We start from the raw sequence: 57,671 nt of genomic DNA, 5'->3' as shown, positions 1-57,671 counted from the left end.
GGAGCAGACGCGCCAGATCGCGGCGGCCTATCTTGCGGCCGGACTGGACCCGAAGAAGAGCATCATATTCAACCAGGCGCGCGTGCCACAGCACACCGAGCTTGCCTGGTACTTCAACTGCGTCGCGCGCATCGGCTGGATGAACCGCATGACGCAGTTCAAGGACAAGGCTGGCAAGGACCGCGAAAATGCTTCGCTCGGCCTGCTCGCCTATCCAAGCCTGATGGCTGCCGACATCCTCGTCTATCGCGCAACCCATGTGCCGGTGGGTGAGGACCAGAAGCAGCATCTGGAACTTGCGCGTGATATTGCGCAGAAGTTCAACAACGACTTCTCCGCCCGGATTGCCGATCTTGGCTACGGCGTGGAAATGGAAGTGGGTGAAGAGCGCGTCAACGGTTTCTTCCCCGTGACCGAACCGCTGATCGGCGGTGCGGCGCCGCGCGTCATGAGCCTGCGCGACGGCACCAAGAAGATGTCGAAATCCGATCCTTCCGATCTCTCCCGCATCAACCTGAAAGACGATGCGGATGCGATTGCCAAGAAGATCAAGAAGGCGAAGACCGACCCTGAACCGCTGCCGAGCGAGCTTGAGGGGCTTGAGGGACGTCCGGAGGCCGAGAATCTCGTCGGCATTTATGCAGCGCTCGCCGAAAAGAGCCGCGAGGATGTCATTGCCGATTTCGGCGGGCAGCAGTTCTCTGCGTTCAAACCGGCACTGGCCGAGCTTGCCGTCTCCAAGCTTTCGCCAATCACCAGCGAAATGAACCGCATTTCCGATGATCCGGCCTATGTGGACGGGGTGCTTCGGGACGGGGGCGAACGCGCCGGTGCGATTGCGGAAGAAACCATGAAAATGGTCCGCGAGATCATCGGCTTCAACACCAAGTAGAGCGGCAGTCGTCACCACCTTTGCGGCGCGCGGGTTGCCGAGCCTCGTTGCCAATGGCAGATTGCGGCAATCTGGCTGCAATGCGTTGACGTGTTGCGCCGCTTGAACAGGGCATGTGAATGGTCTCCAAACGCCTGAGCCGGGAAGCCGGTCATCGACGCAAGTTTCTCGCAATCATTGACGATACGCCGGAGTGCGAACGTGCTGCGGCCTATGCCGCACACCGGGTCCACTCGACCGGTGGCGCGCTCGTCCTGCTCTTTGTCATCGAGCCGGGCGACTTCCAGCACTGGCTGGGTGTTGAGCAGATCATGCGCGAGGAAGCGATGGCGACGGCCAATGCCACGCTTGACGCACAGGCTACCAAGATTCGCGAGACGGTAGGGATCGAGCCGGAACTGGTGATCCGCGAGGGCACGCCTGCGGAAGAAATTCACAAGCTGATCGAGGAGGATCAGGATATAGCGATCCTCGTATTGGCTGCGGGCAACGCCAAGGAAGGCCCGGGGCCGCTGGTCTCCTCCATTGCCGGCAAGGGAGCGGCCTTCCCGGTTCCGGTCACGGTGGTCCCGCATAGTCTCACGGATGAGGAAATCCGCAGCCTGGCATAGAGGCTGCAGCATACCCATATTGGCGCGGAAAGCCGCTTGATCGCGAAGCCATCTGCGCCTATTTTAGAACTATTCCAAACAATGATCGGAGAACCTCGATGTTCATCCAGACCGAAGCCACGCCCAATCCTGCAACGCTGAAATTCCTGCCGGGCCGCGTTGTCATGGAAGAAGGCACTGCGGATTTCCGTGATGCGCAGGCTGCAGGCGAGGCTTCACCGCTGGCCGCGCGCCTGTTTGATGTTCCCGGCGTGACCGGCGTCTTTTTCGGCTACGACTTCATAACCGTGACAAAAGACGGCGCCGACTGGCAGCATTTGAAGCCGGCGATCCTCGGCAATATCATGGAACATTTCATGTCCGGTCAGCCGGTGATGGCCGCGACATCCGGGCCATCGCAGCAGGAGCTTTCCGCCGATGGCGAATTTTATGACGAGGCTGACGAGGAGATTGTCGCCACGATCAAGGAACTGCTCGAGACGCGCGTACGCCCCGCCGTTGCGCAGGATGGCGGCGACATCACCTTCCGCGGTTATGAGAAGGGTACGGTGTTTCTGCACATGAAGGGCGCCTGCGCGGGCTGCCCGTCTTCCACCGCGACACTGAAGCACGGCATCCAAAACCTGCTTCACCATTTCGTGCCGGAAGTGCGCGAAGTGGAGCAGATGGTCTGACGACGAAAGTCAGGACCAGAAATGCAAAAAGCCGGCCCCGAGGACCGGCTTTTTTCTTTAGCGACGCATCAGGTCAGCCTTTGACGATGACCTTCGCGCCGACTTCTGCACGTTCGTAAAGGTCGATGATGTCCTGGTTCATGAGCCGGATGCAGCCTGACGACATGGCCTTGCCGATGGAGTTCCATTCCGGCGTGCCATGCAGGCGGTAACCGGTGTCGCGACCACCGCGATAGAGGTAAAGGGCGCGTGCGCCGAGCGGGTTGCTCGTGCCCGGAGGCATACCGCCTGCCCATTTTTTCAGATGCGGCTCACGGCGGATCATCGCTGCGGGCGGCGTCCAGGTTGGCCATTCACGCTTCATTGCAATCCGCGCGGTCCCCTTCCATTCAAAGCCCTCACGACCAACACCGATGCCGTAACGCATGGCCTTGCCGTCGGGCATCACGAAATAAAGAAACTTCTCCGAGGTATCGACGATGATGGTGCCCGGCTTTTCCTTGGTGTCGTATTTCACGACCTGGCGATGATACTTGGACGGCACCTTTTCAATCGGAATGCGGGGCAGGCTGTAGCCTGCATCGCGAACCGCGCCATATTCAGAGGTGAAGACCTGCTTTGGCAGGTTCGCGCAGCCGCTCAAAAAAGCGGCAGCAACAAGCAATGTGGCCAGAAGGCCCGATTTCAAATTCATCGTTTTCCCCGATCCCCCAGAATCAAATTGGTGTCGACGCCATCACATCGAAACATGGTAAGCGAAGTATTAATGACGTTAGGTAAACTTGCAAAGCCAAGGGGTTGAAATGCGGGATTTCGCACTCAGCTATTGCGGGAACGCAACAGGCTTGAGGGCAGAAGATGAAGATCGGGGTGGTATCGGACACGCACGGGCTGCTGCGCGAGGAAGTCTTTCCGGCCCTTAAGGGCGTGGAGCATATCCTTCATGCCGGTGATATCGGAAAGCCGGAGATAATTGCCCGGCTTGAAGAGATTGCGCCGGTCAGCGCCATTCGCGGCAATGTGGACCGGGGCGCATGGGCTGATGAGTTTCCGGAGACACTCCGCATGCAGCTCAACGGCACCAGCTTTTTCATGCTTCATGATCTCAAGGCGCTTCGTTGCGATCCGGCTGCAGAGAAACTTGACGTCATTGTCTCAGGCCACTCGCACAAGCCTGCGAGCGAATGGCGGGACGGAGTGCTCTACCTGAACCCTGGAAGCTGCGGGCCCCGCCGATTTCGCCTGCCGATCACGGTCGTGACGATGGATCTGACAGACGGCCTCGGCGAGCCGGTCTTTCATGAGCTTGTGTGAGGCGAGATATCACCCTCGCCTCACGGACTCAGCCATGGGCTTCAACCCGGGATTTCGCGCCGGAAATCGTCGGGAGGCTCTCGCCGGCATCGATACGCTTGAGAAGCTCTATCTCGCGCTCCTGCATCTCGATGGCGCGGTCCGCGACCGCGTCCACATCATCTGGCGACAGGATCAGGACACCATTTTCGTCGGCAAGAACCGCATCGCCCGGACGGACAACAACGCCGCCGACGCTGACGGGAATGTTCATCTCGCCGGAGATGCCCAAAAGCTTCGTGGTGATCGGTGACGGGCCGCGGCACCACATCGGGAAATTGTGCCTCTGAAAGTCCGCGACGTCGGTCGCCGGTCCGTCCACCACAGCGCCTGCAACCTTGCGCCCGGCAGCAGTGTGCGTGATCACGCCACCCCAGCAGGCATGACGGGTGTCCCCGGCCCGGTCGATGATGACGAAGTCGCCTTCGCGCAGGTGATCCATGGCGTAGTGCAGCATGGTGCTGTCGGCATGAGGCAGACGCAGCGTTACCGCGGTGCCTGCGGCTCGAACCTTTGGCAACATCGAACGCAAGCCACTGTCGAGGAAATTGGCATGAAGGAAGTGCCCTACCGTGGCCGTTTCCACTTTCATCAGCTTGTCGATCTTGGCCTGATCAAGCTGGCGCGGCATCTCGTTGAACTGGTACATTCCCATTCTCCTCAAGCCACCACGTGATGATCTGCAACAGGCATCGCTTTCCGGATCTGGGCAGCGTAGCCCGGATCAATGGTGGCACTCGCATGACCTATCCGGTCGGAGCAGTCGGCGATGGTGACGCCCCAGGGGTCGATCACCAGCGAATGGCCGAAGCACAGCTTGCGGCCTTCGTCATGGCCGAAGATCTGCGCGGAAGCGGCGACATAGGATTGGGTCTCGATGGCACGAGCGCACAGCAGCTGTTCCCAGTGATCCTTGCCGGTTTGCAGCGTGAACGCGGCCGGCAGCACGATGAGTTCAGCGCCCTTGTCACGGAGCTTGCGGAAGAGCTCGGGGAAACGCAGATCGTAGCAGATCGCGCAGCCAACCTTCACGCCTTCGAGGTCATAGACCACGACTTCCTCACCACGCTTCATGGTGTCGGATTCCAGGTAGCTGTTGCCGCCGGGAACGCTGACATCAAAGAGGTGGATCTTGCGGTAGCGGGCGATCTCCTTGCCTTCCCGGTTGAAGACAATGGTCGTGTTGTAGCATTTCTCGCCGGCAGCTTCGGCCATCGAGCCGGCATGGATATTCACCTTCAGCTCTGCGGCAAGGGCCGACATGGCACGATAGGCTTCACCATCCGGGAAGGTTTCCGCATGGGCGCGGCGGCTTTCCACGGTGCCGCCCATATAGGTGAAGGTCTCAGGCAGTACCACGAGATCAGGATTGTCCTGCTCCACTGCGTTGCGGATAAGGCTGGATGCATCAGCAATGTTCTTTGCCTTGTCATCCTGGGAGTTCATCTGAACCACTGAGATTTTCATCGGTAATCCTTGCTTTCGAATTTTGGTTTTCGGACCGGCCTCAAGCCGGACCAAGGATGAGGTTGGGGAGGAAGAGCACGAGCTCGGGCACGAAGGTGATGAGAAGAAGGGCTGCGATCAGCGGCACGAGGAAGGGCAGGATCGCAATCGCCACTTTCTCGAATGGCACCTTGCCCACCTCGGCCACGATGTAGAGCGCGATGCCCATTGGCGGTGTCGCGATACCGATCAGCAGCGCCAGGGTGATGATCAGGCCGAAGTGAATTCGGTCGATGCCAAACTGGTCAATGATCGGAAGCAGCATCGGCACCAGGATCAGCTTTGCGGGAACACCTTCCACGAAACAGCCGACCACCAGCAGGAAGGCCAGGAGCAGAAGCAGGAACACTGCGCGCGATTCCGTCACCATGAGGACGTGATCGGCCAGTTGCTGCGGGATCTGCTCGATGGCGAGCAGCCAGCCCATGACGTGGGAAAAGCCGATGATGATCATGATGACGCTGGTGATGGTCATGGTTTCGGTCAGCGCCTTCCACAGCATCGCGAAGGAGAAGGTGCGGTAAACGAAACCGAGCGCGATCGTGTAGACGCAGGCGAGCACGCCAGCTTCCGTTGCCGTGGTGAAGCCGGTGAGGATTGCGGTCAGGATGATGCCCGGCGCCACGAGTGCCGCGATACCGTCGATTGCAGCACGGCCGATCTGAGGCAGGCTCTTGCGCTCTTCCCTCGGGAATTCTCGCTTCAGAGCGACCACATAATTGAAGGCCATCAGGGACAGGCCCACGATGATGCCCGGGATGATGCCGGCCAGAAACAGCCGCGCGACCGATGTGTTGGACAGGAAAGCGTAGACGACGAGGCTGATGGATGGCGGGATGATGGGCCCGACAACCGCACTGGCCGCGGTGAGCGCTGCAGCGAATGGTGCAGGATAGCCGCGTTCGCGCATCGCCTTGATCTCGATCGTGCCGAGACCTGCACAGTCGGCAACGGCTGCACCGGAAACACCCGCAAACAGAAGCGAGGAGACGACATTCACCTGTGCCAGTCCGGCGCGCATATGCCCCACGAGTGCGGAGGCGAAGTTGAAGATGCGGTCGGTCATGCCGACGCCGTTCATCAGGTTGCCGGCCATGATGAAGAAGGGAATGGCAAGCAGGGACGGATTGTCGACGCCGTCCAGCACCTGAAGCGGGATGATGTAGAGCGTATCGGCAAAGCCCGCATAGACAAGTGCGGACAGGACGGCGATGCCGATAGCCATGGTTATCGGCACGCGCAGGAGGATGAGGGCGACGAAGCCCGCAAAAAGAAGCATGGTCATGGTTGCAGAGGCCTATATGTCGCCGGCGGGATGATGCGCAGGCGCATCATGTCCCTTCAGGGCATGGATGAGGTCACTGAAAAACTGCAGCGCGATCAGGGCGCATGAGACGAAGAACGGAATCGACAGCCAATATCTCTGCAGCCCGACCATCTCGATATTGCCCACCTGTCGCTGGATGAGCGCAGGCGCTTCGCGAAGGATGATGAGGAGCAGCGCGATAACCGCCAGATCGACCAGGATCCGCCCGATGCGTTGAGCCATGGCGGGCATGGCCGAGAGCAGGAAATCGACGGTGATATCCTTGTTGCGCCGGTAGACGACAAAGAAGCCAAGGAATGTCATCCAGACAAACAGGACGATATTGATGGGGAAGACCCAGACCACGCCCTGGCCCAGAAAGGCTCGGGAAGCGATGTTGAGCGTTGTCGTGACGAGCATTGCCAGCAATGCTGCATTCGCTCCTATCAGAAACAGCCTATCTATGACGGCCAGTGCGCGGTCTATCAACGGCATTGGGTCCTCCCCCTTCAGATTGATCTCAGAGGATCAGTTCGTCTCACGCGTGGAGCGGACGGCCTCAAGGAAGCCTTCCGGCAGTTCACCGGCCTCTTCCATCTTCTGGTAGAAGCTTTCCATGCGTGCGACGAAGTCGGAGGTATCGGGCTCTGAATAGCTGACGTCCTTGGCCTTCATCGTCTCAAGGTCCTTTTCGGCAGCTTCCATCATGCGCTTTTCGGATTCTGCCGCCATGTCGGCGAAAGCTTCAAGAACCTGGCTGCGCAGTTCGTCCGACAGGGCGTTCCAGCGCTTGGCATTCGTCATGAAGGCCATGCCCTGCGGATACTCGTCGTGACGGATGACGTGAGGAGCAACCTCATAGAACTTCATCGGCTCGACAAGCGCGATCGGGCTGTTGACCGCATCAACGATGCCACGGCTGATGGACTCGTAGACCTCGGTCCAAGCGAGCGTGCGGACCTCTGCTCCAAGATGACGCCAAGCTTCGGCTGCGAGCTCATCGGGATGCATGCGAAGGCGCGTACCCTGCATTTCTTCAAGTGACTGCCAAGGCTTGTCCGTGACCATGACGCGGTAGGGGCCGCGCACAAAGGCTGTCGGCGAACCAATAAGCGCGATACCTGCCTCGTCCTCGATGGTCTTGAACCAGCCTTTCACCAGATCGGTTTCCATGAACCGGACCCAGTGCTCACGATCATCGAACAGGAAGGGTGCGGAGGTGAACTTCACGTCCGGCACCCATTTCTGCAGGTAGCTGCTGCCTTCGGGATAGACATTGACGGTCCCAATCTGGAGCTGCTCAAGAACGGTATCGTCGGAGCCGAGCTGCTCGTTCGGAAACACCTTCACGGTCAATTCGCCGCCGGTTTTCTCCTCCACCTTGTCAGCGAAATATTGGAAAAGCTGACCTTCGATGCTGTCCGGCGGCATCTTGTGTGCCATGCGCCAGGTTTCCGCCTGAGCGGTTGCCATCACGCCGGTGCCGAGCGTGGTTGCCACCATGGCAGCCATGCATGTGCGGATAATATGTTTCATCCTGTTCCCCTTTATTATGATTGGTTCAGGGCAGGATTGGTGAGCGGACTAAAAAAGTCCAAATCAAAAAGATGGGGCTCTGTGATAGATTTTTTCAATCAGCGAGAACGAGGCCATCTTCTGGATTGGCTTCGGCCCAGGCACGGGCCTGTTGCTGTGCCATGCGAGCGAACTCGTTCTTCAGCGCCATGCGCGGGGAAACTTCCGTGACCGCATAAAAATGCAGCGGGGGAAATGCAACATCGACCTTGATCTCGTGGAGACGCCCCGAAACAAGCTCATCATGCACCACCGCCCTTGGCATCGGCGCGATACCCAAGCCCTCGCCGGCCATCTTCACGATGGTGGCGATCGAATTCATGGGATGGATGTTCGGCCTGATCTTGGAATGCATCTTCAAATGCCGCTCCAGTTCCCGGTAAGGCAATGATGTCTGCGGGAAGGTCAGGATAGGCATGTCGAGAAGCGTGTTTAGCGTTGCTTTCTCAATAGGAAATGCAGTCGGGCTTGCGACCCAGGCAATGGGAAAGGAGCATAGCGGGTCAAAACGCAGCATCATGTCGGGCCTGTCCTTCATGGCAAGACCGACATCAACACTGTGGTCGCGGACAGCCTGAAGAACGCCTGCCGAGGTGGTCGCCAGAATCTCCAGATTGATGCGCGGATAGGCGGAGCGGAATGCTTCCATGAGGTGGATGAACCAGGAGTGGATGATGGTACCCGCCACCCCGATCCGAAGTGATCCCGTGAGCTCCGCGTTTGGACCCACGAGCCATTTCATCTCATTGGTGATCTCGATGACGGCTTCGGCATGCGGCAGCAGAAGGCGGCCTTCCCGCGTCAGATGAACACTGCGCTTGGAGCGTTCGAAAAGACGTGTGCCAAGTTCCGCCTCAAGCGCATTGATGCGCGAGGAAATGACGGGCTGGGACGTATGAAGAAGATCCGCCGCCTTGCGGAAGTTTCGGACTTTCGCCAGACATACAAAGGTCTCGAAAAATCGCAGTTGCACGGTCTGTCTGTTTCCTCCTCCCAGACGTGGCCCGGCGCGAAGGCCGGGCCGGTCTCTCCTTACAGCACCTTTTCAAACAGGTTGCGCAGGTTCTCGCGGTCGAGCGGGACGGGGTTTCCGCCGCAGGACGGGTCTTCAAGCGCCATCGCAACCAGATCGTCGAGGCGATCGCTTGTGGCGCCCATTTCACTCAGCTTGCGCGGAATGGCGAAGCTGTCATTGAATGACTGAACGAATTCGCAGAACCCGGCAAAGCCGCCCGAAATGCCAAGATAACTGGCCGCCCGGTCAAAGCGGTCGCGGATTTCAGGGGCGTTGAACGCCAGGACCGCTGGCATGCAAACGGCATTGGTGGTGCCGTGATGGGTGTTGAACAATGCGCCGATCGGATGGCTCATCGCGTGGATGGCACCAAGGCCCTTCTGGAAAGCCGTTGCTCCCATCATGGCAGCCGACATCATCTGGGCGCGGGCTTCGAGATCATTGCCGTTGGCATAGGCGCGCGGCAGATATTCGATCACGAGGCGCATGCCCTCCAACGCTATCCCCTGGCTCATCGGGTGGTAATGCGGGCTGGAATAGGCTTCCACGCAATGAGCGAAGGCATCAAGACCGGTACCGGCCGTGATGAAGGGAGGCATTCCGACAGTCAGTTCGGGGTCACAGATCACGACACTTGGAAGCACCTTCGGATGGAAGATGATTTTCTTCACATGAGTCTGCGAGTTGGTGATGACGCTGGCACGGCCCACTTCCGAGCCAGTTCCTGCAGTTGTCGGGACAGCGACGATGGGAGCAATGGCATCCGCGTTCGCCCTAGTCCACCAGTCGCCGATATCCTCGAAATCCCAGACTGGGCGCGTCTGACCGGCCATGAATGCGACCATCTTGCCGAGATCGAGCCCGGAGCCGCCGCCGAAGGCGATCACACCATCGTGGCCGCCAGCCTTGTATGCCGCGATACCTTCCTCAAGGTTTTTTTCGTTGGGGTTCGCATCAACCTGGCTGAAGAGAGCACGGCCCAGTCCCGCCTCTTCCATGATGTCGAGCGCGCGCGCCGTAATGGGCAGGTTGGCCAGCCCCTTGTCGGTGACCAGCAGCGGGCGCTTGATACCGGCCTGGGCACAGGCTGCAGGCAGTTCGGCGATGCGTCCCGCACCAAATTTGATGGCTGTCGGGTAGGACCAGTTTCCGGTGAGACTCACGATGTGACCTTCTTCAGATGATAGGATTTCGGCCGGGTCAGGTTGTGGTAGCCAATCACGGAAAGGCCGCCACCGCGCCCGGTATTCTTGCAGCCGGTCCAGCACAGACCCGGATCGAGATAGTCCGCGCGGTTCATGAATACGGTGCCGGTCTGCACCTGGTCGCCAACGCGCGCAGCACGGTCCAGATCACGCGTCCACAGGCTGGCGGTAAGACCATACTCGCTGTCATTCATGAGGCGGATGGCTTCCGCATCATCCTTGACCGGCATGATGCCGACGACCGGCCCGAAGCTCTCGTCGCGCATCACACGCATGTCATGGCTGACATTGGTGAGGATCTGCGGCGTGAGATAGGCCCCACCGTCATCTTCTGCGAAGCGCTCGATATGAGCCTTCGCACCGCTTGCGACAGCCTCATCGATCTGCGCGCGCACTTCTGCGGCGAAACGGGGATGAGCCATCGGTCCGAGCGTCGTGTCAGGGTCGAGGGGATTTCCCAGCTTGTAGCCTTTCACGATCTCAACGGCCTTCTCGACAAATGCATCGAAGAGGCTCTCATGCACATAGATGCGTTCGATGCCACAGCAGCACTGGCCGGTGTTGAACATGGCCGCGTCGACAAGACCTGCGACAGCGGCGTCCAGATCCGCATCCTCCATGACATAGCCGGGGTCCTTGCCACCTAGCTCGGTGCTGACACCGGTGAAAGTGCCTGCAGCGGCACGCTCCATGGCAGCACCGCCACCAACAGAACCGGTGAAGTTGATGAAGTCGAATGCCTTCTCGCCGATCAGGCTCGACGTGGTGTCGTGGTCGAGAAAGACATTGGCGAACACATCTTCCGGCACACCGGCCTGATGGAAAGCGCGCGCCATGCGTTCGCCGACCAGGAGTGTCTGGGTAGCGTGCTTGAGCACTACGGTGTTGCCGGCGATCAGCGCGGGAGCAACCGTATTGATCGCAGTCATGTAGGGGTAGTTCCAGGGTGCGACCACGAAGACAACGCCGTGCGGCACGCGGCGAATATAGCGCTTGAATTGCGCGTCCTCGCCGACCTCGATATCCGCAAGCGAATCCGCTGCGATTTGCGCCATATGGCTGGCGCGCTCGTTGAAGCCACCGAACTCCCCGCCATAGCGCACGGGTCGGCCCATCATGCGAGCAAGTTCAGGTACGATCTCGTCATTCTGCGCACCGATGGCGGCAACGCCTGCCATGACAAGCTGGACGCGCTCGGCCAGCGGGCGAGCGGCCCAGGCAGCCTGTGCGTCGCGAACGCGCCTGATCTCGGCGCGAGCGGCCTCAAGCGAGAGCGCTTCGCGCTCCGCGAAGACCGACCCGTCAATGGGTGAAATGCAGCGCAATATTGTCATGCCCGTTCAAATCCTCTGGCAATTTCCCAATCGGTGACCACCTGGTCGAATGCTTCAATCTCAACTTCGGCCGCGCGGCAATAGTGATCGACAACATCGTCGCCCATGGCGCCGCGCAACATGGCCGAGTTTTTCATCTTTTCACGTGCCTCGCGCAGATTGTGCGGGATGGAAGCGGTGTTGCCGCGATAGACATCGCCGCGTGCTGGCGGCTCCAGCTCCAGACCTTCCTCTATTCCCGCCATGCCCGCGGCAAGCTGGGCGGCGAGTGCGAGATAGGGGTTCAGGTCCGATCCGCCGATACGGCACTCCATGCGCACGCCCTTGGTGCCTGCGCCGCAAAGGCGGAAACCCGCAGTGCGGTTGTCAACCGACCAGATGATGCGTGTGGGCGCAAAGGTGCCCTTCATGAAGCGCTTGTAGCTATTGATATAGGGCGCCAGGAAATAGGTGTAATCTGCGGCATATTTCAGGAGACCCGCCGTGTAGCTCTTCATGAGCTTGCTCATGCCGAGTTCGTCAGCTTCATCGAAGAAGGCGTTGCGGCCGTTTTTCCAAAGAGATTGATGGACATGGCTCGACGAGCCAACGCGGTCATGCCGCCACTTCGGCAGGAATGAGGCAGCATGGCCCTGCGCGTGGGCGATCTCCTTCACCGCGTGCTTGGCAATGGTGTGATGGTCGGCCGTGGCAAGCGCATCCGCATAACGGATATTGAGCTCTTCCTGCCCCGCTTCCGCCTCGCCCTTCGTGTTTTCGATCGGAATGCCCGCGCGCCACAAATGATTGCGGATCGGGCGCATGACATGCTCTTCGCGCGTGGTTTGAAGGATGTGGTAATCCTCGTTGTAACCGCTGATGGGCTGGAGATCGCGGAAGCCTGATTTGCGGATTTCGTCGAAACTCTTTTCGAAGAGGAAGAACTCCAATTCCGTTGCCATCATCGGGTCAAAGCCCATGGATGCCAATCGCTCGACCTGACGCTTCAAAATTGTGCGGGGTGCATGGGAGATGGCTTCGTGCCCATGATGGTCAAGGATGTCGCACAGCACCATGGCGGTGCCTTCGAGCCAAGGGACCGGGCGGATCGTGGTCAGGTCCGGCTTCATCATGTAGTCGCCGTACCCGCCTTCCCAGGAGGTGGCGGCATAGCCGTCCGGGGTCGCCATCTCCAGATCGGTTGCGAGGAGATAGTTGCAGCAATGGCTCTCGTCATAGGCACTTTCGACAAAGTGGGCGGCGAGGTATCGCTTGCCCATGAGGCGGCCCTGCATGTCTGGAAAGCAGACAAGAACGGTGTCGATTGCACCGCTTTCCACGGCGGATTTTAGTGCCTCGAAAGTCATGACTGGCTTCATGGAAGGTGCCTTCATCAGATGTCGGGTAGGAGTGCGCGCAGGCTCTCAACCAGCAGCGCCTGAATATCGGATCGTTTTGCGGGATCAGTCAGAAGATCGTTGCGAACTTCGATCATGACATAGGGGAATGGCCCGCTTTGAAGCTGGCGTTCGATCGTATGCAACACACCATCCTTTGGCGCGTAAGGTTGGTTCAGACGAACATCATAGGCGGAGCGTGTGCTGCAGTCTGTCGCCAGCGCTTGGGCCAGCGAAGCATCTTCGCCGTGGAGGAAGCCGATCTCCACTTCTCTCTTCACGCCATGGAATACGGGTGTGTAGCTGTGGACGGTGACCAGCACCGGTGGCTTCTTGTCGACCTGCCTTCTGGCGATCTGTCTGTGAACCGCCTGCTGGAAAGGTTCATAGAGTGCCGAGGCGCGCTCGTGTCTTTCCTGCTGCGTGATGTCGCGATTGCCCGGTACCGGGCAGACCTCCGTCTCGTGCGGCATTGCGGAGACGGCCTGCGGGGGACGATTGCAGTCGTAGACCAGACGGGAAAAGCGGGCGGCCACGAGTGGCGCATCGAATGCGTCCGACAGGCCCACCGCAAGCTCCCGAGCGCCGGGATCCCAAGCGACATGGCTGGCCAGTTGCGCAGGGGTCAGTCCCAGATCTCCGAGTTTTTCGGGCACGCGGTTGGATGCATGTTCACAGACGAGCACGATCCGGCTCGCTCCGTCCGGGTTGATCACCTCGAAGGGCGCGCCGTCAGCCTCACTCAGGAATGGCTTGGTGGCAGGCATCATCACGACAGGAACGGGTGGCCGGGCGAAAAATTCCGCCCGACCAGAACCATCAGGAGTAACGATAGGGCACGCCGGCCTTTTCCATCACCTGCTGATACTTCTTGAAGATTTCGACGACCTTCGCCGCGCGTTCGTTCTTTGCGGCAAGTTCATCCCAGAAGGATGCGCTGTCGGCGACCACGCCTTCCCATTCCTCGGCCGGGATGGTCGTGAGTTCGAGCTTGTCGCCATTGACGCGAAGATCGGCCTCGCCACCCCAGTACCAGACCTGACGGTAATAGTGCGACTGATCCATCGTGATCTTGAAGAGCTCCTGCAGATGCGGCGGCACCTTGGCCCAGCTCTCCGAATTGGCGAAATAGCTTCCGCACCACGCGCCGGTGACATTGTTGAGAAGCGCATATTTGCAGATGTCGGCCCAGCCCACCTCGTATGCTTCGGTGAAGCCGCACCATGCGACGCCGTCGAGCTCACCGGTCTGGAGCGCGACTTCCACGTCTTCCCATGGCACTGTTACGGGGATGAGGCCGTAGCGGGCAAGGAAGCGGCCAGCGGTTGGCACGCCGAAGACGCGCAGCCCGGCCATGTCCTTGACCGAGCGGATCGGGCGATCGACGGTAAAGATGTGCAGCGGGTCCCATGCGCCGGCACCCAGCCACTCGACATTCTCGATCTCGTCATAGGCTTCCTGCCAGATCTGGTTCAGGCCGTAACGCTGAAACAGGACCGGAAGGTCGAGGCTGTAGCGAGTGGAGAAGGGGAAGTAGCCGCCGAAATCGGCAACATCGGCTGGCGAGGCCATGGTCGCATCGTCGGACTGAACCGCGTCGAGCGTACCGTTCTGCAATGCGCGGAAAAGCTCATTGGTGGGCACAAGCTGGTCGGCATAGAACAGCTCGATTTCCATCTCGCCATTGGCCGCCTTGTTGAAGGCCTCGATCTGCGGCTTGATGACATGCGCGCCAAGGGGCGGACCGGAATAGGTCTGCAGCCGCCATTTGATGGGAGCCTGCGAGCGCACGATGCTCGGCGTTGCAAGAGCGGCAGCACCGCCCACGCTCGCCGTTGTCAGAAATTTACGCCTTGTGGTCATTGTCGTTCTCCTCTGAGGTTTTTTATTTTGTCTCGTTCTTATTGTTATCTTCCGTAGACATAGTTGGGCAGCCACATCGCGAGATCCGGGAAGACCATCACAAGCGTGAGCGCCAGCATCATCACCATAACGAATGGGATGATGGAGCTATAGATGTCCTTAAGCTTGATCTCTGGCGGCGCCATGGCGCGCATGAGGAAGAGATTGTAGCCGAAGGGTGGTGTCATATAGGCGATCTGGGTCGTGATCGTGTAAAGCACGCCGTACCAGATGAGGTCGAAGCCGAGCGCCTTGACGAGCGGTACATAGAGTGGCGCCACGATCACCAGCATGGCTGTGTCGTCGAGAAATGTTCCCATCAGGATGAAGGACAACTGCATCAGGATGAGGATGACCCACGGATTCAGGCCAAGCTGCTCGGTAAACAATCCGTCGATTGCCTTTACAGCGCCAAGTCCGTCGAAAACCGCGCCAAATCCCAGTGCTGCCAGCACGATCCAGAGGAACATGCAGGAAACCCCGAGCGTCTGCTTGAGCGAGTTCTCGAAGACCTCCCAGGTCATGCGCCGCTTCAGGACGGCAGCGACAAAGGCTGCCATCGCGCCGATGGCCGAGCTTTCGACGAGTGAGGTCCAGCCGTTGAGGAAAGGCACCATCATGGAAGCGAAAATGCCGATCGGCAGCAGGCCTGCCAGAAGCAGGCGGTATTTCTCCGCCTTGGATATGTCCGCATCCGCGGACTTGATTGCGGGTCCGAGCTCCGGCTGCAGCTTGCAGCGGATATAGATGTAGAGGATGAAAAGCACGGCCATCATGAGGCCCGGCACAACGCCCGCAAGCCAAAGCTGCCCGACCGGCTGGCGTGCGATCATGGCGTAGAGCACAAGCACCACCGAGGGCGGTACGAGTATGCCCAGACTTGAACCCGCCTGGATGACGCCAGTCACCATCCGCTTGTCGTAATTGCGTTTGAGAAGCTCGGGCAGTGCGATGGTCGCGCCAATGGCCATGCCCGCCACGCTCAGCCCGTTCATGGCCGAGATGAGGACCATCAGGCCGATGGTGCCGATCGCGAGACCACCCCTTACCGGTCCCATCCAGACATGGAACATGCGATAGAGATCATCGGCGATCTTGCTCTCGCTCAGCACGAAACCCATGAAAATGAACATGGGAAGCGTGAGCATCGGGTACCACTTCATGAGCTTCATGACAGCGGAGAAGGGAAGCTCCGACCCGCCCGGCCCCCAGAGCAGGAGTGCCGCAATGGTCGCGATGCCGCCGATTGCGCCGAAGACACGCTGGCCGGTCATCAGCATCGCCATCATGGAGGCGAACATCAGGAGTGCGATCATCTCATAGGACATCAGAGTTCTTCCCCGCGAAGCTTGGCAATATCCTTGATGAGCTCCGATATTGCCTGCAGGAGCATGAGGAAGATCCCGAAACACATGATGGATTTGATCGGCCACATCAAAGGCCGCCAGAGGCTGGGACTGCGTTCCTGATATTCGACCGCATACATGGTCGAGCTGATGCCGCCATAAAGAAGGACGCCGAGATAGAAGATCAGCAGGAGAACAGTGAAGCTGTCGAATGCTGCCTTCTTCTGTGTACTCCAGTTTGAATAGAACAGGTCCATGCGGACATTGGAGCCCATCTGCATGGAGTAGGGGCCACCCACGAGATAGTAGGTCACCAGCGCAAACTGGGCCATTTCCAGCGTCCAGAACGCCGGTACGACAAAGATCGCCTTGGAGATGGTGGACCAGAGAAGCACCGCGACCATGACGAAGAAGCCGTACATCATCACGCGCCCGGCACAGTAGTTGAACCCGTCAACATAGCGGACATAGGCGCGGAAGAATTTTGGCATTGAAGCGGGCTCCGGATTCAATGGACGCTTACCTTCGCCGCCCTCAATGCCGCGAGGAGATCGGGGTCGGGTTCATGATTAAGGAAAACATGTCGCACCTGAGTCAAGTCGCAGATGCGATAGGCGGCTGTGCGGTTCAGCTTTGAGTGATCAAGCACGAGGGAAAGATTGCGTGCATGCCTAGCCATGGAGCGGGCCAACTCGGCTTCCTCATGGTCAGCATCGAAGGCCCCGGTAGCATCCAGAGCGCTAACCGTCAGAACGACATGGTCGGGACGATATTCGGCAATCTCGGCACAGGCTCGAGGCCCATAGGTCTGATCGTTGCCGACGCGATAGGTGCCGCCAAGCAGGACCGCCTTCGATCCAGAGCCTGCCCCCGCGATGACATGCGCAATGCGCAACGAGTTCGTGATGACCGTGAGGTCGCGAATCCGCGCCAATGCCTCGGCACAGAAAAGCGTGGTCGACCCTGTATCCATCAGGATGGTTTCGCCCGGCTGAACCATTCGGGCGAGCTTTTCCGCCACCTCACGCTTTGCCTGCGCGTTCTTTGCCAGTCTTTCGTCGAACGCCCCCTCGCCTTCTCCCCCCAGACTGACGGCACCGCCATGCACCTTGCGGATACGCCCCTGTTCGGCAAGCAGGTTCAGATCGCGCCGTACGGTTTCGACCGAAGCACCAAATTTCTCCGCAATATCTTCCACGGCAGCCCGGCCGCGCCTCTCCACATATTCATGGATTCCGGCGCGTCGCACGGAAGGACGCATCGACTTCAGCTTTGGTTGGATATTGTTCTTCTTCCCCATAGCCAAAGCCTATCGCCAAACCATGATATGTCTACAAAAATTTTTACCACTCAGTCATAAATATCGTTTTTTGCTTTAATTTCAGTATTTTGACATGACCCTAGTTTCTTTCCGTATTGCCCGCTCAGTCATAATTTACGAACATGTGCTTGAACCGACGGTAAAGCACGGTCATATTGGACCGCCGCGTCGAGCAGGCGCCCACACAAGGCCAAGCATATGTCTGCCCTCACATCGACTACATCCCGCTATGACGTCGCCATAATCGGCGCAGGGGTTGTTGGCTGCGCGCTGGCTCGGCGGCTTACACTGGACGGCGTGAAGGTGGTGGTGCTTGAAAAGGCTCTTGATGTGCTGGACGGTGCGTCCAAGGGCAACTCGGCTATCCTGCATACCGGCTTCGATGCGCCACCCGGATCGCTGGAACAGTCCTGCATTGCCGCGGGCTATGAAGAATATCTGCAGCTTGCGGAAAAAATGAAACTTCCAGTCCTGCGAACCGGGGCAATGGTGCTGGCATGGACACAAGAGCAGGAAGCTCAGTTGCCATCGCTCATCGAGAAGGCGCATCAGAACGGCGTCCACGATGTCGTGGCGCTTTCCAGACAACAAATTCTAAAGCGCGAGTCCAATCTGTCGCCACTCCTGCGGGCAGGCTTCCTGATCCCCGGCGAGTATCTGATCGACCCCTGGACTACGGCCCACGCCTATCTTCTCCAGGCACTGAGTAATGGTGCGGAGATCTTGCGGGGTGCTGAGGTGCTCGGCGGCACCTATAACAATGGCTGGAAGCTTGAGACGTCCAGGGGTGCGGTCGAGGCTGCGACCATCGTCAATTGTGCCGGCCTGTTTGGCGATGTGGTTGATGAACGTCTCATCGGGACGAAGAGTTTCAATATCCGCCCTCGCAAGGGCCAGTTCCTTGTCTTCGACAAGGCAGCCTCCAGCCTCATATCCGCCACCGCCCTTCCCGTACCAACAAAGACAACCAAGGGGGTGGTAATCTGCAGGACGGTTTTCGGGAATGTGCTTGTCGGTCCTACGGCGGAAGATCAGGAAAGTCGCACCGACGCATCAACCCAACGAGAAACGCTGGAAGTGCTCTACCGCAAGGCCATTGAAATTCTTCCAGGGCTTGCAGACCATGAAGTCACGACGGCCTATGCGGGCCTGCGGCCAGCATCCGAATTTCAGGACTACCAGATCAAGCATCATTCCGCGCAGGCCTATGTGACTGTCGGCGCTATCCGGTCAACCGGGCTCAGTGCAGCTTTGGGTATAGCCCGCCACGTGGCCTCCCTTCTCAATATCAGGGTGGAACCTGTCGCCAAGCCGGTGTTACCCGCGGTGGACAGATTGTCGGAATACCATCCCCGCGACTGGCAAGAGGCGGGCAATGGCGGAATTGTCTGCCACTGCGAGCTGGTTACCAGGCGTGAGATAGAGCAGGTATTGGCAGGCCCACTGCCGCCCGCGACGCCACAAGGTCTAAAGCGCCGCACCCGCGCAATGATGGGGCGATGCCAGGGGTTTTACTGTACGGCAGAAATCGCCGAGATGACCAGGGGCCACCTTACAGTGCCGATCGGGCAGCCCGATGCGTAGGGAAAGCTGCAATGTGGCAGTGGTGGGTGGCGGCACGGCAGGACTCGCGCTGGCCCGCGAACTGAAGCAGCTGGGTGCCAAATCGGTCATCGTGATTGAGCGTGAAACAGAGGCCGGTGGCATCCCACGTCATTGTGGTCACTATCCGTTCGGCATTCGCGAATATCAGCGGTTGATGAAAGGCCCGGAATATGCGCGCCGCAATCGTGATGCGGCCATGGCAGCAGGCGTTGAAATCCGCGCCGCCACCAATGTGACGAAGCTGCTGCCGGAAGGTCGGCTTGAGTTGGTTGATGCGCGTGGCGTGTATGAGTTGTCTGCCGACCGCGTGGTGCTTTGTACGGGTACGCGCGAAAGCAGCCGTGCACAGCGCTTCGTGAGCGGTGACCGGCCGCTCGGGATCATTTCAACCGGCGCGCTTCAGTCTGCGGTTTATCTGAAAGGGATCCAGCCGTTCAAAAACCCCGTGATACTGGGGACTGAACTCGTTTCATTCTCCGCCATCCCGACCTGCAGACATCTTGGCATCAAGCCGATTGCGATGGTCGAGGAGGAAGAGCGCCTGCGCGCGCGCAGGATGTTCAGACCATATCTGTGGCTTAACCGCATACCACTCTACACGGGCGTCACTGACCTGAAGATCATCGGACGCGAACGTGTCGAAGCCATAACATTCGAGGCTGCCGACGGAAACTCGCGCATTCTGGAAACCGACGGTGTAATAATTTCCGGCCGGTTCCGCCCGGAATCCGCGCTCCTGCGCAACAGCCATCTGGCTCTGGATCCAGGCACCAACGGGCCCCTCGTCGACCAATTGGGCCGCTGCTCGGATCCGACCTATTATGCTGCAGGCAATCTGCTGCGTCCGGCTGAAACCTCCAGCTGGTGCCATGCAGAGGCGCGGAAGGTTGCGCAATGCATCGCGTCGGATCTGACTGCGCCCGACACCACGGAAACCATTGCCATAAAGGCCGCCGACCCGCGTGTGAGTTTCGTCATGCCGCAGCGTCTCGCACCAGCAAAGCCGGATGCCGGACTTGGCTGCATCTATATCGGCCTGAGTGAACCCGTTGATGCCCGGCTTTCAGCCTATAGTGGAGGAGAACGGATATGGTCACGCCATCTGAGAAGCCGCCCACTGCGGCGCGTTACCATTCCTGTTGCAGAGCTGTTGGGGGGAAAGGTCGCCGGCCCGATCGAGCTCAAGCTGGAAGACTGAACAGATGAAGCTGGCCGCAATTGACCAAGGCACGACAAGCACCCGTGCGCTGATGAGAAAACCCGGTGGTGCCGTCGAAGTTGTCCACTCGATCAGGCACCAGCAGCACTATCCCCATGAGGGATGGGTGGAACACGATCCCGAGGAGCTGATTGAGAACATCCTGAAGTGTGGTGAAGCCCTAGGTGGCGCAGCAGCACTCGGCCTCGCCAACCAGGGCGAAAGCTGCCTGGCGTGGGACGCCCGCACGAAGGAAGCTTTGTCACCCGTTATCGTGTGGCAGGACAGCCGCACGGCGCAGCGACTGGCGCAGTTGAAAATGGATGACACGGAAAAGGAGGTGCTTGCCCGCGCCGGGCTGCCGCTGGACCCTTACTTTTCCGCGAGCAAGCTCGGCTGGATCGTCGCTCATCTCCCGGCAGCCCGAAATGCGCTTGAAAACGGAAGTTTGCGCCTGGGCACCACGGACGCATTCTTCCTTGACCGGCTGACCGGCAGATTTGTGACCGATGTCACGACCGCCAGCCGGACATCGCTGATGAATTTGCATACGCTTTCGTGGGACCCGCAATTATGCGACCTCTTCGGTGTTCCGATCGAGTGCCTGCCCACCATCACGCCCACCACGGGCGATTTCGGTGCCCTCGCGATCAACGGCTCTCACCTTCCCGTCACCGCAAGTGTGGTGGATCAACAGGCGGCCCTTTACGGCTTTGGCTGCCGGGAAAGGGGCGAAGCCAAGATCACCTTCGGAACCGGAGCCTTCGCTCTGATGGTCACTGGCGAGGAAATCATCAGGCGGCACGAGATAGGATTGCTTCCCACGGTTGCCTGGCAGTTGAACGGGCAGAATCCGGTTTATGCGATTGATGGGGGTGTCTTTACTGCCAGTGCCGCCTTGAACTGGGGAAAGTCACTTGGCCTCTTCACCGAATTCGAGGATGTCTCATCATTCGACAGGAAGAGCGCCGCCGAGAGGGGGTTGTTCTTCGTACCCGCGCTGGCAGGTCTTGGCTGCCCCTATTGGAACCCGAATGCGCGCGGCATGTGGTCCGGAATGGCTCTCGAGCACGGTGCGGGTGACATGGTCCAGTCAATTCTGGAAGGAATAGCGCTGAGGACCTGCCAGGTGATGAAGCGTATGAATGAGATCATGCCACTCGCACAGACCATCAGGATCGATGGAGGCATGAGCCATAACCGCTATTTCGCACAGTTCCTGGCAGATGTTTCCGGCCGCACCATTTCGCCTGCCGTCATGCCCGAAGTTACGGGCCTTGGCACCATAGCCCTGGCAGGCGATGTATTTGACGTTGCCGATGATGCCGAAGTGTCATGCGATACAGTCACACCGGAACGGGAACTGCAGCATCTGCTGCCGCAATTCGAAAAGATCGTGTCGCTCGCGTTGGAAGCTGCTGGCGCCTCCCGCCCCTAGTCGCGCGGCAGGGCTTTCACCATATCCAGGATGTGCGGCTCGGCTCGTTCGCCGCCGAATGCTTCTACCGTTCCAAATGCGCCGCCATAGCCCCATAGTGCCCATGCATAGCCGCGCTTTTCCGCAAGCGTGGCCACGTCGCGGATGAAATCCGCGCGCCATTGCGGCTCCATCACGTAAGGGTTTCCATATTCCTGCCGGATCATGCCGAACTCGCTGAGGATGATATCCTCCGGTGCAATGTCATGTTCGGCGGCCCAGGCATCGACAATGTTGAAAGGAGCCTCGATCACGGATCGCAGCTTTTCAGGCGTATCGATCTCAGCCAGAAGCTCATCGAAATAGGCAAGCATGCCGCCTTCTCTCAAAGCAGGAGCATTTTGCCTAATCCGCTCTTTCGCCGCGGCTACAGCCTCTGCGTACTGCGCCTCATGCTCGTGGGGCGGGTAAGGCAAGCCCGTGACATATTTGATGAAGTCGCCAGCCCAAAGCGCGCCCTGATGGGTGAGAATGAAGGGCGCGTAGGCGTGAAAACCCCAGATAACGTTGCTGTCGTCGACACTTTCGGGATCGAGGGCGGCCAGCCCCTCCGCGCTGCCCCAGCAGGCTCCGTTCAGCACCAGGGTTGTCTCGGGTGCGGCCTTGCGGGCCGCACCATGGAGCCTCTTCAGCAAGTTCTGCCAGTCTGCTGCATCCTTGCCCTTACACCCCATCACCGGCTCGTTCATCAGTTCGAATGCGACGGCCTGGGGATCACTGGAGCCTATTCTCTTCGCGAGGCTTGAGACGACGTCGAGATACTCATCGAAGAGATCATCATCGTTAAGTATCTCGACCACGCCGGCGAAACGGTCCTGCCCTCGGGGAATGGGGTGCAGGTCAACAAGCACCTTCAGACCACGCTCGGTGAAGAAGGCGATCCCATCCTCGATGGAATCGAGCAGGTCTTCGCGCAGATGCCTTGATCGGCGCGACAGGAACGGCAGCGGGTCGACCGGCATCCGCACGAAATCGAAGCCACTGTCGCGGATCAATGTCACATGCTCGTCCGTGATGGTGCGGCGCCATTCCGGGAAGGGCAGAAGCACACCGTGTCTGCCCCAGTCGGCCTCCTGCGGCCAGATGTTCCACAGGTCCAGATTGAGACCACGCTTTGCCGTGAACTCCCCTGCCGAGACAGGCATCTGCATGGAGGCGAGTGCGGCTGTTGCAGCAACAAGAAGGGAAAATGCGAGTTTCATCAGCGGCAATCTCCGGAACGGTCGATGTCACCTAACACGATCCGTGTGCAGCCGCTTTCGCTACCTGCAATTGGCGTTAATGCTCCTGCTTGCGCATCCTCATGGGTCGGGCAGCGTTACATTCATGTTCCACTCATAGACATAGATCATCGAGAATTTCTGGCCGTGGGCTTCGGTTTCGGCCTCGCGGCGAACAAGCCTTCCAGATGCTTCATCCACCCATGACTGCACGACAGAGATGGTTTCAACAGGCTCTTTCGTTTCCTGGACGTGATGCAACAGCCGGTGCGGTTTCCCATCGAGTTCTACCGTGCTGCACTGGGCGTCGCGTACGCTCTCGCGGACGGCCGCGTTAAGCGCCATCTGCTCTTCGAGCCAGTTTTCAGGCCTCTCCTTGTGTTGAGCGAAGGTTACGCCATCCTTCGAAAGATATTCCTGATTTCCCAGCACCAGCCAGTGGACGCCCGTCTCCTCCACATGTTGGTAGAAGTGACTGTAGTCGGCATAATGCTGCGTGCTGTGCTGGACCGCTGCGCCACCCATGAGGGTTTCGGTGGTGATCCGGTAATCGGTCCACTCCTCGGCGGCTTTCAAAAGGTCCTGCACATCCTGCCGGCAATCTGCCGCAGCCGGTGCAAGACATGCGGCCAGACTACCGGCAGCCAGTGCCATACGAAACATCATCCCCTTCCCCTCCGAGATCCGCGCAACAGAGCGCCATAGCAAGCTTCAGTCTAGCTTCTTGTCCGGATGAGGCAAACCGGCGCGCAGTCACTCGGACGCCCTCCTCCGGGCTAGCGCGATGTCATGGCGGGCTTGCTCAAGGTCGTCACCTTCCAGTGCTGGCGGTGCGGTCGGCGAAGGTCTTGCGCACAGGTCCACCAGAATTGGGTAATGGTCCGAACCGAAACCGGGCAGAACCTCAAATGAAATAGCCGTCAATTGATCCTGGTGTAGAACCTGGTCTAGCGGCCAATACATCCACCAGCTCTTCGCGTCGTAGGAGGTCTTGTAACCGTAAATCTGTCGTGGATCGATGAAACCTCCGACGCGTTGCAGCCTCTCATTCGTTTTCTCCCAGGGCACCGCATTCAAATCACCCGCCAGGATGACAGGACGCTCGGAATCGCGCGAGGTAAGGGCTGCCCACATCAGTTGCGCGTCGCGGCCGACCGAGCGCTGACCGGGATGTGGTGGACGGGGATGCAATCCCATGAAGTGCAGGAGGGCTCCTGAGGGTAGTTCGATATCGGCGACAATTGCTGGCGTGTCCTGGTCCACGGGCTTCAGAACTTCCGCATTCGTGAGCGGCAGGCGGGAGAAGAGGTGCATGCCAAAATAACCGCCAGTGATCTGTTTCACCGTGTGCGGCATCCGGTCTTCGAGCGGCGCGAGGGCCTGATCCCACCATTCGTTGGTTTCAAGGGCCAGAACAAGATCCGGATCGTGGCTGCGGATGATGTCCAGAAGCGGGTCTGCGCTGCGGTTTTGCAGCCTCACATTGGCCACCAGAACGGAAATTTGTTTGTCAGCCTCACACCGCGCTGCGGCCGATTCCGTTCCTGGAAGATAGGGGTAAAGCTTGTAGCCATTGTAGAGCGCTGCACCGGTGCCAAGCGCCCCGAAAAAGAACAGAAGCGGGAGAGTTTGGCGTCCAAACCATAACAGGAGCCCGAGCAAGGCCAGAAGCAACACCAGGTAATGGAGACGCGGAAAATCTGCCATCCGCACCCACCAGACATTGGTCTCGATGAGCGTGATGAAGCTGGCGAATGCCAGGAGACCGATTGCCAACGCCGTGAAATAGGCAAGATAGTTCTTCATCAAGCCGCTCCCTTTCAAAAGCAACCTGATTGAACGCAACTCGGTTCCCTGGCAGCATTCGATAAGCGCAGTTCAAGATGCGGACTGCCGTCCAGGGTCAAGCGACGGTGCCAAGCACAAAACGTGCGCAAGCTCACGCTTACCGTTCTCAGAACTGCAGGTTCAGATCGATACTCGCCGAATGCTCCTGAACCGACGAGCCGAACCGGCCGCCATAGGCAAAACCCAGCGTCGCGTCTTCTGCAAGATTTAGGTCCAATCCGATATCGACGATCAGACTGTCCTGCGCAGGCGAAACACCTGCGATCGAAAAGGATCCACCACCGGAGGCAAAAGCCGTTTGGGAAGTAGGAGCGTCGCCGAAAGCGTGCCGCCATCCAACCATACCGCGCAATGTGCCGTAGGCGTTGCCAAGCGCGACCTCGGTTTGCCCACGCAGACCAAGCGTCGTGAAGGTCGCGTCGACACCGGTTGAACCTATATTCAGCGCCGCTGCGCCGCCACGCTCGGTGAAGGCTTCGTTCGTTAGATGCACATGGGCCACATTGACGAATGGCTCGAATTGGACGATCTGGGTCTTGAAGCTATAGGCTGCCTCACCCCAAGCTTGCAGGGTCCGACCGCTGTAGTCTGCCGCAAGCCTGTCAGAAAAGTCGGCAAAGGCCACAGATCGCGACGTGGCGAGACTATGCCAGCTATGGGCAAGCCCTCCCGTCAGCGTGAGCGCCTCCCAATTGCCGCCGCCATAGACGCCTAGAGTATAGGTGTCTGCTGTGGCAGAGGACTCGCGCTCAAAGACCTTGAAGCTCGAGCGGGAATAGCCAGCCAATACACCAAGTCGTGCATTATCCCACATTGGAGCATCGCCGCCCATAAGGAACCCGCCAATGCTTCGGTCCATCGCTGCGGCATTGCCGTCATCGGCCCATTGGCTCCAGGAGCCGAAACCCCGGCTCCAGATGCCGGTTCTTGCAGCAAGCCGACTATCGGCTTGACCGCTGTTTTGGATTGCCACACCACCCAATGCAAAGCGCAGCCGATCCATCGCTGCCTCACGGGGAAATCTGCTATCATCCAGAAGCGCGGTTTTTGCACTTGAATGGATCTCGCCGGTGAGATCGTCCAAAGCGGCGCGGGCGTCCTCTTCGTTCCCGGCGAGCCCGATCAGCTCTTCATGAACCGGGTTATCGCTCTCGGGGTCTTCCAGAGCCGGCGCACCGGCCTCCTGGTTAGGGGTGTCAGCTATGTCTGAGACATCTGCAACCTGCTCTGAGGTCAGATAAACATTCTCGGCATCATAGCTGTCGGTAAAGTCCAGGAAGAGATAATCGTCCGTCACATCGTCGAACGTGCCCGTGATGCTGCTCGCTGTGAGGATCGTGTAGGTGTTCGGTGCGGTATAGCCAGAGCCATTGTCGGTCCCGTTTTCCGGCGTCACATGCACGGTGCCACCATTGATCGTCACCGCACCGCTGGCCTCCAGAAGGTCGTTGTGTATCCCGGCAGTGTTGCCGCCATCCTTGATCTCGACCTCATAGATCGAACCGGGATTAACGATCATGCTGCCGGCATGAGCGGTGCCGATGGAGTTGCCCGGCGCCAGAACGCCACCTGACTCCATTGCAACCAGGCCCGATAGCGTACCTGACCCGCCCAAGACGCCGCCACTCATTGCGACGACGTTTCCCCCAAGGCTGCCATTGACAAGCAGGGTACCACCGGAAATCGAGGTGACCCCGGAGAACCCGGAAGAATCGCCCGCCAGTAGCGTTTCACCAGCGCGATGGTAAATGCGACCTTCGCCGATCATGTCGGCTTCAAACACGTAGCCGGTATTCGTGTGATTGAAGATCAGTTTGGCATCTTCGTGGTCGCCGAACCAGAGCTCTGCCGCCTCAAGCGTACCAGCTCCCTCGGCAGTCGCGCCTGCTGCAGCACCGATGTTCAGCACGCCGTCGGAGCTTGTATTGTATCCCAGATAGGCTCTGTCCGACACGCTGACGGTCCCGCCATTGGAGATGGTCAGGCTGCCGGTGCCTTCTTCGGCAATGAAGAGCCAGGAGTTGCTGCTGAGGCTGGCCGTGGCTCCGTCCACAAGCACCGTTCCCTCGCCATCAGGCGCATATCCCAGAGTTACCGTGGAATCGGCAAATACGGTGGCATCGGTGATGTTGAGGGTGCCCGTGCCGCGATCGCCAACCAGCAACTCATTGCCAGTTTCCAGGCGGGACAACTCTCCCGTTATATCCAAAGTCCCAACGGTGCTGTCATCAGCAGCGATGGTGATATTGTCGCCGATAACGACTTCGCCACCATCCTCTATCCTCAGTGCGCCCGTACCGCCAACCGAGTTGCCGAGATAGAGGCCTCCGGCTGCTGACAGTCGTGAACCATTGCCGGCAACGCGCGCATCTCCATCGCCGAGATCCCCGATGAAGACATGATCGACAGAGGAAAGCGTACCGCCCGCCTCGATCGTCAACTCCCCATGTGCGCCTGGATCACCACCAAGCAAGACCTGGCCAACATTGCTCCAGTCGGCATTGTTGATCTGCAAGGTGCCGAGCCCGGCGCTGTCGTGTGTACCCAGATAAAGGGCGAAGCCGCTGTCATTCACCTGGGCATTATCGGAGATCACAATGTTGCCCGTCCCGCCGGTGCCGACATAGGTCAGGTTACCGATGTTCCAGGTGGTGCCGTTGCCCGTAACGGTCAGTGCTCCCATGCCGGTGATTTCGCCAATATTGGTGAAACCACCCGTCGACAACGTGCCTCCGTTTTCGATGACCATCGTTCCGGTGCCGGAATCACCGACGGAAAGATCGAACCCGACATCGATCACGCCTCCGTCATTGACGACCTCGCCGCTGCTGCCCGCCTGTGCGCCCACGGTCATGTCGACAACGACTGTTACCGTACCGTCGATGACATCGACGGTGCCCGTTCCCCCATCGCCAACGAACAGGTTTCTGGTTTGCAATTGCCCGCTTGCAGAAGTGATGTCGAGAACGCCAGTGGAGCCGTTGCGGTCACCGAGCGTCGTTGTTTGGCCCACGTCAACAAGACCATCCGCGATAATGAGGGTGCCCTCGCTACCGCTTGAGTACCCGATCGTGAGAGTGCTTCCCGAGGCGGAGACTTGCCCTGGAGATGCTCGCGGGTGATGGCCGCGCCGCAGCCGCCAATCGCTGCGGTGTGTCGATCAACACCGCCCGCACACAACTCACGAGCATTTTCGAAAAAGTGGGAGGGACGCGGCAGGCTGAATTGATCCGAGCCCTGCTTGAGGCTGAGGCTTGAAACCGGTGGATTGATCTTTCAGGTGCCTACCTTTCGGGCCAAGCCTGTAACCAGACACTCGAACCCTTCCAATCTGCAGGCAGAGCCGAGGAACCGCAGTCCCGACTGTCGTGCGGGCCTTTGGCTCCAATTCCGCTTGCCTACGCCGGGTGACGCAGGCAGTTATCCGCCAGCTCGTGTTCTGCTACGCCTTCTGAGATACTCAGCTGAACGGGCGGTCCATCCCGGCTGGCAGGACAACCGATAGAAAATCCAGCCGGTGGGAGCCTAGTGTTCACGCTACAGGTTGCCGTGTCCCTCGCGTGCGTAGCCTCGGATCGGGGATCGGAACCGCATCCAGCAGCGAGCGGGTATATTCGTGTTGCGGATTGTCGAAGAGGGTCCGCTTATCAGCCAGCTCCACGATCCGTCCACGCTTCATCACCGCCACCCGGTCGCAGATATGTTCGACCACGGCCAGATCGTGTGCGATGAAGATATAGGTGAGCTGATACTGCTCCTGAAGGTCCTGCAGCAGGTTCAGGATCTGCGCCTGGATCGAGACATCGAGGGCCGAGACCGCTTCGTCCGCGATCACGAGCTGCGGGCTGGTTGCCAAAGCTCGCGCAATTCCGATCCGCTGGCGTTGGCCGCCAGAGAATGCCGCCGGGTAACGGTGCAGGATTTCCGGTCTCAGACCCACATCCTTCAGGAGTTGTGCCACCCGGTCAGCCAGAGCCTTGCCCGAAAGCCCCTCACTCGTTCGCAGCGCCTGGCCGATGAGTTCAAGGACCGGCAGCCGCGGATTGAGCGAGGATTGCGGGTCCTGGAAAACCATACGGATCTGGCGCCAGATTTCGCGCAGTTCGCTGTCGGACAAACCCACCAGATCCGTCTCGCCGCGCGGATCACCGCGATAGATGACCTCGCCGGAAGTTGGATTGAGGATGCGCATTATGCAGCGGCCAAGCGTCGTCTTGCCAGATCCGCTTTCACCAACAATGCCGAAGGTCTCGCCACGGCGCACGTCAAAGGAGACGTCGTCGACCGCCTTCAACACCCCTTCCCTCAGCGGGTAGTGCAGGGAGAGGTTGCGCACGCTCAGAAGGATGTCGCTCATTGTGCCAACTCCTTTTCATAGAGGAAGCAGGCGGCCTGTGTGTCGTCCACTGCCAGCAGTTCGGGTTCGCGCCTATCGCATATTCCGGGCATGAAATGGTCGCAGCGCGTTCTGAATGAGCAACCGCTCGGACGCGCCAGGGGATGCGGTACCATTCCCCTGATGGTGGGGAGGCGGTGCTGTTGGGCGGCACCCAGCCGCGGGACCGACTTCAAAAGCGCCTGCGTATAGGGATGACGCGGCTTCTCGAAGATGGAATAGACGTCGCCCTTCTCCACGACCCGGCCCATATACATCACCGCAACATCCTCGGCGACTTCGGCGACGACGCCCAGATCATGCGTGATCAGCATGACGGCCATGCCGAACTCTTCCTTGAGGTCGGCGATCAGGTCGAGGATCTGCGCCTGCGTGGTGACATCAAGCGCTGTGGTGGGTTCATCGGCGATCAGCAGGCGAGGCTGGCAGCAAAGCGCCATCGCGATCATTGCCCGCTGGCGCATGCCGCCTGAAAGCTCGAAGGGATAGGAATCGAAGCAGCGCCGCGGATCGGGAATGCCGACACGATCAAGCATGTCGAGCGCGATCTCCTTCGCCTCTGCCTTCGTAACCTTGCGATGCAGGTGGATTGTTTCGGTGATCTGCTTTCCGATCTTCTGGATGGGACCGAGTGACGTCATCGGCTCCTGGAAGATCATGGCTATGTCGCTGCCGCGGATCTCACGCAAAGCACGCGAGCCGGGGCGAGCAGCGGCGAGGTCGACGGTTCTGCCGTCCTTCGCCTGATAGATGATCTCACCACCCACGATCCGTCCCGGCGCATCCACGATGCGCAGGATGGAGCGAGCCATGATCGACTTTCCGCAGCCACTCTCCCCGAGGATGCACAATGTGCGCCCGTCACGGACGGTGAGGTCAACGCCGTCAACCGCCTTCACCACGCCATCATGGGTGAAGAAGTGGGTCTGCAGGTTGCGGATTTCGACGAGCGTGTCGCCGACCGCTTCAGTTTGCGTAGGGGTCTGCGGCATCACGAAGTCCATCTCCCAGAAAGTTGAGGGCAAGAACCGCCACGACGATGACGGAGCCGGGTGCAATCAGCAGCCAAGGTGCCTCGATGATCGAGCGGATATTCTGCGCTTCCTTCAACAGCGCACCCCACGACACGATGGGTGGCTGAAGGCCGATCCCGAGGAACGAAAGCGAGGTCTCGGCGAGGATCATCAACGGCACAGCCAAGGTCAGTGAAGCGATGATGTGGCTGGAGAAGGATGGCACCATGTGCTTGAGGATCACCTGCATGTGGGTCAGCCCGTCCAGCCGTGCCGCCGTTATGAAGTCCTCGTTGCGCAGGGACAGAAACTTGCCGCGCACTTCACGAGCAAGCGTCGTCCAGCCGATCATCGAGACGATCAGGGTCACCACGAAATAGGTGCGAAGCGGCGGCCAGTCGAGCGGGATTGCCGCTGCCAGCCCCATCCACAGAGGAATGGTCGGCACCGAGCGGAGAAACTCGATGAAACGCTGCACGGCCGTGTCCACCCAGCCACCGAAATAGCCGGACACGCCGCCCATCAGGACGCCGATGACGAGCGACAGAGCAACGCCGACAAGGCCGATGGACATAGATATGCGCGTACCCACGACCACCCGGCTGAACACATCACGGCCCAGCCTGTCCGCACCCCACAGATACATCTTGTCACGCGGGTTCTTGGGCCCGAACAAATGCAGGTTCGTCTCGAACAGGCCCAGCAGGTGGTAGCTGTAGCCACGCACGAAGAAGCCGATCGGAACGATCTTCTCCTCGTCCACGACGAAGGTGCGTCGCATGGCCTGTCGGTCGATCTCCATCTTCAAACCCTTGACGTGAAGCTGGAAGCGGTTTTTTCCGTCTTCATCCTTGACGAAAAAGCCGATCGGGGTTGGCGGCGCGAAGGTGTGACGCACGCTGGTTTCGTCAATGGGTTTGGGCGCCAGAAACTCGGCAAAGATTGCAACGAGGTAGATGAGGATCACGATGATTCCGCCAACCATTGCGAGCTTGTGGCGGCGGAACTTGCGCCAGATCAGCGCCCACGGGCCAAGGGTGACGGGCGTCACTTCGGCCGCAGCACCGTCTTCCACCTCATTGACGATAGCGTTCTGAGTGAAGGTCATTGGTAGCGTATCCTGGGGTCGACCCAAGCAAGTAGCAGGTCGGATATGAGAGTGCCGATAACAGTCAGCACCGAAACGATGAGGATGAGAGATCCGGCCAGATACATGTCCTGTACCAGCAGCGCGCGCAGCAGGAGCGGCCCTGTGGTAGGCAGATCCATCACCACGGCAACGATGATTTCACCCGACACAAGCGTCGGCAAAATCCAGCCGATCGTCGAGACGAAAGGGTTGAGCGCCACGCGCACCGGATAGCGCATCAGAAGCTGGAACTCGCTCATGCCCTTTGCGCGCGCAGTGACCACATAAGGCCGGTAAAGCTCGTCCAGAAGATTTGCCCGCATGATGCGGATGAGCGCAGCCGCACCGGACGTTCCCACCACGAAGACGGGCATCCAGATATGCTGGAGCAAGTCCACGAACTTGTCCCACGACCAGGGCGCATTGACATATTGCGGGCTGACGAGGCCACCGACGCTTTGCCCGAAATATTTGAAGGCGACATACATCATCACCAGCGCGAGCAGGAAGTTCGGGACGGCCAGTCCGAGGAAGCCGAAAAAGGTCGCGACATAGTCGCCGACCGAGTATTTCCGCACCGCCGAATAGATGCCGATGGGAAGCGCCGTCATCCAGATGAAGAGAAGCGTCAGGATGGATATGGCGAAGGTCCAGCCAAGGCGGTCCCAGATGAGATCGTTCACCGGCCTGTTCTTTTCGAAAGACAGCCCGAAATTGCCTTCGAACAATATGCCCGACATCCATTTCCAGTACTGGACATATATCGGTTGGCCCAAGCCATATTGTTCGCGCAAGGCCTCCATCACGCCGACATTGTCCACGCCGGCCTCGCCCATTTCGGCAGCTAGCGTATCCAGATAGTCGCCCGGCGGCAGCTGGATGATGATGAAGGTAACGATCGACACCAGAAACAGTGTCGGGATCATGTACAGGATCCGGCGTGTGAGAAAGCCGTACATCGCTTCCGTGCCCTTTTCTTGAGGAACAGGCCCACCAGTGCGGCTTCACGAACCGGCGCCGGTGAGCATTTGTCAGGCTGGTTCCGGCCTTGCGACCGGAACCGTCGACGATCACGGAAGGTTATCGCCACCCTCGAAATACATCTGCGCTGTATAAGGCGCCGGGTACCAGAGCTGACCCGCGATCGGTAGCGGATCGGGCACGTTGCGCACATTGTTGCGGGCAATGCCGAAGGCAGGGTCATTCTGTACGAGACCGATCGTGAAGAGCTGCTCCATCGCGAGATCTAGGACTTCCTGCATCTCCTTCTTCTGCTCTTCAGGCGTGGCTGCAGCCTTCACCTCATCATAGGCCTTGAAGATCGCTTTGACCTCTTCAGGCGGTTCCTCTCCCTTGGTGTTGTCGATGCCCCACTTGGCCCATTCGCGCGCCCAGCTGACAGAGTTGCTCGGCATTGGAACGTAGCAAAGCGGGCTCGTATAGGCGTCGGCCTGACCGCCCGAGCAGTTCCACAGATAGGCGTCCTGATCGTTGGATGTGTGGATGGAAATCAGGCGGGCACGGTCTGTTGCGCGAACCTGAATATCGATCCCGACATCAGCCGCATAAGCCTGGATGAGCTCCATCGCGTCGGGATATTGCAGCCCGAAAACGTCAGCGACCAGGAAGATCAGCGAAAACCGTTTTCCATCCGGCCCCAACCGGTAACCCTCGGCGTCCTTCTCCGGGAGTACCTTGTCCAGATACTCGTTCGCCTTTTCCGGATCGTATTCGGTGAACTGCTTCGCATACCACTCCTTGTAAAGGTCGGAATTGGGCTGCGGTGCCGTCTGGGCAGGCTTGCCTGAGCCGAAATACAGAAGGTCAATAATCTCCTGACGGTTCACGGCATGGCTTAGGCCGATGCGGAAGTTCTTGTCATTGACCACCTTGCGCTTCACCTCATCCTTGTTGTTGAGGTTGAGCATCAGGATCATCGTGTTGGACGGCAGGTCGTTGGTCTCGAAAAAGCGATACTTGCCGCGCTCCTGATTGTCGGTCAGCACTGCACGATAGGAGGGCCGCCCGACATGGCGGTTCATGTAGTCGATCTCGCCATTGAAGGCTTTCAGCAGGATCGTCTCCACATCTTCCACCTGATCATATGTGATGCGATCCATGTAGGGCAGCTGCTGACCCTTCTCGTCGACCTTCCAGTAATACGGGTTACGCACGGCTTCGACGCGGTCGACCGACCCATAGGAATTCGTCAGTGTCCAGGCGTGCAACGTTGGCCGTTCCGGATTCTGCCAGAAGAGCGGCGTATCGAGCGGACCCGCCTTCAGATTGAAAAGCTGCACCCAATCGGCTGCCGCCGGCTCGGCATCCACCAGCTTCTGGATGTCGGGATTGTACTTCTCGTGAAACTGCTCGAGATAGTGCTTGGGAAACACCGTCGGATAGTAGCCGAAACCATAGGCGAGGTTCTGCAGGAACAGACCATTGGGCGACCCGAATTTGAACTCGACGGTATAGTCGTCGATCTTCGTGACCTTCACCGGGCCTTCGGGGCCCACGAAATTCGGATCTTTTGTCGGCGTCAGCTTCTCGTTGAGAAACACGTCCTCGTACCAGAACATGATGTCATCGGCGCTGAACGGTTCGCCATCGGACCAGCGCATGCCTTCCCGCAGCTTGAAGGTAAACGTCGTCGCGTCTTCGGAAATCTCCCAGCTCTTGGCGATATTCGGCTTCACTTCCGTCCAGTTGACATCCCAACGCACGAGATTGTCGCTGCCGATGGTGCGCACGAAATTATGCTGGTCGCCGCCGCCAAGAATGGCGCGGCGCATGGTGCCGCCATATTCGCCGGGCTGTTCGACCACTTCCATCACCAGTGGTTCTTCGGGCAAGCGCTCATCCACGGGGGGAAGCTCGCCTGCCTCCACCTTGGCATCCAGCATCGGTGCCTGCTCATAGGCCCAGGCCGGCAAGGCAATGGTTATCGCAAGACTTGCAGCGAAGGCGGCAAGTCCCCTCCTCCTCCGGTTCGAAATGTAGTGCAACATCAGGTCTCCTCCCTTTTTGGTTGCTACCAGTTGGTCACCGAGCCATCCGGCCGCACGAGGTGTGGCGGTTCGACATGGCTCGCGGTTCTGGATCGGATAAGTTCTTCATTGACTTCCACGCCCAGACCCGGTGTGTCGGGCACCACATAGAACGGGCCATCAAGCTCGATCTGTGTGGGGAACAGTTCCGGGTCGTGGAAGCCCAGATCCTCTGTCGGCGCCTGGCGTGTCTCCACCCAGCTCCAGTTCGGAACTGCCACGCCAAGATGTGCCGTTGCCGCCGTGCAGATCGGTCCGAGAGGATTGTGCGGCATGAGGTCGATGTAATGACGTTCGCACCAGCCTGCGACCTTCATGGCTTCGGTGAAACCGCCGATATTGCAGATATCGAGACGCATATATTGGGTCAGACCCTGCTCGATATACGGCGCCGCCTGCCATTTGGACGCGAACTCCTCGCCGACAGCGAAGGGTATCTGCGTCATGCCGCGCAGCGTCGCATAGGCTTCCGGTGTCTCGCAGCGGATGGGCTCTTCGAGAAAATCGAGCGTTTCCGGCTGGAGCATCGCGCAGAAACTCGCTGCTTCGGCGACACTCAAGCGATGATGGTAGTCGATGCCCAAAACCAGTTCGCGTCCGAACTCGGACCGCAGTTCCAGAAGCATCTCGGCGGAGCGGGCGATTGATTTGCGCGGCTCGAAAATGCCATCGCCGTTGAAATATCCCGGCGAAATGCGCACGCAGTCCCAGCCAAGCTCGGTCAGCCGTTTGATGTCGCGACGCATGTCGTCGAAGTCATCCGCGGTCGCGCAACCGAAGGAAGGCACCTTGTCGCGCTGTCGTCCGCCCAGAAGCTGGTAGACCGGCACCTGGAGCCTTTTGCCCAGAATGTCGTAAAGCGCGATATCGATGGCCGAAAGTGCTGCAGTGAAGACGCGGCCACCCTCGAAATACTGGCTGCGATAGACCTCCTGCCAGATGCGCCCGATCCGCCGGGAATCCTGACCGATCAGGAAGGATGCAAAATGATTTATCGTGGCAGTGACAGCGTCCTCCCTGCTGGAAAGGCCGGACTCGCCCCAGCCCACGATGCCGTCCTCGGTCTCGACGCGAACCAGAAGCTGGTTGCGTTTGCCCACACGTGCCAGAAGCGGCTCGATCGATGCGATCTTGGTCATCTCTCGTCCCCTCAGTGCCAGCCGACGCGCGGTGCGACGGGTATCTGGTCTGCGGGCCTGCTCTTGATCATGGACATGAGTTCCTTTCGCACGGACTGCGCATTGGGATCGTCGAAGAGATTGTTCATCTCGTCGGGGTCGTTCTTGATGTCGTAGAGTTCGCCGGTGTCCGTCCTGAGATCGACCGACATGCGGTGCGTCTTGGTCCTGACGGTCATCAGGTCGAGATCGACACCGCTGCGGCGCGCATCCACCTCGTATTCGCACAGCGCGAATTCGCGCGTTTCGCGCCCTTCCAGAAGCGGGATCCAGGACTTGCCATGATCGGGTGCAGCTTCAAGAGAACAAAGCTCCGCTAGCGTTGCCCGCACATCGATGGTGCTTACGGGATCGTCGATCACCCTGCCTTGAGGCACGCCGGGACCGGCGATGATGCCCGGCACGCGCAAAAGTCCGTCGTAAAGCATCGGCCCCTTGAGCAGCAGCCCGTGGTCGCCCAGCCATTCGCCGTGATCGCTGATGAAGATGATGATCGTGTTGTCCAGCTCGCCTGCAGCTTCGAGCTTCTCGACGATGCGCCCGACCTGATGGTCGACGGCCGAGATCATGCCGAAATAGATGGCGGTAATGTCGCGCAGGGCCTCAGTGCTCAGCTCACCCTTCTTGCCCCAGTCCACGCCGCCGCTGTTGTGCTCGGCGCCAAGCGTGTTCCGCGCCCGCTCATCAAGAAAGGCCTTGTGCCACCAAGGCCGCTTTTCAAGATCAAGCTCGGGATGACGCGCGATCTGCACTTCAGCCGGATCGTACATGTCGCACCATGGCTTCGGCGCGAGAAACGGCGGGTGTGGATCGGGAAAGGAGACCCAGGCAAAGAGCGGCCGGTCGCGCTCTTCTTCCAGCATGGACAGCGTGCGCTCTCCGACCCAAGGGGTTGAATGCCACTCTTCCTCAAGCGCCGAACGCCAGGCCTGGAAATGGGCGGTCTGCGGCTCAAGCGCATCCTTGGCCCGGTCCCAACGCTGCTTTCCCTTGCCGTCCTCATCCAGCCAATACTCGTAGTGCAGGGCCTGTGGCGGCTCGTACCAGCGGGTGTGATGGTGCGGACGCAGCATCATCTCGACCTTCTCGAAGCCGAAATATTCGCCGTTCCACTCCTTCGGGTAATCCTTGGCGCTGTCATAGCATTCCGGCTTGCCCGTCGGCTCAAATGTCTGCTGCGAGGAAAAATGGGCCTTGCCGATGAAGCGGGTTTCATAACCGGCGCGAGCGAAAATGCCGGCCAGCCCCTCTTCCGCGAAAGCCGGATCAAGATCACGGCCATTGTCGCGAACGCCATGGGAGTAGGGCAGCTTGCCGGTCAGGATGGAGGCGCGTGCGGCCTGGCACATCGGATGGGGCGTGATGCAATTGGTAAAACGACCTCCCCGCTCTGCGAGACGATCGATATTGGGCGTCCTGACGCCGCGTCCTTCCGGACCAATGCAGTCGCCGCGCTGCTGATCGGTCGAAATCAGGATCACATTCGGCTTCCGCCCCATTATTCCCTCCAAAAAGCTCAATCCATGCTTTCCATAAAATCATACATTATTTTATGTTGTCCATACATTAATAGACTTCATTGCGAGAAAGCTGCGCAGCCCCACTGCGAAAACGAACAGCGGCCAGCGCGATAGATATCGCGAGAGCCACAATTAATATGCTCTTTTAATATTTTCATATATTATTTTTGTACTACCAAACGGGGAGAGTCAATGTCACTGCACCAGATTTCAAATGACGCGGTTTCGCTCGTCGTCGATGCGAACATTGGTCGTGTCACGTCACTGATCGATTTGAGGCGCAAGCGGGAATGGCTTATACGCGGCGTCCCGCGCCCTCCTGAAAATCAGGAGGCTGACTTTTCCGGGATGCACACCTATGGGTGGGACGAGTGCTTTCCGACCGTGGGAAGCTGCGCGGTGAGTGAATGGGGCGACACGCTTCGTGACCACGGCGACCTGTGGGGCCGCAGTTGGAGCATCGATTGCTCAAACGCTCATTTGTCCATGGAGTACGCGGCGGAACTCTACACTTTCAGGCGCAAAATACGGCTGGATGGTCCCAGACTCCATCTGGATTACGAGCTTGCAAACAAGCATCCCCGGCCGCTCCCCTGGCTATGGAGCCAGCACTGCCTGCTCAATTGCAAGGCGGGGGAAGTCTTTCAGTGGGAGGGACTTGGAAGCGAGTTTCGCGACGAGGAAGGCAATCCGACCAATCCCGATCGCGTGCATCCCTGGGGCTCGAAGCGCCTGTCGAAGTCATACGCATCGATACCCGGCGCAGCAGTAGCTCGGATCCGCGGAGAATGCGGCAGCGGCAGCATCAGCTTCCACTTTCCACCCGACGGACCGGTGCGCCATGTCGGGCTTTGGGAGTGCTACGGGTCCTGGCCTGCCGATGCTCCCCGCCATGAAGTCGCGATCGAACCCACCAACCTGCCCTTCGGCAGACTGGACCATGCTCTCCGAACGGGAAACGCCACCTGGCTCGAGGCAGAAAGCAGGAGGCAATGGAGCCTCTTGATCGAGCTAACGGAGTGAAATCCCCACACTTGTAAAAAAGAATGTACGATTACACCAAATAATGTATTATTCCTCTCGTGTTGCTGGATACACATGTGGAGGAACCCATGAGACTGCCCGTAAGTCGGCTGCTGTTGGCCGCATCCATGACTGCTTTCGTTGCGCAGATGGCTGCCGCACAGGACGTGACACTTGATGTTGTTGCATGGAAGGGCAACGAAGCCGAACCTGCCGGCCTCCCGCAGCTCATCGAAAAGTTCGAGAGCGAGAACCCCGGCATCAAGGTCGAGCTGAACTATGTTGCGCGCAAGGATGTGGACAAGGTTGTTCCTCCGCGCCTGCAAGGCGGCAATCCGCCGGATGTAACGATGGTCGATACCGCGCTGGACAAGCTTTGGGGCGACGCCGGATTTCTGACCGATCTCGGGCAGGACAGCGAATGGTACGGACGCATCGCCCCCCAGATGCGAGCCATCATCACGCCCGATGACAAGGTGCACATGATGCCGCTGGAAGTCATCGGCATGGGTAATTTCGTCAATCTCGATCTTCTGGAGAAGGCCGGCATCACCGACGTGCCGCTGACGGTGGAAGCAGTCAGGGAAGCCTGCAGAAGGCTCAACGAGGCAGGCATCAGCCCGATGATCTTTGCGGGTGGCTTTCCGGCCATGTTGTGGGTGGGCGCAAACGCGATCGATCCCGAAGGTGTCTCGCCTGCCGAATATGGCTCCGGCGAAAGGAAATTCGTCGGCGACGAGAACTTCGAGGCTTCGCTCAATTCGGTGCGCGAGCTAGTTGATGCGCAATGTTTCGATCCCAAACTGCAGGCAGGTCTTGATCCATGGTCGACCGCTATCGAGGAATTCATTGCCGGTCGCGTCGCGATGCTTCCCCATGGTGCATGGAACCTGAAGCGATTTTCTTCCATCGATGGCCTGAACTTCGCCTTCGCCCCCATGCCCAGCCGATACAGTGACAAGGGGCTGGCACTTGATCTCGTGGGGCCGGGTTGGGCCATCCCGACGGAGGCTTCGAATGCTGAGGCCGCACGCAAGTTCGTCGACTTCTTTGCCAAGCCGGAAAACCTAGACGTGCTCCTGCAGGAAGAAGGTGCCTACAGCCCCTTTGAAGGCGGCGCGAACGGCATGCCGGAGAATGCTAGCCTTTATGGCGAGGCTCGAGCTGCGGGGGAGGTAATCCTCTGGCCTTTCTCCACCCTCGAGTTCCCCAAGTCGCTGCAGAGCGAGTGGGAAGACGGCCTGACCGGCTTTCTTCTGAACCTCGACGCACCCAATGCCGACACGCTGCAGCGTTGGGATGACAATGTGGAAGACAATCTCTGAGAGCTCCTCCCGTGGCCAACCGGCGCTGCCTTGAATGGCAGTGCCGGAGCTGCGTTCGCTCAAGCAAGGGAGGCAAGGCATGTATCGCCGCCGATCTCTATATCTCTTCGCCTTGCCGGCGCTGATCGTCATAGCGATTTTCTTCATCTATCCGATCTGGCTGACGGGACAGATGAGCTTCACGAACTTTGCAGGCATTGGCGCTGCAGAAAATGTGGGCTGGAAGAACTATGAACGCATCTTCTCGCGCGCACGCTACAGCGACGCGATCTGGATAACGCTCCTGTTCACCGTGATTGTTGTTGCCGCCCTCACCGTCACCGGTCTGTTCTTTGCAGCACTGCTTCACCGCCTGCCACTGATCCGCAATTTCTGCCGGGCAGCGCTCTACACGCCGGCGATGATGTCATTCGTCGTCGTCGCCTATGTCTGGCAGTTCATCTACTCTCCGCTCAATGGCGGCCTGAACGCACTTCTGGAATCGGTCGGACTGGGCTTTTTGCAGCAAAACTGGCTGGGCGATCCTGATATCGCACTTTATGCGGTGGCATTCACGCAGATCTGGATGTTCACGGGCTTCACCTGCGCAATCTTCCTCGCTGGCTATTCCGGCATTCCCGAAGAGATCGAGGAATCCGCGCGGCTGGAAGGCGCATCATCCTGGCAACGCTTCCGCCATATCGAGCTGCCACTTCTTGCTCCAAGCATGACCGTGAGCATCATCCTGACGACCATCGGGACATTGAAGACCTTCGAATTGCCCTGGATCCTGACAAAGGGCGGACCTGATGGCGCGACACGCACCTTGAGTATCGAGATCATCGACAACCTCTTCGGGCAGTACAAGTTCGGCTTCGCCTCGGCCCTGTCGATGGTCATGCTCGTCATCGTGCTTGCCGTGGCCTTCGTTCAAAACAAGGTTCTGCGCGAGAGGGAGAAGGTGACATGAACAACAGCACCAAGGCGCTCCCCATGACGCACGACATTTCACGCGCGTTGCCCGGCGGCTCTTCGCTCAACCTGCGCAAACTGCGCTCCTTCCTTATTCACGCGGTGGTCCTGGCGCTGGTGGCCATCATGCTCCTGCCGCTGGTCTATATGGTCATGATGTCCTTCAAGACCGGGACCGAGATCGCGCAGGATCCGCTGGGCCTTCCCTCATCACTCTACTGGGGCAACTACATGAATGCCCTGGCCTCCATGGGCTACGCTCGCTCAGTCCTGAACTCCATCGGCATCACCATCTCTGTCATCGTGATCGTGGTCTTTGCCGGAGCGATGGCAGCCTATCCCCTGGCACGGCTGAACAATGGCTGGAGCCGGGCCATTGTCATGATCATGGCGCTGGGCCTTGCGACGCCGAATTTCGTGACCATCACGCCGATCTATGTGATCTTTCGCGATCTTGGCCTGCTGGACACCTATATCGGCATCATCCTTGCTTTCGCCGCACTGAAACTGCCGCTGGCCGTCTTCTTCTATACCGGCTTCATTGCCGCCATTCCGACCGAGCTTGAAGAGGCCGCAAGGCTCGACAACTGCAACAGCTGGCAGGTCTTCTGGCATGTCATCCGGCCCCTGCTCAGTCCGGTAACGGCAACACTCTCTCTCTTCGTTATGCTGATGGTGTGGAACGATTTCACCTATCCGCTGCTGCTTCTGACCGACAAGGAGAAGTTCACCGTCATGATCGCGGTCTACCGTTTCGTGGGAAATACCGGCATCGATCCCACGATGCTCTTCCCTGCAGCCGTTCTTGGTTCGCTCCCGCTGCTGATCCTGTTCGCCATCTTCCAGCGCCGTATCGTCTCCGGCGCAACCGCGGGAGCAGTGAAATGAGTCGGCTTCTGGAAGGACAGGTCATGATCGTCACGGGAGCTGCGGCCGGCATTGGCCGCGGCATCCTGCGCCAACTGGTACGCGCGGGAGCCGATGTCACAGGCTTTGACGTCAATCGCGACGGTGCAGATGCCGTGGAGAGCGAAGGCGGCCGCTTCATGCAGGTCGATGTGCGTGACCTCGACGCGCTTGATCATGCCATTCGCGTGGTGGACGAGAAACATGGGCCACTGCAGGGTCTCGTCAACAATGCGGGCATCACCATCAATGTCCCCTTTCTGGAAATGACCCGCGAGCAGATGGAAACGCTGTGGGAGATCAACCAGCGCTCCGTCCTTGCCGCCTGCCAGTCTGCCGCGCGCGTGATGGTTGAAAGCGGCACACGGGGAGCGATCGTCAACATCGCTTCCAATCACGCCCGATGCAGCAATCCGGGCATGGAAGCCTATGCGGGGACCAAGGGCGCGATCACCGCCCTTACCCGCGCAATGGCCTGGAGCCTCGGCCCCCACGGCATCCGCGTCAACGCGCTCTGCCCGGGCCTGACCATGACCGAGAAGGTGATCGAAGCCGCGCACGACCCTGAAACCGCACAAATGTTCAACAGCTGGCACGCGACGGGCGACCTCAACAGCGTGGAGGATGTGGGCAATGTCGCGGCATTTCTTCTAAGCGACCAATCCGCCTCCCTGACAGGCTCCGAGATCATCGCCGACAGGGGGATGTCCGGTTTTCTCGGTGCCCGCAGATCAGCAAGACAGGAATAGCTACATGTCCGAGGTAAAGCTTGAAAATGCCGTGAAGACCTATGGCTCCATCGAAGTCATTCATGGGGTCAACCTCACGGTAGAGCCGGGAGAGTTTTGCGTATTCGTGGGGCCATCGGGGTGCGGCAAATCCACATTGCTGCGCATGATTGCGGGGCTCGAGGACACGACCCGCGGGCGCATCTCGATTGGCGGTCGTGACGTTACCCATGCCGATCCCGCAAAACGCGGAGTGGCAATGGTGTTCCAGACCTATGCGCTCTACCCGCATATGACCGTTGCGCAGAACATGGGCTTTGGCTTGAAGATGGGCGGCACGCCGCGTGAGGAGATTGACGCGAAGGTGCGGGCTGCCGCGAACATCCTGAAGCTCAACGAATATCTGGACCGCAAGCCGAAGGCGCTGTCAGGTGGGCAGCGGCAGCGCGTGGCCATAGGCCGCGCCATCGTGCGCAATCCGGAGGTCTTTCTCTTCGACGAGCCGCTTTCCAATCTGGACGCGGAATTGCGCGTGCAGATGCGGCTTGAGATAGCAAGGCTCCACAAGGATCTGGGCGCGACCATGATCTATGTGACCCATGACCAGGTCGAGGCCATGACCATGGCAGACAAGATCGTCGTGCTGCGTGACGGCAAAGTCGAGCAACATGGCACACCGATGCAGCTTTATGCCGATCCGGACAATCTGTTCGTCGCGGGCTTCATCGGTTCACCCCGCATGAACTTCCTGGATGCACGCGTATGCGAGGGCGGACTGGTTGCGTTCAACGCTTTCCCGGAAGTGACATTCAGACCCACGACCACGAGCGAACTTCCCGTTGGCAGTACGGTGACGGTTGGACTGAGACCTGAACACTTCCAACCCCAAGGTCCGGTCAAGCTGTCAGTTCCAGTTGATGTGGTCGAGAATCTCGGCAGCGTCTCCTATGCCTATGGCCGCGCCGCGGAGAACGAGAACCCGCTGATCGTCGAGTGGCGGGATGCAGCTCCCGCCCAAGGCGTCATCCCCGCAGCGTTCGACCCGGCGGATGTATTGCTGTTCAACCGTGAAACGGGGCTGCGCATCCGATAGCGAGAGGGCGGGCGGACCTTCTCGTCCGCCCGCGTCCCCTCAGGCAGCCTCCCCAAGGCTCAATGCCGGCGTGATGATACCTTCGTCCTGGAGCTCCTGGTACAGAGCAAGCGGCACTGGTGCATTGAAGGAGGCAACGCAGTCTTCAACTTCCGCAACCGAGCGCATCCCTGGAACTATGGTTGCGACCGCCGGGTGAAGCAGCGGAAACTGTATGGCGGCAGCCGTCATGCTCACGCCATGAGCCGCGCAGATGTTGCGAACGCGTTCCAGACGTTGCAGCACCTCTCGGGAAGGCTTTCCATACATGTAGCGGGCATCCTGAGGGTTTTTGGAGACTAGCAGGCCTGATGCAAAGGGACTGCCCAGCAGGATCTTGATGCCGCGCCTTTCACATTCGGGCAGAAAACATTCGGCTGCAGCCTGATCGAGGAGATGGAGGTGACCGGCCATCATGAAGCAGTCGAAATCGCCTTCGCGCGCGAACCGGGCGCACATCTCCAGCGAGTTGTTTCCCACGCCCAGAGCCTTCACCACGCCCTCATCACGCAGGCGTTCAAGCGCGCGATATCCCTCGGACATGCATTTGCGGAAAAGCTCTTCCAGCGCGTCGGCTGCATGATTGGCCGGATCGATATTGTGAATGTGCAATATGTCCAGTGAAGCCAGGCCCAAGCGCTGAAGACTGTCTTCGACGCTGCGCATGATCCCGTCATGGCTGTAGTCATTTACGAGCGAGAACGGCAGCGGGTCGGCAAATATCCCGGCACTTGGATCGCCCTTCAATGCGCGGTCAGGTGCGGCTTTCAGGAGACGGCCGACCTTGGTGGAGACGGTGAAACCCTCACGTTCATACCCACGCAGAACCGCGCCGAGGCGGTGTTCCGCAAGACCATGACCATAAAGGGGTGCCACGTCGAAATAGCGGATCCCCAGCTCGTGTGCCCGCTTCACCGTTGCCTGTGCCTCTTCCTCTCCCAATGGCTCGGGATAATTGCCCAGCGGTACGCAGCCGAAGGCCAGCTTCGTGATCTCAAGACCATGACGCCCGATTGTTGCCGTGGGAAGAACTGAGTCAGACATGCGTAACTCCTGAAAGCGTTTCTGTCGGTTTGATACGGTAGAAGCGCAAGGCCGTGTCCCGGAATACCGGGCTCAGTGCTTTCTCTCCGCAGCCTTCCAAAACGATCTGCGCATAGGCGGTCAGAAGATCGGTGTAGGAAGAGAATAGGCCATCGACGGGAAAATTGCTGCCGAACATCACGCGCTCAGGTCCGAAACTTTCGAGAAGGTGCAGGACGAATGGCCGGAGGCTCCCCACGCTCCAGCGCCAGTCGCACATGGGTAGCCCACTCAGTTTCGCGGTCACATTGCTGCAGGCGGAAAGCGCGGCGATGCCGCGTCGCCATGCCGCCAGTCCCGCCTCGCTGCGGTCAAGCGGAAGCCCGGCATGCGTCAGCGCAAAAGAGAGCTCGGGCAGGTCTTGCACCAGTTCAACGGCGGCAGGCATAGTTTGTGCCGTGGTCTGCAGATCAAAGCTTAGCCCCGCTGCGGCAACCTTCTTCAACCCTTCGCGAAAGCGCGTGTCACGCATCAGTGCAGAGCCGGAAGGATTGCCTGGCCTTTGTGTCAGCATGCGAATTCCACGCAGCCGCGAATGCTGCTGATGCCTCGCAAGCACCTCATCACAATTAGCGGAGAGCAGATCGCAAAAGCCTACGATCGCACCGGGAAACCCGCAGTCGCGCGCAAGCCCCCCAAGCCAGGCCGTTTCGCCTTCTGGCTCCCTGCCCCCACGCCAATGGGCCTCTACATGCACCGTTGCCAGAAGGTCTATCGCTCCCGCATCCTTTCGCAAGTCCGCTGGCAGATAGCTGCGCCTGATAGCGCCATAGTCGCCAAAATGCGCCTTAACGGGTGCTTCTTGCAGCCAAGGATAGTGATTTTTCTCTAGATCCCAGAAATGGTGATGCGCGTCGACCACGGGACCGATCTGGAGCAGCAGATCTGGTTTCGAGGGAGCGTCCATCAACCGCCGCTTTCGAAGCCAAGAGGCCAGTGAGCCTCAATCGCCGCCATCCCCTGCGCCACGCCCTCAACGGCAAGAACAAGGCCCGAATACGGCGCTTGTTCCAGTGTCTCCCGCTCCAGCCCAACGGCGGCAGTCGTGATGTAGAGTGTAGAGAGATCGTCTCCGCCGAATGCGCAGCTTGTCGGGCGGGGAACAGGCAGGCGAATATCACGCAGATGGGAGCCATCGGGAGCGTAGCATCCCACTCGCCAGCCGTCCCAGAACGCCACCCACAGGCAACCGTCCCGGTCCACGGCCAGCCCATCTGGCTTTCCTTCCTCGTCGGCAAACCGGCGGAACAGCCGTCGCTCGCCGAGCTGCTCGTCCGCGTCGCATGCAAATACATAAATTTCCCGGCGCGCGCTGTCGGTCAAGTAGAAGCGGCTGCCATCGGGGCTCCAACCTAGCCCGTTCGACACGTAAAAACCTGATGCGATCCGCGCTGGCTCTCTATCGCCTCCGAAACAATAGAGCGACCCAACAGGTTCGGCCGCGCCCTTGTTCATTGTTCCAGCATGAATGTGGCCCTTCGGCGAGGTCTTGGCGTCGTTGAAGCGGTTGTTTGGAAGATCGGACTCCGGGTTGATGAAGGGCCCGAAAGCACCGCTCCCTTCATCCCAGGTTGCAAGACCACTTTCAGTGGCAAGCACGAGGCGACTCCCGCTCCCAAGCAGAACCGCGCTCACCAGCATGCCGACATCCGAGCAGGAGGTCACACCGGTGGAAGGAGCGTAGCGGCAAATCTTCTGGCCGATGATATCCACCCAACGAAGAACGCGTTCGCGATGATCCCAGATCGGGCCCTCCCCAAGCTCAAAACGGATACTGCTGATAGGCTTGGCTTCCACCCGGCTGCTTCCTCGGTTTTTGTACATTATTTTGATTATTTAATGCACAATATATGCTTCTTCACGCATTTTAAAGTGGTGGTTCTTGACAATTCTGGCTTGAGACAGCGATAAAAACTCAATGACAGATGCAGCTTCACCCCTTTCTCTCCAGACCGGCGATCAGACTGATCAACCGACGGTCTATGAACGCATTCGACATGACATTCTGGCTGGCAAGCTTGAGGCCAATGCGCGCCTGAAGATCAGCGAATTGGCAGAGCGGTTCCAGACTTCGACAAATCCCGTGCGGGAAGCGTTGCAGCAATTGCGTGGCGAAGGCCTTGTCATCTTCATGCCGAACCAGGGCGCAAGGGTGCGACCCATCGACATGGACTTCGTGCGCGATGTGAACGAGGTGGGGCTACAGCTTGAGCCCTATCTGTTGCGCTGGTTCGTGGAAACGGTCAGCCCGGAGGATATCGAGGCACTGGAGGCGATCCAGAGTGAGATCGAAGAGCTGAACTTCTCCGACAAGCCGCGCCACAGCCGCCTGAACGAACGCTTTCATCAGCTGATGTATGAGCGGCATTATAATCGCGTGGCCTACAATCTGTGGAAACAACACCGCGAGATCCTGTCGGCGATCAGCACGCGTATTCCGATTGCCATTGGCCGTCGCGAAGCGATCCTGAGCGAGCATCGCAAGCTCATCGAATGCATTCGTGCGCAGGATGTGGAGCAGGCGGCGAAGGTTCTTTACCATCACATCGAAGATGCCGGGCAGCATCTGGTCGATCAGCTGCGCATCGAGGAAATGCGCAAGCGGACGAGCCAGAGCCGCATTGCCTGAAAGCCCTGCGCCGTGGTTCCCGACCTTTCATCCGACCAAGCCCCGTGCTGCGCGGCCAAGCGCCCATCCGATGCAAGGCAGCAGTCCCGCACCCAGCCGATAGAAGCCACAACGCAAGACATACCACGCGACGTGGTGGAGGTGCCAGGAGGCACGGCCCTGACAGGCACGAACACGCCCTTTCTGCCCATGGACGGCGAAGGGCCGCTGCGCAGAGGCCGTGTGAAGACGCTCTATTGGGAGCGTGGCACCGTGACCAATGAGGCCTTTTCCCGCTTTGTCGAGGCGACCGGCTATATCACCGAAGCGGAACGGTTCGGCTGGTCCTTCGTCTTCCATCTGCATCTGGACGTGCCGGTGGAAACCACTGTGGGGATAAACGGTCAGGAATGGTGGCGCCGCGTTGACGGCGCAAGCTGGCGCTATCCCAACGGTCCGAACAAGGCCCCGTCGCTGCCCGATCATCCGGTTGTACAAGTTTCGTGGAATGACGCTTCAGCCTATGCGAAATGGGCGGGCGGGCGTCTGCCGAGCGAAGTCGAATGGGAACATGCCGCGCGTGGCGGTCTGGGTGACGTGCGCTACCCCTGGGGTGATGCAGATCCGCATGATGAGGGCAACCATTTCTGCAATATCTGGCAGGGCCACTTCCCGATGCACAACACGGCAGCGGATGGCTACGAGGCGACTGCGCCTGCAATCAGCTTTCAGCCCAACGGTTACGGGCTGTACAACATGGTCGGCAATGTCTGGCAGTGGACCGCTGATCCGTTCAAGCTGCGATCGGTCAAGAAAACGGCGCGGCAGGCGAATGCAAGACTTGCTGGCAACAAGCTTCTGAAAGGCGGTTCCTTTCTGTGCCACCGCAGCTATTGCTTCCGCTACCGCATAGCCGCAAGAACCGGCAACACGCCCGACAGTGCCAGCACCCATACGGGCTTCCGCATCGTCTATGATATGCGGCCCGACAAGGCCTGACCGCACCTGTCCTCTTCAGCTGAAGCTTGCCTGCACGCCGGGCGGCGGTGAGAAACCATAATCGCCGCGCGCCAGGATGGCGTTCGCGCCGCCAAGCTCCTCGATGCGCTGACGCTGATCGGCCATGGCCTGCTCGTGGACCGCCTTCGGGTCGAGCATCGTCAAAAGCTGCTTGCGGAGCGTTTCCCGGACCTGCGCAAATTCTGGCCAGTCGGCCAGATCCTGAAGCTCCTCGGGGTCGTCCTGCAGATCGAAAAGTTGCGCATCGTATTTGGCGTAGTGGACATATTTCCACCGCCCGCTGCGCAGCATGAAGGCCGCGCTTCGCGATCCCGTTCCGTGATATTCGGAGATCACCGGTGCCTCTTCAGGCGACAGCAAGTCAACGCGCCCGAATCCGTCCGCATTGCCCCCGGTTGATTGAAGGATGAAGCGGGACACATCGGTCAGGCAGCGCAGCTTGTCATTGACGGCGCCTTCCTCGACCTCCGGACCAGCCACGATCAGCGGAATGCCTACGGACTCCTCATACATCGTGCTCTTGCCCCACAAACCACGTGCGCCCAGATTGTCGCCGTGGTCGCTGGAATAGATGATGCGCGTTTCTTCCCCCAGACCCGCATCCTCGAGAGCCTGCAGGATCTGACCCACCTGATCGTCGATGAAACTGCACAGGGCCATGTAACCCCGGATCGCGCGCTTCACATCCTCTTCCGTTTTGAAATGTGTGTCATAGGCGAAGGTCGCGGCATAGTCGGCGAGATAGGGATGGTGCGGACGCTCTCCTTGCGCATAGAGCTTCGGCATGGGTATGTCCGCATCCGCGTAGCGCTCGTAATACTCCGCTGGTGCAGTGAGCGGGAAATGCGGGCAGACGAGGCTGACAAACAGTACCCATGGCTTGTTGCCATGCGATCCCACTTCGTTTCTCAGCCAGTTCTGGGCACGCCGCGAGATGTCCCGATCATAGGCCGTGTAGACGGATTCGCCGGGTCCCGCGAGGCCAGCCATTTTGTCTGCAGCACCCCGCGCGATGTTGCGGTCACGAATGAGACCGATGGCATCGCCGACACCACCCACAATGTTCATCGGCACTTCGCTTTCGCTGAAGCCATTGTCGTCGCTCTCGTGCCCGCGGAAATGCAACTTGCCGATGGAGCGGACATGATGTCCCTCGGCGCGCAGCCGGTGGTGCCAGCTTTCAATGGCTCCGTCATAGGCGTGGGCATTATCCCACGCCCTTATTTCACGCACCGGCTTGCCGGTGGCGAAGGCCGAGCGTGCAGGCACGCATAACGGACTGGGCGTGTAGGCATTGGTAAAGCGCGTGCCCCGTTCTGCCAAAGCGTCGAGATTGGGCGTCTTGACCAAGGGGTGGCCGTAGCAACCCAGCATCTTACGGCTGTGTTCATCTGCCATGATCACGAGAAGATTGCGTGGCTTCATAAGTTACCCCCCTTGCGTTCGGCGCGGATCGATTGACTAGGCGTCAGCTTGCCCCCACCAATGCGGCTAGCGCCTTGATCGCCGCGCGTGCATTGGTTCGTATCTGCTGCAGTTCCATTCCCGGCCGGTACAGGTCACTTCCCAAACCAAAACCATAGAGGCCTGCTGCGCCATAGGTTGCGAAATCATCTGGACAGACACCGCCAACGGCGTAACACCGCGTGTCAGTCGGCAGGACCGTCATGATTGCCTTGATGCCGGACGCCCCCAGCACGCTTGCGGGGAAGAATTTCAGCCCGCTCGCCCCCGCCGCCACGGCCTGATGGGCTTCCGATGGAGTGAACACACCGGGATAGACATGCATGGCCGCATTTCGGGCGGCCTGAATGACGGCCGTGTCAGTGTTGGGCGTAACGACCAGATTGGCGCCCAGGGCTTTCAGTCTTTCCACGTCACGCGGATGCAGGACCGTTCCTGCGCCAATCCTCGCATCCCCTTGCCCGTGCTCCTGCGCAACGCGCACGGCGATCTCGATGGAGCGGAAGGGATCCGGCGAGTTGAGCGGTATCTCGATTGCACGAAATCCTTCTTCGAGAAGCATAGCCACCGTCTCCTGCGTCTCCTCCGGGCGCAGGCCCCTCAGAATGGCCACAAGACGATGCGCGGTGTCGATATGGCTCATAACTGGCTCTCCCGAAGATCGCCAAAGGCATGCAGGGCGGCATTGTGAAGGCCCACCCGTGCCATGGCTTCCGAATTGATGAAATCGAAGTCGATGCCGGCAAGCGAGAAGGCTCTGCCATAGACCGCGCCCAGGCGTCCGGCAGAAAGCAGCGTCACTTTGTGGCGGCCAATGGCTTCGCGCATTCCCGCAATTTCAAGACCAATCAGCAGACCGGAAAGCTTCTGCTCCAGACCGTCCTGCGTCTCGGCGAAGAGCAGCGGCTCGGCTCGAAGCGAAAAGATCCGGCTCAACACCCGGTGGGGAGCCGCAAGGGCATCCTGCACCGCCTCGTCAAACCTCGTCCCGATCTCTTCGCGCTCTTTTCCGGTCAGGAAATGACGCAGGATCGAGCGCTCTTTCAGAAGTGCATAGATCTCGCCGGTCATTGCGGTAGTGAAGCCTTTCAGGCAACCATCCAGCACCAGCGCCCACTTTGAATGCGTTCCAGGCAGACAAACCACGCCGTTTACGCCATGCGCCTGAAAGGCCCCGAGAAGGATCGTCTCCTCCCCGCGCATCACATCCGGCGCCTCTTGCATGCGCTGGGCGATACCCGGCATGATGCGCACCGAGCGCTTGCTGCCGGGAACACGGGATGCATGTGCGGCCAGCGTGGCAAGCTGCGCTGGTGCATCAAGATATGGCACATGCACCCAGCCCTGCGCGGAACCGGCCATTCCGCAAATCATGACCGGAAGTGCTTCGGGCACTCCGAGTTCTCCGAGTTCTGATTCCAGAAGGCTGCAATATTCCTCCGGCCGCAGCGCATTCATTCCCGTACTGGAACGCTTTTCAGCCAGAACGGCGCCAGCCTTGTCGAGCACCCAAAGCCTGAAACTGGAGGTGCCCCAATCAACCACGACATGCTGCGCGTTTTTCATCGGCCCACGAGCTCCGGAACCAGGAGGTTGGGCAGAAACAGTGTGATCTGCGGAAACAGGATGACGGCTGCCAAAAGCAGGCAGAAGGCTCCGAAAAAGACCAATGTCCACCCCATCGCCTTGGACAGGGAGATTTCGGCGATCGTGCAGGAGAGCAGAAGGCTGATGCCATAGGGTGGCGTGATCTTTCCCACCGCCAACGCCATGACGATGAGAATGCCAAGCTGAAGCGGATCCGCTCCGATCGTGGATGCAACCGCAGCCAGAACCGGCACGAAGATGAGCATGGCCGGCGCCGGATCCATGAACGTCCCGAGAAACAGAAACAACAGCGTCGCCAGAAGGAGGAAAACGAGGGGGTTGGATGCGTGCGTCAGGAACAGATCGCCCGCAATGTCGAGGATGCCGTAAAACGAAAGCAGCCAGCCGAACAGTGTGGCCGTCCCGACGCAGAACATCACGATGGCCGTCAGCAGCGCCGTCTCGATGGCCACGTCGAGGATCATCGCGGCGGTGATCCTGCGATAGACGAAGAGACCCACCAGAATGACATAGACCGAGGCGACGGCTGCGGATTCGGTTGCCGTCATCACACCGGTCAAGATGCCGCCGATGATGACCAGAATAACCGATACCGGGATCAGTCCGCGCACGAGAATAGTGATTTTCTCGCGCAGCGGTATTTCGAGTTTGGTGCCAGGATCGATCCCCGTGCGGTGGGCATACCACCAGGCGATGCCGAGCTGCTGCAATCCGACAAGGATGCCGGGAAGATAGCCGGCAACGAAAAGCGCGCCAATCGAGACATTTGCTGAGGCACCATAGATCACCATCAGGATGGATGGCGGAACGATGGAGCCGATGGATGATGAGGCGGCTGTCAGCGAGGCGGAAAAGCCGCGCGAGTAGCCCTTCTTGTTCATGGCAGGGATCAGGATGGCACCGATGCCCGCAACATCTGCCGTCGAAGATCCCGAAACGCCGCCCATCAGCATCGAAGAGACGACATTGATGTGAGACAGTCCGCCCTTGATGCGCCCAACGATCAGGTCTGACAGGCGCACGATATCTTCGGTTATGCCGACGCGGTTCATCATCAGCGCGGCGAACATGAAGCCGGGGATGGCGAGCAACAGGAAGCTGTTGATGCCCGAATAGATCTTCAGTGGAAGAACCAGAAGCTCGAGAGCCGGATCCAGCGTGATAACCAGAACCGATGAAAACAGGAGCGAGAAAGCCAGCGGCAGGCCGAGCGAAAACAGGACCACGAAGCTTGCCAGCAGGGTGATGAGTGCAAAGCTGAAATCCATGTTCAGCGCTCCCACCCTGCATTGATGATGCGCTCTACCGCGAAGAGCGCGATCAGCAGGCTCCCGAGAAAGAGCGAGGCATAGATGTAGATCATGCGAATGCCGGTAGAGGGGTTCTTCTTCAAAAGCCCGAGTTCCAGAAAGGCGATGCTGGACCACGCCAGGACCAGCCCGCCCAGGGCGACGCCTGCCAGAATGACGATCTGATGGATTTTCACGCCCCGCTCGCTGAAGAGAACGGAGATGAGATCCACTTCGAAATGCTGGCGCCTGCGCACTGCAGTCGCACTCGCCAGCATGCACATCCACAAGAAGCAGAACGGAATGATGAACTGTATTTCCGGCCAGGATATGCCGAGCACATATCGATTGAGCACCTCGACAAAGAGGCAGCCCAGAAGGACGAGGCACAGCAATCCTGTCGCGCGCTCCAGCCAAAGCTGAAGACGGTCAAAAAGGCGGATCATGTTGAAAAGCTCCCGAATGGCGAGCGGCGCGTTTTTCGCCGCCCGCCAGGCAAGTTATTTCGCTGCAGCGATGGCCGCTGCCAGTTCCTCAAGGCCCTTGTCTTTCGCATAGGCCTCGACGACTGCAGTTGAAGCCTCGATCATGCGGTCCTTGTTCGGCTCGGTGAACACGACCTCATATTCGCTCTTCAGCTTCTCCATATTTTCCTGATCAAGGCGACCTTCGAGTTCCACATCGAAATCGGCAGCCTCCTTCGCCGCCTCACGAACGGCGTCCTGCTGCTCAGGTGTCAGGCGCGACAGCTTGGCTGCATTGCCCACGAGCGGCCGAACCGTGATGGAATGCTGGGTGAGCGACACATTCTTGGCAACTTCCGCCCAACGTGCAGTGGTGAAGGTCGAGAACTCGTTTTCCGCACCGTCAACAACGCCGGTCTGAAGCGCCGTGTAGACCTCGGGAAATGCAACGACCGATCCGAGCGCACCGAGCGACTTCCACCAGTTGAGCATCACGTCCCATTCCCAGGTACGCATCTTCAGCCCATCAAGATCCTCGATGCCGGAGATGGTCGCCTTGGTGGTGATCATGTTGCGCTGGGCACCGCCCATATAGCCCAGAATGGAAACACCGGTGGCTTCCTCATACTGCTGGGCGATCTGCGCCCCCACCTCGCCGCGGGTCACATTCATCATGTGTTCCTTGCTGGCGAAGATGTAGGGCAATTCCAGAATGCCGGTGACATCCGCATATTCGGCCATCACGCCGGGTGTGGAGATGGTGAAGTCGATCATCCCGGTCTGGACAGCATCCAGCAGTTCCGGGTTGGAGCCGAGCGCACCATTGTCGGACACGGTGACCTCAACCGCACCATCCGTCTTTTCGGAGACGAGCTTGGCGAATTCGCGCGCCGAGACGGAGTGCGGGTGGTCGCTTGGTGTAACCACACCGATTTTCAGCGTGACATCTGCAGCCAGCGCTGCCGAGCCTGAAGTTGCAAGCAGTGTTGCGCCCATGAGCGCGCGAATGAAGGTTTTGGTCATGGATTTCCTCCCTTTGATGATCAATGGATTTCGTATCTCGCGATGAAGTCGCGGTCGGGCTCGATGCCCAGCCCCGGCCCTGTGGGCACGGCGGCGCGGCCACCATTGCGAGCGACCTGCCCCTGGATATCCAGAGGGGTCGTCAAAAGCTCGTCGCGGAACTTGTTGTCGGTGGTGTCGAATTCGAGCATCGGCTCGCGCGGGAACAACCCCCCGGGCAATGGCGGCATGGCGGCGAGGAGTTGAAGGTTCGTGGCAACCGCCACCGCCGAACCCCAGACATGGTTCACGACCGGCGTGAAATGCGCGTGGCAGAGGGCAAGAACACGCAGATATTCCGAGATGCCACCGATGGCGCAGACTTCCGGCTGCGCGATGTCGAGGCCGCGAGCCTCCAGAAGCTTGCGCCAGCCCCAGCGATTGAACTCTGCCTCACCGCCTGAAATGTTGACCTTCAATCCGGCGCGAAGCTCGCGATATCCGTCGAGATCTTCCGGAGCGATCGGCTCTTCGAACCAGTAGGCGCCCAGTTCTTCGAGTGCCTTGCCGACATAGAAGGCATCGGAGGTCGTGTAGCAATGATTGGCATCGGCCATGAAGTCGAAGTCGTCGCCAACGCCCTTGCGCACGGCCTGTGCAAGACGCACATCGTCCTTCGCCCCCAGACCGATCTTCATCTTGGTTGCGACGAAACCCATGGCCTTGATGGCCGCAGCCTCATCGGTAAAGCGCGCGCACATGCTGTCCGCGTCTTCACGGCGCAGCATCATGCCATAGCCATAGACGGGAACACTGGTGCGGTGCGCACCGCCAATCAGCTTGTGGATCGGCAGGCCGGCAACCTTTCCGGCAATGTCCCAGAGCGCGATATCAACGCCGGAAAGCGCCTGCAGCGGCATGCCCTTCTGACCGTGGTCCCGCAGAAGATTGTAGACCTTGTGCCAAATAACGTCGCGATCCATCGGATCGTCGCCCAGCACCATGGGCTGAATGACCCGCTCCACGATACCCTTGTTGGCAAGCGCCACATTGCCCGGCCCGAAACATTCCCCCCAGCCGGTTATGCCTTCGTCTGTCTCCACCTCGACGAGATGGGCGGTACGCTTCGCATAATATTGCTGGGAGTAGCCCAGTTCCTCCGGCAGGTCATATTGGAGGACGTGGCTCTTGATGCTTGTGATCTTCATTGGGGCTTTTACGCTGTGTTGGCGCGCGTGATGCGCTTGATTGCGAGATAGTCGTGAAGAGCAAGGTGGGAGCAGTCACAGCCGATGCCCGACTGCTTGATGCCGCCATGTGGCAGATCGATCGCGTATTTCACGCCGTTGATCTGCACCTCTCCAAAGCGCAGTCTGGCTGCGCAACGCTCGGCCTTCGCCAGATCTCTGGTGAAAACATAGGCCGTGAGTCCGGCATCGGTGTTGTTGGCTTCTGTCAGTCCTTCAGCCTCGTTCGAGAACCGCAGGAGACTGATGACAGGGCCGAATACCTCCTCGCCGTAGATACGGGCGGATCTGGAAACACCAGAGAGGACGGTTGGTTCGTAAAAGCTGCCGACGTCAGGCTTCTCCGGCCGCTGCCCGCCGGTCAGAAGCTGCGCGCCATGTGAGAGCGCGTCACGTACCAGAGCATCCACACGAGCTAGCGCACCATCATCGATGAGCGGGCCCATATCCACGTCTTCATCGCGTCCGAACCCAACGCGCACAGCCTTCGCCCGCTCGACCAGTTTAGCCGCAAACTGCTCGGCAACGGCCTCATGCACATAGACACGGTTGGGTGCGACGCAGACCTGGCCCGTATTGCCGAATTTGAGTGCAGCAACGATTTCGGCGGCAAGATCAAGATCAGCATCATCGAACACAAGAGCCGGGGCATTGCCACCAAGCTCCATCGAGTAGCGCTTGATGGAGCTGGCACCCACCTTCATGATGTGCCGACCCGTCTGGGTCGAACCGATCAGGGTCAGAAGCGCGGGTATGGGCGATGCCGACAGCGTGTCACCAATTTCGGGATCATCGCCGCAGATGATGTTGACAGCACCTTTCGGTAGACCGATCTGGTGGCAAAGTTCACCCACCGCATAGGCAGCGAGCGGTGTCTTGGGACTGGGTTTGATGATGATCGGACAGCCGGCCGCCATGGCGGGGCCGAGTTTGAAGGCGAGATTCAGGAGCGGGAAGTTCCAGGCAATATAGGCGACCACCACACCCACCGGCTCATGAACCAGCGCATGTTGGTGGCTACCCTCGCGATCGGGAATGCTCTCCTCGCGAAAGCGGGTTATCTCGTCAGCGTAAAATTGGAGCGCGTTTACGAGACTTTCGAAATCTTCCTGCGTCGCTGCCCAGCTCTTGCCCGTTTCAAGATGCACGCACTCACGCAGATGCTCCTCATTGGCGATAACGGCATCGCGCAACTTGTTCATCCAGGCAATGCGCTCTGCCAGTGGCAATCGCGCCCAGCTTTCGAATGCATCATCAGCGGCCTTGAGGGCCTGAAGGGCATGCTTGACATCCGCCCAAGCGGCGCTGCCGATCCGCTCGCCCGTGCCGGGGCAGGTGACCAGGCGATGCGATGCGCTCACAAGTTCGCCATTGATATACATGCTTTTTTCAAAGCCCATCTTCATGGCCCTTCCCTGCTGGATTTGGCAAAAGGCTCCCCGCGCACGGACCAGCCATCCGCGCTCCAAACCCTCAATTTTCTGAACCCACGTCTTCAGACAAAGCTTCGCCGGCACGCTGCAGCCGGACCGCAGCGCTCAACCGCGTTTGAGAAGACAGGTGGAAGCCGGTCCTGCCGGCGGCACAGCTAGTTCAGCGTGTGCGACAGTCGCCTAGTCGTCATTCAGCTTTCCTCCCAGCCGCTGGCGCGTGTCGGCCAGAAGCAGTTCCATGTTTTTTTCTGCCGCATCGCCATCGCGCGCCAGGATGGCGTCCGCCACGTCCCGGTGGAAGGGGATCGAAGCCGCATTCTCGCGCGGGTCGCGATTGGTCAGTCGGATCGAACCCAGGAGAGCGGAATAGATCACCCCCTCCATGGCCCGGATAAACTCGTTGTCCGCCGCCCGCAGGATCGCCCGGTGAAAGAGCGCGTCGGCAATGACGAAATCTTCCATGGAGCCCTTTTCAGCCTCCATGCGCGCTTGCGCATCGCGAATAAGCTGATGCCCCTCTTCCGTGCCGCGCTCAGCCGCCCAGCGTGCCGCCTTGGGCTCAATCACACGCCTGAAGTCGGTCAGCTGTCGCAGGAAGGCAGGCTTGGGCGGCGCCGACTGGTGCCAGGCAAGCACATCATCATCCAATAGCCCCCATGCCACCCGCTCGCGAACCTTGGTACCGATGCCGCGACGCACCTCAAGCAGCCCCTTGCCGACCAGTATCTTGACCGCATCGCGTATGACGGAACGACTGACCTGGTAGCGCTCTGCCAAGGCCCCCTCGTCTTCGACAAGGGCACCAGGAGCATAATGCCCGGCAACAACCCGCCGCCCGATCTCGCGGGCTATTTGCGTGGACAGACTTGGCGCGAGACCTGCAGATTCACGCAGGTCGTAAAACATCATCTCATTCATGTGTTCATATTAAACATATGATGTTTGTTGTGTAAAGTGATATTCCCCGCAAGTGAATTTGCCTCCCAGCTGAAGCTCAAATCTCCGCGATACGGAAGGGCTAAGCGACGCTTTGTGTTCACGTGCACTTTTCAGGATATGGCTGCATGTAACACATCTGATACGATGTGTAATTTGCCGGTGCGGTGCGCGAAGTGCACTGGCTGCCAAGCTTTTACGATAAACGGGGAAATTCTGCTTGAAGAGGCAGCAATAATCAGTTGTGGCGAAGCGAGAAGCTGGCTTGTTTGAGGCGCTTGTTTGAGGCGAGGGTTTTCAGCGTATTCGCTTCATGGAGCGTTTGATGGCTGCGCTTGAATCAAAAAAAGCGCTCGTTTGAGCGCTTTTGGAATGATTTGGTTGCGGGGGCAGGATTTGAACCTG

53 protein-coding genes (1 of these 53 running past the window's edge) are annotated in these 57,671 nt (G+C 59.2%); 15 read left to right on the top strand and 38 right to left on the bottom strand.

All coding sequences use genetic code 11. The features are described 5' to 3' along the window. The 3 genes from trpS to WA367_RS04350 form a co-directional block, all read left to right on the top strand. Nucleotides 1-892, top strand: the 3' portion of a protein-coding gene (trpS, locus tag WA367_RS04360; RefSeq protein WP_336055582.1) for a tryptophan--tRNA ligase. It extends 176 nt beyond the left edge of the window; the window shows 892 of its 1,068 coding nt (coding positions 177-1,068); its start codon lies off the left edge, out of view; the stop codon is at nt 890-892. Nucleotides 893-1,011: 119 nt separating this feature from the next. Further along, the gene (locus WA367_RS04355; RefSeq protein WP_336055581.1) at nt 1,012-1,503 is read left to right on the top strand and encodes a universal stress protein; all 492 of its coding nucleotides are present in this window, start codon (nt 1,012-1,014) and stop codon (nt 1,501-1,503) included. 98 nt (nt 1,504-1,601) lie between these two features. After that, nucleotides 1,602-2,177 (top strand): NifU family protein, encoded by a 576-nt coding sequence (locus WA367_RS04350; protein ID WP_336055580.1) that lies wholly within the window; start codon nt 1,602-1,604, stop codon nt 2,175-2,177. 73 nt (nt 2,178-2,250) lie between these two features. Here the strand turns inward: WA367_RS04350 and WA367_RS04345 are convergent, their stop codons facing one another. Next, nucleotides 2,251-2,871 carry a L,D-transpeptidase gene (locus tag WA367_RS04345; RefSeq protein ID WP_336055579.1) on the bottom strand — a complete coding sequence of 207 codons (621 nt, stop codon included), beginning with the start codon at nt 2,869-2,871 and terminating at the stop codon, nt 2,251-2,253. 164 nt (nt 2,872-3,035) lie between these two features. On the opposite strand from WA367_RS04345, the gene WA367_RS04340 reads away from it, so the two are divergent. Next, complete coding sequence (locus WA367_RS04340; RefSeq protein ID WP_336055578.1) at nt 3,036-3,491, top strand: metallophosphoesterase family protein; 456 nt, start codon at nt 3,036-3,038, stop codon at nt 3,489-3,491. A 28-nt stretch (nt 3,492-3,519) separates the two neighbouring features. Here the strand turns inward: WA367_RS04340 and WA367_RS04335 are convergent, their stop codons facing one another. The 14 genes from WA367_RS04335 to WA367_RS04270 all read right to left on the bottom strand — a co-directional run bounded on the left by WA367_RS04335 (nt 3,520) and on the right by WA367_RS04270 (nt 17,395). After that, nucleotides 3,520-4,179, bottom strand: a complete 660-nt coding sequence (locus WA367_RS04335) for an RraA family protein (protein WP_336055577.1) — start codon at nt 4,177-4,179, stop codon at nt 3,520-3,522. A gap of 11 nt (nt 4,180-4,190) precedes the next feature. Continuing rightward, on the bottom strand, nt 4,191-4,997 hold the full coding sequence (locus WA367_RS04330) for a carbon-nitrogen hydrolase family protein (protein WP_336055576.1): 807 nt from the start codon (nt 4,995-4,997) through the stop codon (nt 4,191-4,193). Between the two features lie 40 nt (nt 4,998-5,037). Next, nucleotides 5,038-6,321 (bottom strand): TRAP transporter large permease, encoded by a 1,284-nt coding sequence (locus WA367_RS04325; RefSeq protein ID WP_336055575.1) that lies wholly within the window; start codon nt 6,319-6,321, stop codon nt 5,038-5,040. 12 nt (nt 6,322-6,333) lie between these two features. After that, nucleotides 6,334-6,837, bottom strand: a complete 504-nt coding sequence (locus WA367_RS04320) for a TRAP transporter small permease (protein WP_336055574.1) — start codon at nt 6,835-6,837, stop codon at nt 6,334-6,336. Between the two features lie 33 nt (nt 6,838-6,870). Continuing rightward, complete coding sequence (locus WA367_RS04315) at nt 6,871-7,878, bottom strand: TRAP transporter substrate-binding protein (RefSeq protein ID WP_336055573.1); 1,008 nt, start codon at nt 7,876-7,878, stop codon at nt 6,871-6,873. Between the two features lie 94 nt (nt 7,879-7,972). Beyond that, a complete protein-coding gene (locus WA367_RS04310; RefSeq protein WP_336055572.1) occupies nt 7,973-8,890 on the bottom strand; it encodes a LysR family transcriptional regulator in 918 nt (305 codons plus the stop codon). A 59-nt stretch (nt 8,891-8,949) separates the two neighbouring features. Continuing rightward, nucleotides 8,950-10,095, bottom strand: a complete 1,146-nt coding sequence (locus WA367_RS04305; protein WP_336055571.1) for an iron-containing alcohol dehydrogenase — start codon at nt 10,093-10,095, stop codon at nt 8,950-8,952. Further along, nucleotides 10,092-11,471 (bottom strand): aldehyde dehydrogenase family protein, encoded by a 1,380-nt coding sequence (locus WA367_RS04300; RefSeq protein ID WP_336055570.1) that lies wholly within the window; start codon nt 11,469-11,471, stop codon nt 10,092-10,094. The genes WA367_RS04305 and WA367_RS04300 overlap by 4 nt, the downstream gene beginning before the upstream one ends. Beyond that, nucleotides 11,468-12,829 carry a glutamine synthetase family protein gene (locus WA367_RS04295; RefSeq protein WP_336055569.1) on the bottom strand — a complete coding sequence of 454 codons (1,362 nt, stop codon included), beginning with the start codon at nt 12,827-12,829 and terminating at the stop codon, nt 11,468-11,470. The genes WA367_RS04300 and WA367_RS04295 overlap by 4 nt, the downstream gene beginning before the upstream one ends. A 14-nt stretch (nt 12,830-12,843) precedes the next feature. Continuing rightward, on the bottom strand, nt 12,844-13,617 hold the full coding sequence (locus WA367_RS04290) for an N-formylglutamate amidohydrolase (RefSeq protein ID WP_336055568.1): 774 nt from the start codon (nt 13,615-13,617) through the stop codon (nt 12,844-12,846). 49 nt (nt 13,618-13,666) lie between these two features. After that, nucleotides 13,667-14,710, bottom strand: coding sequence for a twin-arginine translocation signal domain-containing protein (locus WA367_RS04285; RefSeq protein ID WP_336055567.1), 1,044 nt, complete (start codon nt 14,708-14,710; stop codon nt 13,667-13,669). A gap of 44 nt (nt 14,711-14,754) precedes the next feature. Beyond that, nucleotides 14,755-16,077 (bottom strand): TRAP transporter large permease, encoded by a 1,323-nt coding sequence (locus tag WA367_RS04280; RefSeq protein WP_336055566.1) that lies wholly within the window; start codon nt 16,075-16,077, stop codon nt 14,755-14,757. Further along, the gene (locus WA367_RS04275) at nt 16,077-16,586 is read right to left on the bottom strand and encodes a TRAP transporter small permease subunit (RefSeq protein ID WP_336055565.1); all 510 of its coding nucleotides are present in this window, start codon (nt 16,584-16,586) and stop codon (nt 16,077-16,079) included. The genes WA367_RS04280 and WA367_RS04275 overlap by 1 nt, the downstream gene beginning before the upstream one ends. Nucleotides 16,587-16,603: 17 nt before the next feature. Next, a complete protein-coding gene (locus WA367_RS04270) occupies nt 16,604-17,395 on the bottom strand; it encodes a DeoR/GlpR family DNA-binding transcription regulator (protein WP_336055564.1) in 792 nt (263 codons plus the stop codon). Between the two features lie 219 nt (nt 17,396-17,614). Between WA367_RS04270 and WA367_RS04265 the strand changes: the two genes are divergently transcribed. From WA367_RS04265 to WA367_RS04255, 3 genes are read left to right on the top strand one after another with little or no spacing between them, the layout of a single operon-like run. Then, a complete protein-coding gene (locus tag WA367_RS04265) occupies nt 17,615-19,000 on the top strand; it encodes an NAD(P)/FAD-dependent oxidoreductase (protein WP_336055563.1) in 1,386 nt (461 codons plus the stop codon). Beyond that, entirely contained in the window at nt 18,993-20,219 is a 1,227-nt protein-coding gene (locus WA367_RS04260) for an NAD(P)/FAD-dependent oxidoreductase (protein WP_336055562.1), read from the top strand. The genes WA367_RS04265 and WA367_RS04260 overlap by 8 nt, the downstream gene beginning before the upstream one ends. A gap of 4 nt (nt 20,220-20,223) precedes the next feature. Further along, complete coding sequence (locus tag WA367_RS04255; protein WP_336055561.1) at nt 20,224-21,657, top strand: FGGY family carbohydrate kinase; 1,434 nt, start codon at nt 20,224-20,226, stop codon at nt 21,655-21,657. Here WA367_RS04255 and WA367_RS04250 read toward each other — a convergent pair. The 11 genes from WA367_RS04250 to WA367_RS04200 form a co-directional block, all read right to left on the bottom strand. Next, nucleotides 21,654-22,898: a glycoside hydrolase family 5 protein gene (locus WA367_RS04250; protein ID WP_336055560.1), complete on the bottom strand. Its 1,245-nt coding sequence runs from the start codon at nt 22,896-22,898 to the stop codon at nt 21,654-21,656. The two genes, WA367_RS04255 and WA367_RS04250, sit on opposite strands and share 4 nt — an antisense overlap. A 99-nt stretch (nt 22,899-22,997) precedes the next feature. Then, nucleotides 22,998-23,582 carry a hypothetical protein gene (locus WA367_RS04245; protein ID WP_336055559.1) on the bottom strand — a complete coding sequence of 195 codons (585 nt, stop codon included), beginning with the start codon at nt 23,580-23,582 and terminating at the stop codon, nt 22,998-23,000. Between the two features lie 87 nt (nt 23,583-23,669). Further along, a complete protein-coding gene (locus WA367_RS04240; RefSeq protein WP_336055558.1) occupies nt 23,670-24,722 on the bottom strand; it encodes an endonuclease/exonuclease/phosphatase family protein in 1,053 nt (350 codons plus the stop codon). A gap of 148 nt (nt 24,723-24,870) precedes the next feature. Then, on the bottom strand, nt 24,871-27,777 hold the full coding sequence (locus tag WA367_RS04235) for an autotransporter outer membrane beta-barrel domain-containing protein (RefSeq protein ID WP_336055557.1): 2,907 nt from the start codon (nt 27,775-27,777) through the stop codon (nt 24,871-24,873). Between the two features lie 519 nt (nt 27,778-28,296). Beyond that, the gene (locus WA367_RS04230; RefSeq protein WP_336055556.1) at nt 28,297-29,121 is read right to left on the bottom strand and encodes an ABC transporter ATP-binding protein; all 825 of its coding nucleotides are present in this window, start codon (nt 29,119-29,121) and stop codon (nt 28,297-28,299) included. Beyond that, nucleotides 29,118-30,152 (bottom strand): ABC transporter ATP-binding protein, encoded by a 1,035-nt coding sequence (locus WA367_RS04225; RefSeq protein ID WP_336056030.1) that lies wholly within the window; start codon nt 30,150-30,152, stop codon nt 29,118-29,120. The genes WA367_RS04230 and WA367_RS04225 overlap by 4 nt, the downstream gene beginning before the upstream one ends. Further along, complete coding sequence (locus WA367_RS04220; RefSeq protein ID WP_336055555.1) at nt 30,127-31,281, bottom strand: ABC transporter permease; 1,155 nt, start codon at nt 31,279-31,281, stop codon at nt 30,127-30,129. Before WA367_RS04220 ends, WA367_RS04225 begins: the two co-directional genes overlap by 26 nt. Beyond that, on the bottom strand, nt 31,278-32,261 hold the full coding sequence (locus tag WA367_RS04215) for an ABC transporter permease (protein WP_336055554.1): 984 nt from the start codon (nt 32,259-32,261) through the stop codon (nt 31,278-31,280). Before WA367_RS04215 ends, WA367_RS04220 begins: the two co-directional genes overlap by 4 nt. A 111-nt stretch (nt 32,262-32,372) precedes the next feature. Continuing rightward, nucleotides 32,373-34,310, bottom strand: coding sequence for an ABC transporter substrate-binding protein (locus tag WA367_RS04210; RefSeq protein ID WP_336055553.1), 1,938 nt, complete (start codon nt 34,308-34,310; stop codon nt 32,373-32,375). Nucleotides 34,311-34,333: 23 nt separating this feature from the next. Next, entirely contained in the window at nt 34,334-35,488 is a 1,155-nt protein-coding gene (locus WA367_RS04205) for a mandelate racemase/muconate lactonizing enzyme family protein (RefSeq protein WP_336055552.1), read from the bottom strand. A gap of 11 nt (nt 35,489-35,499) precedes the next feature. Next, nucleotides 35,500-37,026 carry a sulfatase family protein gene (locus WA367_RS04200; RefSeq protein ID WP_336055551.1) on the bottom strand — a complete coding sequence of 509 codons (1,527 nt, stop codon included), beginning with the start codon at nt 37,024-37,026 and terminating at the stop codon, nt 35,500-35,502. Between the two features lie 213 nt (nt 37,027-37,239). Here WA367_RS04200 and WA367_RS04195 point away from each other — a divergent pair, with 213 nt between their 5' ends. The 6 genes from WA367_RS04195 to WA367_RS04170 all read left to right on the top strand — a co-directional run bounded on the left by WA367_RS04195 (nt 37,240) and on the right by WA367_RS04170 (nt 43,073). Next, entirely contained in the window at nt 37,240-38,070 is an 831-nt protein-coding gene (locus WA367_RS04195) for a hypothetical protein (protein WP_336055550.1), read from the top strand. An 89-nt stretch (nt 38,071-38,159) separates the two neighbouring features. Next, on the top strand, nt 38,160-39,395 hold the full coding sequence (locus tag WA367_RS04190; protein WP_336055549.1) for an ABC transporter substrate-binding protein: 1,236 nt from the start codon (nt 38,160-38,162) through the stop codon (nt 39,393-39,395). Between the two features lie 79 nt (nt 39,396-39,474). Beyond that, nucleotides 39,475-40,344 (top strand): carbohydrate ABC transporter permease, encoded by an 870-nt coding sequence (locus WA367_RS04185; protein WP_336055548.1) that lies wholly within the window; start codon nt 39,475-39,477, stop codon nt 40,342-40,344. After that, on the top strand, nt 40,341-41,234 hold the full coding sequence (locus WA367_RS04180; RefSeq protein ID WP_336055547.1) for a carbohydrate ABC transporter permease: 894 nt from the start codon (nt 40,341-40,343) through the stop codon (nt 41,232-41,234). The genes WA367_RS04185 and WA367_RS04180 overlap by 4 nt, the downstream gene beginning before the upstream one ends. Next, nucleotides 41,231-42,001, top strand: coding sequence for an SDR family NAD(P)-dependent oxidoreductase (locus WA367_RS04175; protein WP_336055546.1), 771 nt, complete (start codon nt 41,231-41,233; stop codon nt 41,999-42,001). The genes WA367_RS04180 and WA367_RS04175 overlap by 4 nt, the downstream gene beginning before the upstream one ends. A 4-nt stretch (nt 42,002-42,005) precedes the next feature. Beyond that, complete coding sequence (locus WA367_RS04170; RefSeq protein WP_336055545.1) at nt 42,006-43,073, top strand: ABC transporter ATP-binding protein; 1,068 nt, start codon at nt 42,006-42,008, stop codon at nt 43,071-43,073. A 39-nt stretch (nt 43,074-43,112) separates the two neighbouring features. Here the strand turns inward: WA367_RS04170 and WA367_RS04165 are convergent, their stop codons facing one another. From WA367_RS04165 to WA367_RS04155, 3 genes are read right to left on the bottom strand one after another with little or no spacing between them, the layout of a single operon-like run. Beyond that, entirely contained in the window at nt 43,113-44,156 is a 1,044-nt protein-coding gene (locus WA367_RS04165; protein ID WP_336055544.1) for an aldo/keto reductase, read from the bottom strand. Beyond that, the gene (locus tag WA367_RS04160; RefSeq protein ID WP_336055543.1) at nt 44,149-45,102 is read right to left on the bottom strand and encodes an amidohydrolase family protein; all 954 of its coding nucleotides are present in this window, start codon (nt 45,100-45,102) and stop codon (nt 44,149-44,151) included. Before WA367_RS04160 ends, WA367_RS04165 begins: the two co-directional genes overlap by 8 nt. Then, nucleotides 45,102-45,992 (bottom strand): SMP-30/gluconolactonase/LRE family protein, encoded by an 891-nt coding sequence (locus tag WA367_RS04155; protein ID WP_336055542.1) that lies wholly within the window; start codon nt 45,990-45,992, stop codon nt 45,102-45,104. The genes WA367_RS04160 and WA367_RS04155 overlap by 1 nt, the downstream gene beginning before the upstream one ends. A 121-nt stretch (nt 45,993-46,113) precedes the next feature. Here WA367_RS04155 and WA367_RS04150 point away from each other — a divergent pair, with 121 nt between their 5' ends. After that, nucleotides 46,114-46,824, top strand: a complete 711-nt coding sequence (locus WA367_RS04150) for a GntR family transcriptional regulator (protein ID WP_336055541.1) — start codon at nt 46,114-46,116, stop codon at nt 46,822-46,824. Between the two features lie 141 nt (nt 46,825-46,965). After that, nucleotides 46,966-47,802, top strand: coding sequence for a formylglycine-generating enzyme family protein (locus tag WA367_RS04145; protein ID WP_336055540.1), 837 nt, complete (start codon nt 46,966-46,968; stop codon nt 47,800-47,802). 15 nt (nt 47,803-47,817) lie between these two features. Here WA367_RS04145 and WA367_RS04140 read toward each other — a convergent pair whose 3' ends face one another. The 9 genes from WA367_RS04140 to WA367_RS04100 all read right to left on the bottom strand — a co-directional run bounded on the left by WA367_RS04140 (nt 47,818) and on the right by WA367_RS04100 (nt 57,248). After that, on the bottom strand, nt 47,818-49,248 hold the full coding sequence (locus WA367_RS04140) for a sulfatase-like hydrolase/transferase (protein WP_336055539.1): 1,431 nt from the start codon (nt 49,246-49,248) through the stop codon (nt 47,818-47,820). A 43-nt stretch (nt 49,249-49,291) separates the two neighbouring features. Continuing rightward, nucleotides 49,292-49,930: a 2-dehydro-3-deoxy-6-phosphogalactonate aldolase gene (locus WA367_RS04135; RefSeq protein WP_336055538.1), complete on the bottom strand. Its 639-nt coding sequence runs from the start codon at nt 49,928-49,930 to the stop codon at nt 49,292-49,294. After that, nucleotides 49,927-50,853 carry a 2-dehydro-3-deoxygalactonokinase gene (locus tag WA367_RS04130; RefSeq protein ID WP_336055537.1) on the bottom strand — a complete coding sequence of 309 codons (927 nt, stop codon included), beginning with the start codon at nt 50,851-50,853 and terminating at the stop codon, nt 49,927-49,929. Before WA367_RS04130 ends, WA367_RS04135 begins: the two co-directional genes overlap by 4 nt. After that, complete coding sequence (locus WA367_RS04125) at nt 50,850-52,163, bottom strand: TRAP transporter large permease (RefSeq protein ID WP_336055536.1); 1,314 nt, start codon at nt 52,161-52,163, stop codon at nt 50,850-50,852. The genes WA367_RS04130 and WA367_RS04125 overlap by 4 nt, the downstream gene beginning before the upstream one ends. Before the next feature lie 2 nt (nt 52,164-52,165). Further along, nucleotides 52,166-52,630, bottom strand: a complete 465-nt coding sequence (locus WA367_RS04120; protein ID WP_336055535.1) for a TRAP transporter small permease — start codon at nt 52,628-52,630, stop codon at nt 52,166-52,168. Between the two features lie 54 nt (nt 52,631-52,684). Further along, a complete protein-coding gene (locus WA367_RS04115; protein ID WP_336055534.1) occupies nt 52,685-53,671 on the bottom strand; it encodes a TRAP transporter substrate-binding protein in 987 nt (328 codons plus the stop codon). A gap of 20 nt (nt 53,672-53,691) precedes the next feature. After that, complete coding sequence (locus tag WA367_RS04110; RefSeq protein WP_336055533.1) at nt 53,692-54,858, bottom strand: mandelate racemase/muconate lactonizing enzyme family protein; 1,167 nt, start codon at nt 54,856-54,858, stop codon at nt 53,692-53,694. Between the two features lie 8 nt (nt 54,859-54,866). Beyond that, nucleotides 54,867-56,303, bottom strand: coding sequence for an NAD-dependent succinate-semialdehyde dehydrogenase (locus tag WA367_RS04105; RefSeq protein WP_336055532.1), 1,437 nt, complete (start codon nt 56,301-56,303; stop codon nt 54,867-54,869). Nucleotides 56,304-56,510: 207 nt separating this feature from the next. Continuing rightward, nucleotides 56,511-57,248 (bottom strand): FadR/GntR family transcriptional regulator, encoded by a 738-nt coding sequence (locus WA367_RS04100; protein WP_336055531.1) that lies wholly within the window; start codon nt 57,246-57,248, stop codon nt 56,511-56,513. Between the last annotated feature and the right edge of the window lie 423 nt (nt 57,249-57,671).

This window comes from Nitratireductor sp. CH_MIT9313-5, assembly GCF_037029545.1.
Classification (GTDB): Bacteria; Pseudomonadota; Alphaproteobacteria; order Rhizobiales; family Rhizobiaceae; genus Chelativorans.
The sequence above is the reverse complement of the archived record's forward strand: the minus strand, read 5'-3'. Positions and strand labels throughout refer to the sequence as shown.

Coding starts and splice junctions, on each gene's coding strand:
- WA367_RS04355 (WP_336055581.1), top strand. CDS start 1,012: ATGGTCTCCAAACGCCTGAGCCGGGAAGCCGGTCATCGACGCAAGTTT.
- WA367_RS04350 (WP_336055580.1), top strand. CDS start 1,602: ATGTTCATCCAGACCGAAGCCACGCCCAATCCTGCAACGCTGAAATTC.
- WA367_RS04345 (WP_336055579.1), bottom strand. CDS start 2,871: ATGAATTTGAAATCGGGCCTTCTGGCCACATTGCTTGTTGCTGCCGCT.
- WA367_RS04340 (WP_336055578.1), top strand. CDS start 3,036: ATGAAGATCGGGGTGGTATCGGACACGCACGGGCTGCTGCGCGAGGAA.
- WA367_RS04335 (WP_336055577.1), bottom strand. CDS start 4,179: ATGTACCAGTTCAACGAGATGCCGCGCCAGCTTGATCAGGCCAAGATC.
- WA367_RS04330 (WP_336055576.1), bottom strand. CDS start 4,997: ATGAAAATCTCAGTGGTTCAGATGAACTCCCAGGATGACAAGGCAAAG.
- WA367_RS04325 (WP_336055575.1), bottom strand. CDS start 6,321: ATGACCATGCTTCTTTTTGCGGGCTTCGTCGCCCTCATCCTCCTGCGC.
- WA367_RS04320 (WP_336055574.1), bottom strand. CDS start 6,837: ATGCCGTTGATAGACCGCGCACTGGCCGTCATAGATAGGCTGTTTCTG.
- WA367_RS04315 (WP_336055573.1), bottom strand. CDS start 7,878: ATGAAACATATTATCCGCACATGCATGGCTGCCATGGTGGCAACCACG.
- WA367_RS04300 (WP_336055570.1), bottom strand. CDS start 11,471: ATGACAATATTGCGCTGCATTTCACCCATTGACGGGTCGGTCTTCGCG.
- WA367_RS04295 (WP_336055569.1), bottom strand. CDS start 12,829: ATGAAGCCAGTCATGACTTTCGAGGCACTAAAATCCGCCGTGGAAAGC.
- WA367_RS04290 (WP_336055568.1), bottom strand. CDS start 13,617: ATGATGCCTGCCACCAAGCCATTCCTGAGTGAGGCTGACGGCGCGCCC.
- WA367_RS04285 (WP_336055567.1), bottom strand. CDS start 14,710: ATGACCACAAGGCGTAAATTTCTGACAACGGCGAGCGTGGGCGGTGCT.
- WA367_RS04280 (WP_336055566.1), bottom strand. CDS start 16,077: ATGTCCTATGAGATGATCGCACTCCTGATGTTCGCCTCCATGATGGCG.
- WA367_RS04275 (WP_336055565.1), bottom strand. CDS start 16,586: ATGCCAAAATTCTTCCGCGCCTATGTCCGCTATGTTGACGGGTTCAAC.
- WA367_RS04270 (WP_336055564.1), bottom strand. CDS start 17,395: ATGGGGAAGAAGAACAATATCCAACCAAAGCTGAAGTCGATGCGTCCT.
- WA367_RS04265 (WP_336055563.1), top strand. CDS start 17,615: ATGTCTGCCCTCACATCGACTACATCCCGCTATGACGTCGCCATAATC.
- WA367_RS04260 (WP_336055562.1), top strand. CDS start 18,993: ATGCGTAGGGAAAGCTGCAATGTGGCAGTGGTGGGTGGCGGCACGGCA.
- WA367_RS04255 (WP_336055561.1), top strand. CDS start 20,224: ATGAAGCTGGCCGCAATTGACCAAGGCACGACAAGCACCCGTGCGCTG.
- WA367_RS04250 (WP_336055560.1), bottom strand. CDS start 22,898: ATGAAACTCGCATTTTCCCTTCTTGTTGCTGCAACAGCCGCACTCGCC.
- WA367_RS04245 (WP_336055559.1), bottom strand. CDS start 23,582: ATGATGTTTCGTATGGCACTGGCTGCCGGTAGTCTGGCCGCATGTCTT.
- WA367_RS04240 (WP_336055558.1), bottom strand. CDS start 24,722: ATGAAGAACTATCTTGCCTATTTCACGGCGTTGGCAATCGGTCTCCTG.
- WA367_RS04230 (WP_336055556.1), bottom strand. CDS start 29,121: ATGAGCGACATCCTTCTGAGCGTGCGCAACCTCTCCCTGCACTACCCG.
- WA367_RS04225 (WP_336056030.1), bottom strand. CDS start 30,152: ATGCCGCAGACCCCTACGCAAACTGAAGCGGTCGGCGACACGCTCGTC.
- WA367_RS04220 (WP_336055555.1), bottom strand. CDS start 31,281: ATGACCTTCACTCAGAACGCTATCGTCAATGAGGTGGAAGACGGTGCT.
- WA367_RS04215 (WP_336055554.1), bottom strand. CDS start 32,261: ATGTACGGCTTTCTCACACGCCGGATCCTGTACATGATCCCGACACTG.
- WA367_RS04210 (WP_336055553.1), bottom strand. CDS start 34,310: ATGTTGCACTACATTTCGAACCGGAGGAGGAGGGGACTTGCCGCCTTC.
- WA367_RS04205 (WP_336055552.1), bottom strand. CDS start 35,488: ATGACCAAGATCGCATCGATCGAGCCGCTTCTGGCACGTGTGGGCAAA.
- WA367_RS04200 (WP_336055551.1), bottom strand. CDS start 37,026: ATGGGGCGGAAGCCGAATGTGATCCTGATTTCGACCGATCAGCAGCGC.
- WA367_RS04195 (WP_336055550.1), top strand. CDS start 37,240: ATGTCACTGCACCAGATTTCAAATGACGCGGTTTCGCTCGTCGTCGAT.
- WA367_RS04190 (WP_336055549.1), top strand. CDS start 38,160: ATGAGACTGCCCGTAAGTCGGCTGCTGTTGGCCGCATCCATGACTGCT.
- WA367_RS04185 (WP_336055548.1), top strand. CDS start 39,475: ATGTATCGCCGCCGATCTCTATATCTCTTCGCCTTGCCGGCGCTGATC.
- WA367_RS04180 (WP_336055547.1), top strand. CDS start 40,341: ATGAACAACAGCACCAAGGCGCTCCCCATGACGCACGACATTTCACGC.
- WA367_RS04175 (WP_336055546.1), top strand. CDS start 41,231: ATGAGTCGGCTTCTGGAAGGACAGGTCATGATCGTCACGGGAGCTGCG.
- WA367_RS04170 (WP_336055545.1), top strand. CDS start 42,006: ATGTCCGAGGTAAAGCTTGAAAATGCCGTGAAGACCTATGGCTCCATC.
- WA367_RS04165 (WP_336055544.1), bottom strand. CDS start 44,156: ATGTCTGACTCAGTTCTTCCCACGGCAACAATCGGGCGTCATGGTCTT.
- WA367_RS04160 (WP_336055543.1), bottom strand. CDS start 45,102: ATGGACGCTCCCTCGAAACCAGATCTGCTGCTCCAGATCGGTCCCGTG.
- WA367_RS04150 (WP_336055541.1), top strand. CDS start 46,114: ATGACAGATGCAGCTTCACCCCTTTCTCTCCAGACCGGCGATCAGACT.
- WA367_RS04140 (WP_336055539.1), bottom strand. CDS start 49,248: ATGAAGCCACGCAATCTTCTCGTGATCATGGCAGATGAACACAGCCGT.
- WA367_RS04135 (WP_336055538.1), bottom strand. CDS start 49,930: ATGAGCCATATCGACACCGCGCATCGTCTTGTGGCCATTCTGAGGGGC.
- WA367_RS04130 (WP_336055537.1), bottom strand. CDS start 50,853: ATGAAAAACGCGCAGCATGTCGTGGTTGATTGGGGCACCTCCAGTTTC.
- WA367_RS04125 (WP_336055536.1), bottom strand. CDS start 52,163: ATGGATTTCAGCTTTGCACTCATCACCCTGCTGGCAAGCTTCGTGGTC.
- WA367_RS04120 (WP_336055535.1), bottom strand. CDS start 52,630: ATGATCCGCCTTTTTGACCGTCTTCAGCTTTGGCTGGAGCGCGCGACA.
- WA367_RS04115 (WP_336055534.1), bottom strand. CDS start 53,671: ATGACCAAAACCTTCATTCGCGCGCTCATGGGCGCAACACTGCTTGCA.
- WA367_RS04110 (WP_336055533.1), bottom strand. CDS start 54,858: ATGAAGATCACAAGCATCAAGAGCCACGTCCTCCAATATGACCTGCCG.
- WA367_RS04105 (WP_336055532.1), bottom strand. CDS start 56,303: ATGAAGATGGGCTTTGAAAAAAGCATGTATATCAATGGCGAACTTGTG.
- WA367_RS04100 (WP_336055531.1), bottom strand. CDS start 57,248: ATGAATGAGATGATGTTTTACGACCTGCGTGAATCTGCAGGTCTCGCG.